This window comes from Streptomyces olivaceus, assembly GCF_000721235.1.
GTDB classification, from domain to species: Bacteria; Actinomycetota; Actinomycetes; order Streptomycetales; family Streptomycetaceae; genus Streptomyces; species Streptomyces olivaceus.
Window position 1 is genome coordinate 115,344 of the sequence record NZ_JOFH01000011.1, and the last position, 57,197, is coordinate 172,540.

50 protein-coding genes (2 of these 50 cut by a window edge) are annotated in these 57,197 nt (G+C 72.7%); 20 read left to right on the top strand and 30 right to left on the bottom strand.

Annotation, left to right across the window (positions count from 1 at the left end; translation table 11 throughout):
- A protein-coding gene (locus tag IG94_RS0114145) for a vitamin B12-dependent ribonucleotide reductase (RefSeq protein WP_031035394.1) crosses the window boundary here: on the bottom strand, nt 1-1,939 show its 5' portion. It extends 965 nt beyond the left edge of the window; 1,939 of the gene's 2,904 nt are visible here — the first part of the coding sequence; its start codon is at nt 1,937-1,939; its stop codon lies beyond the left edge, outside the window.
- 168 nt (nt 1,940-2,107) lie between these two features.
- Nucleotides 2,108-2,671, bottom strand: a complete 564-nt coding sequence (gene nrdR, locus IG94_RS0114150; RefSeq protein ID WP_031035396.1) for a transcriptional regulator NrdR — start codon at nt 2,669-2,671, stop codon at nt 2,108-2,110.
- 663 nt (nt 2,672-3,334) lie between these two features.
- Between nrdR and lexA the strand changes: the two genes are divergently transcribed.
- Nucleotides 3,335-4,114: a transcriptional repressor LexA gene (lexA, locus tag IG94_RS0114155; protein ID WP_031035398.1), complete on the top strand. Its 780-nt coding sequence runs from the start codon at nt 3,335-3,337 to the stop codon at nt 4,112-4,114.
- Nucleotides 4,115-4,304: 190 nt separating this feature from the next.
- Here the strand turns inward: lexA and IG94_RS0114160 are convergent, their stop codons facing one another.
- The 4 genes from IG94_RS0114160 to IG94_RS0114175 form a co-directional block, all read right to left on the bottom strand.
- Complete coding sequence (locus tag IG94_RS0114160) at nt 4,305-6,281, bottom strand: ATP-dependent DNA helicase (protein WP_031035400.1); 1,977 nt, start codon at nt 6,279-6,281, stop codon at nt 4,305-4,307.
- Between the two features lie 235 nt (nt 6,282-6,516).
- Complete coding sequence (locus IG94_RS0114165) at nt 6,517-7,149, bottom strand: GNAT family N-acetyltransferase (protein WP_031035403.1); 633 nt, start codon at nt 7,147-7,149, stop codon at nt 6,517-6,519.
- Between the two features lie 49 nt (nt 7,150-7,198).
- The gene (locus IG94_RS0114170; protein WP_078892294.1) at nt 7,199-9,325 is read right to left on the bottom strand and encodes an IucA/IucC family protein; all 2,127 of its coding nucleotides are present in this window, start codon (nt 9,323-9,325) and stop codon (nt 7,199-7,201) included.
- 44 nt (nt 9,326-9,369) lie between these two features.
- Nucleotides 9,370-10,509, bottom strand: a complete 1,140-nt coding sequence (locus IG94_RS0114175; protein ID WP_372459487.1) for an aminotransferase class III-fold pyridoxal phosphate-dependent enzyme — start codon at nt 10,507-10,509, stop codon at nt 9,370-9,372.
- A gap of 491 nt (nt 10,510-11,000) precedes the next feature.
- Between IG94_RS0114175 and IG94_RS0114180 the strand changes: the two genes are divergently transcribed.
- Together IG94_RS0114180 and IG94_RS0114185 are read left to right on the top strand one after the other, a co-directional pair.
- Nucleotides 11,001-12,233: a trypsin-like serine peptidase gene (locus IG94_RS0114180; RefSeq protein WP_031035410.1), complete on the top strand. Its 1,233-nt coding sequence runs from the start codon at nt 11,001-11,003 to the stop codon at nt 12,231-12,233.
- 114 nt (nt 12,234-12,347) lie between these two features.
- On the top strand, nt 12,348-13,565 hold the full coding sequence (locus IG94_RS0114185) for a trypsin-like serine peptidase (protein ID WP_031035412.1): 1,218 nt from the start codon (nt 12,348-12,350) through the stop codon (nt 13,563-13,565).
- Between the two features lie 103 nt (nt 13,566-13,668).
- Here the strand turns inward: IG94_RS0114185 and hflX are convergent, their stop codons facing one another.
- The 6 genes from hflX to miaA all read right to left on the bottom strand — a co-directional run bounded on the left by hflX (nt 13,669) and on the right by miaA (nt 22,114).
- Entirely contained in the window at nt 13,669-15,162 is a 1,494-nt protein-coding gene (gene hflX / locus IG94_RS0114190) for a GTPase HflX (RefSeq protein ID WP_031035413.1), read from the bottom strand.
- A gap of 145 nt (nt 15,163-15,307) precedes the next feature.
- Nucleotides 15,308-16,831, bottom strand: a complete 1,524-nt coding sequence (locus tag IG94_RS0114195) for a M1 family metallopeptidase (RefSeq protein ID WP_031035415.1) — start codon at nt 16,829-16,831, stop codon at nt 15,308-15,310.
- A gap of 311 nt (nt 16,832-17,142) precedes the next feature.
- Nucleotides 17,143-19,341: a RelA/SpoT family protein gene (locus tag IG94_RS0114200; protein WP_031035416.1), complete on the bottom strand. Its 2,199-nt coding sequence runs from the start codon at nt 19,339-19,341 to the stop codon at nt 17,143-17,145.
- A 261-nt stretch (nt 19,342-19,602) separates the two neighbouring features.
- Nucleotides 19,603-20,496 carry a diaminopimelate epimerase gene (gene dapF, locus IG94_RS0114205; RefSeq protein ID WP_031035418.1) on the bottom strand — a complete coding sequence of 298 codons (894 nt, stop codon included), beginning with the start codon at nt 20,494-20,496 and terminating at the stop codon, nt 19,603-19,605.
- Between the two features lie 71 nt (nt 20,497-20,567).
- Complete coding sequence (locus tag IG94_RS0114215) at nt 20,568-21,068, bottom strand: hypothetical protein (RefSeq protein WP_031035421.1); 501 nt, start codon at nt 21,066-21,068, stop codon at nt 20,568-20,570.
- 107 nt (nt 21,069-21,175) lie between these two features.
- On the bottom strand, nt 21,176-22,114 hold the full coding sequence (gene miaA / locus IG94_RS0114220; protein ID WP_031035423.1) for a tRNA (adenosine(37)-N6)-dimethylallyltransferase MiaA: 939 nt from the start codon (nt 22,112-22,114) through the stop codon (nt 21,176-21,178).
- A 182-nt stretch (nt 22,115-22,296) separates the two neighbouring features.
- Between miaA and IG94_RS0114225 the strand changes: the two genes are divergently transcribed.
- Together IG94_RS0114225 and IG94_RS0114230 are read left to right on the top strand one after the other, a co-directional pair.
- Entirely contained in the window at nt 22,297-22,572 is a 276-nt protein-coding gene (locus IG94_RS0114225; RefSeq protein WP_031035425.1) for a hypothetical protein, read from the top strand.
- A gap of 24 nt (nt 22,573-22,596) precedes the next feature.
- A complete protein-coding gene (locus IG94_RS0114230) occupies nt 22,597-22,878 on the top strand; it encodes an antitoxin (protein ID WP_031035427.1) in 282 nt (93 codons plus the stop codon).
- A gap of 155 nt (nt 22,879-23,033) precedes the next feature.
- On the opposite strand, the gene IG94_RS0114235 is transcribed toward IG94_RS0114230, so the two are convergent.
- The 4 genes from IG94_RS0114235 to IG94_RS0114250 all read right to left on the bottom strand — a co-directional run bounded on the left by IG94_RS0114235 (nt 23,034) and on the right by IG94_RS0114250 (nt 27,114).
- Complete coding sequence (locus tag IG94_RS0114235) at nt 23,034-23,768, bottom strand: class III extradiol dioxygenase subunit B-like domain-containing protein (protein ID WP_031035429.1); 735 nt, start codon at nt 23,766-23,768, stop codon at nt 23,034-23,036.
- A gap of 49 nt (nt 23,769-23,817) precedes the next feature.
- A complete protein-coding gene (miaB, locus tag IG94_RS0114240) occupies nt 23,818-25,335 on the bottom strand; it encodes a tRNA (N6-isopentenyl adenosine(37)-C2)-methylthiotransferase MiaB (protein WP_031035431.1) in 1,518 nt (505 codons plus the stop codon).
- A 145-nt stretch (nt 25,336-25,480) separates the two neighbouring features.
- Nucleotides 25,481-26,140, bottom strand: a complete 660-nt coding sequence (locus IG94_RS0114245; protein WP_031035433.1) for a response regulator — start codon at nt 26,138-26,140, stop codon at nt 25,481-25,483.
- The gene (locus tag IG94_RS0114250) at nt 26,140-27,114 is read right to left on the bottom strand and encodes a HAMP domain-containing sensor histidine kinase (protein WP_224219826.1); all 975 of its coding nucleotides are present in this window, start codon (nt 27,112-27,114) and stop codon (nt 26,140-26,142) included. Before IG94_RS0114250 ends, IG94_RS0114245 begins: the two co-directional genes overlap by 1 nt.
- On the opposite strand from IG94_RS0114250, the gene IG94_RS43480 reads away from it, so the two are divergent.
- The 4 genes from IG94_RS43480 (at nt 27,083) to IG94_RS0114265 (ending at nt 30,316) form a co-directional block, all read left to right on the top strand.
- On the top strand, nt 27,083-27,301 hold the full coding sequence (locus IG94_RS43480) for a hypothetical protein (protein ID WP_224219827.1): 219 nt from the start codon (nt 27,083-27,085) through the stop codon (nt 27,299-27,301). The genes IG94_RS0114250 and IG94_RS43480 overlap by 32 nt on opposite strands.
- A gap of 11 nt (nt 27,302-27,312) precedes the next feature.
- Nucleotides 27,313-27,798 (top strand): cation:proton antiporter regulatory subunit, encoded by a 486-nt coding sequence (locus tag IG94_RS0114255; protein ID WP_031035438.1) that lies wholly within the window; start codon nt 27,313-27,315, stop codon nt 27,796-27,798.
- 4 nt (nt 27,799-27,802) lie between these two features.
- A complete protein-coding gene (locus IG94_RS0114260) occupies nt 27,803-29,047 on the top strand; it encodes a cation:proton antiporter (protein ID WP_031035440.1) in 1,245 nt (414 codons plus the stop codon).
- Nucleotides 29,048-29,320: 273 nt separating this feature from the next.
- Nucleotides 29,321-30,316, top strand: a complete 996-nt coding sequence (locus IG94_RS0114265) for a TAXI family TRAP transporter solute-binding subunit (RefSeq protein ID WP_031035442.1) — start codon at nt 29,321-29,323, stop codon at nt 30,314-30,316.
- A gap of 120 nt (nt 30,317-30,436) precedes the next feature.
- Here IG94_RS0114265 and IG94_RS0114270 read toward each other — a convergent pair whose 3' ends face one another.
- Both IG94_RS0114270 and IG94_RS0114275 read right to left on the bottom strand, forming a co-directional pair.
- Complete coding sequence (locus IG94_RS0114270; RefSeq protein WP_031035443.1) at nt 30,437-31,864, bottom strand: HAMP domain-containing sensor histidine kinase; 1,428 nt, start codon at nt 31,862-31,864, stop codon at nt 30,437-30,439.
- The gene (locus IG94_RS0114275) at nt 31,861-32,559 is read right to left on the bottom strand and encodes a response regulator transcription factor (RefSeq protein ID WP_031035446.1); all 699 of its coding nucleotides are present in this window, start codon (nt 32,557-32,559) and stop codon (nt 31,861-31,863) included. Before IG94_RS0114275 ends, IG94_RS0114270 begins: the two co-directional genes overlap by 4 nt.
- A gap of 299 nt (nt 32,560-32,858) precedes the next feature.
- On the opposite strand from IG94_RS0114275, the gene IG94_RS0114280 reads away from it, so the two are divergent.
- From IG94_RS0114280 to IG94_RS0114310, 8 genes are all read left to right on the top strand, one after another.
- Nucleotides 32,859-33,635 (top strand): amino acid ABC transporter ATP-binding protein, encoded by a 777-nt coding sequence (locus tag IG94_RS0114280; protein ID WP_031035449.1) that lies wholly within the window; start codon nt 32,859-32,861, stop codon nt 33,633-33,635.
- Nucleotides 33,636-33,761: 126 nt separating this feature from the next.
- A complete protein-coding gene (locus tag IG94_RS0114285) occupies nt 33,762-34,595 on the top strand; it encodes a glutamate ABC transporter substrate-binding protein (protein WP_031035451.1) in 834 nt (277 codons plus the stop codon).
- A gap of 85 nt (nt 34,596-34,680) precedes the next feature.
- Nucleotides 34,681-35,346, top strand: a complete 666-nt coding sequence (locus IG94_RS0114290) for an amino acid ABC transporter permease (RefSeq protein WP_031035453.1) — start codon at nt 34,681-34,683, stop codon at nt 35,344-35,346.
- A complete protein-coding gene (locus IG94_RS0114295) occupies nt 35,343-36,230 on the top strand; it encodes an amino acid ABC transporter permease (RefSeq protein WP_031035455.1) in 888 nt (295 codons plus the stop codon). The genes IG94_RS0114290 and IG94_RS0114295 overlap by 4 nt, the downstream gene beginning before the upstream one ends.
- A gap of 184 nt (nt 36,231-36,414) precedes the next feature.
- The gene (locus tag IG94_RS0114300) at nt 36,415-38,037 is read left to right on the top strand and encodes an FAD-dependent monooxygenase (protein ID WP_031035457.1); all 1,623 of its coding nucleotides are present in this window, start codon (nt 36,415-36,417) and stop codon (nt 38,035-38,037) included.
- Between the two features lie 127 nt (nt 38,038-38,164).
- Entirely contained in the window at nt 38,165-38,212 is a 48-nt protein-coding gene (locus IG94_RS44190; RefSeq protein WP_309506048.1) for a hypothetical protein, read from the top strand.
- Between the two features lie 80 nt (nt 38,213-38,292).
- Nucleotides 38,293-38,853, top strand: a complete 561-nt coding sequence (locus IG94_RS0114305) for a cupin domain-containing protein (RefSeq protein ID WP_031035460.1) — start codon at nt 38,293-38,295, stop codon at nt 38,851-38,853.
- Nucleotides 38,850-39,266 carry a rhodanese-like domain-containing protein gene (locus IG94_RS0114310; RefSeq protein ID WP_031035461.1) on the top strand — a complete coding sequence of 139 codons (417 nt, stop codon included), beginning with the start codon at nt 38,850-38,852 and terminating at the stop codon, nt 39,264-39,266. The genes IG94_RS0114305 and IG94_RS0114310 overlap by 4 nt, the downstream gene beginning before the upstream one ends.
- A gap of 46 nt (nt 39,267-39,312) precedes the next feature.
- Here the strand turns inward: IG94_RS0114310 and recX are convergent, their stop codons facing one another.
- From recX to manD, 7 genes are all read right to left on the bottom strand, one after another.
- Complete coding sequence (gene recX / locus IG94_RS0114315; protein WP_031035463.1) at nt 39,313-40,155, bottom strand: recombination regulator RecX; 843 nt, start codon at nt 40,153-40,155, stop codon at nt 39,313-39,315.
- A 3-nt stretch (nt 40,156-40,158) separates the two neighbouring features.
- Complete coding sequence (gene recA, locus IG94_RS0114320; protein WP_031035466.1) at nt 40,159-41,286, bottom strand: recombinase RecA; 1,128 nt, start codon at nt 41,284-41,286, stop codon at nt 40,159-40,161.
- Nucleotides 41,287-41,606: 320 nt separating this feature from the next.
- Nucleotides 41,607-42,608, bottom strand: coding sequence for a sugar kinase (locus IG94_RS0114325; protein WP_031035468.1), 1,002 nt, complete (start codon nt 42,606-42,608; stop codon nt 41,607-41,609).
- Between the two features lie 92 nt (nt 42,609-42,700).
- The gene (locus IG94_RS0114330) at nt 42,701-43,810 is read right to left on the bottom strand and encodes an L-idonate 5-dehydrogenase (protein ID WP_224219833.1); all 1,110 of its coding nucleotides are present in this window, start codon (nt 43,808-43,810) and stop codon (nt 42,701-42,703) included.
- On the bottom strand, nt 43,807-45,201 hold the full coding sequence (locus tag IG94_RS0114335) for an MFS transporter (RefSeq protein WP_031035479.1): 1,395 nt from the start codon (nt 45,199-45,201) through the stop codon (nt 43,807-43,809). The genes IG94_RS0114330 and IG94_RS0114335 overlap by 4 nt, the downstream gene beginning before the upstream one ends.
- 143 nt (nt 45,202-45,344) lie before the next feature.
- Nucleotides 45,345-46,802: a mannitol dehydrogenase family protein gene (locus IG94_RS0114340; RefSeq protein ID WP_078892296.1), complete on the bottom strand. Its 1,458-nt coding sequence runs from the start codon at nt 46,800-46,802 to the stop codon at nt 45,345-45,347.
- Entirely contained in the window at nt 46,799-48,007 is a 1,209-nt protein-coding gene (gene manD, locus IG94_RS0114345; protein WP_031035483.1) for a D-mannonate dehydratase ManD, read from the bottom strand. Before manD ends, IG94_RS0114340 begins: the two co-directional genes overlap by 4 nt.
- 90 nt (nt 48,008-48,097) lie before the next feature.
- On the opposite strand from manD, the gene IG94_RS0114350 reads away from it, so the two are divergent.
- Nucleotides 48,098-48,811, top strand: coding sequence for a GntR family transcriptional regulator (locus IG94_RS0114350; RefSeq protein ID WP_031035486.1), 714 nt, complete (start codon nt 48,098-48,100; stop codon nt 48,809-48,811).
- Nucleotides 48,812-48,880: 69 nt separating this feature from the next.
- Here IG94_RS0114350 and IG94_RS0114355 read toward each other — a convergent pair whose 3' ends face one another.
- Both IG94_RS0114355 and IG94_RS0114360 read right to left on the bottom strand, forming a co-directional pair.
- A complete protein-coding gene (locus IG94_RS0114355) occupies nt 48,881-50,044 on the bottom strand; it encodes an AI-2E family transporter (RefSeq protein WP_031035488.1) in 1,164 nt (387 codons plus the stop codon).
- 171 nt (nt 50,045-50,215) lie between these two features.
- Nucleotides 50,216-50,410 carry a DUF3046 domain-containing protein gene (locus IG94_RS0114360; RefSeq protein WP_031035489.1) on the bottom strand — a complete coding sequence of 65 codons (195 nt, stop codon included), beginning with the start codon at nt 50,408-50,410 and terminating at the stop codon, nt 50,216-50,218.
- 81 nt (nt 50,411-50,491) lie between these two features.
- Here IG94_RS0114360 and IG94_RS0114365 point away from each other — a divergent pair, with 81 nt between their 5' ends.
- Nucleotides 50,492-51,544, top strand: a complete 1,053-nt coding sequence (locus IG94_RS0114365; protein ID WP_224326531.1) for a hypothetical protein — start codon at nt 50,492-50,494, stop codon at nt 51,542-51,544.
- Nucleotides 51,545-51,581: 37 nt separating this feature from the next.
- On the opposite strand, the gene IG94_RS0114370 is transcribed toward IG94_RS0114365, so the two are convergent.
- From IG94_RS0114370 to IG94_RS0114380, 3 genes are read right to left on the bottom strand one after another with little or no spacing between them, the layout of a single operon-like run.
- Nucleotides 51,582-51,890, bottom strand: a complete 309-nt coding sequence (locus IG94_RS0114370) for an AzlD domain-containing protein (RefSeq protein ID WP_031035494.1) — start codon at nt 51,888-51,890, stop codon at nt 51,582-51,584.
- Nucleotides 51,887-52,651, bottom strand: a complete 765-nt coding sequence (locus IG94_RS0114375) for an AzlC family ABC transporter permease (protein ID WP_031035496.1) — start codon at nt 52,649-52,651, stop codon at nt 51,887-51,889. Before IG94_RS0114375 ends, IG94_RS0114370 begins: the two co-directional genes overlap by 4 nt.
- Nucleotides 52,648-53,514 carry an AraC family transcriptional regulator gene (locus IG94_RS0114380; RefSeq protein WP_031035498.1) on the bottom strand — a complete coding sequence of 289 codons (867 nt, stop codon included), beginning with the start codon at nt 53,512-53,514 and terminating at the stop codon, nt 52,648-52,650. Before IG94_RS0114380 ends, IG94_RS0114375 begins: the two co-directional genes overlap by 4 nt.
- A 204-nt stretch (nt 53,515-53,718) precedes the next feature.
- Between IG94_RS0114380 and IG94_RS0114385 the strand changes: the two genes are divergently transcribed.
- Nucleotides 53,719-57,197, top strand: the 5' portion of a protein-coding gene (locus IG94_RS0114385; protein ID WP_031035501.1) for an ATP-dependent helicase. It continues 1,534 nt past the right edge of the window; the window shows 3,479 of its 5,013 coding nt (coding positions 1-3,479); it begins with the start codon at nt 53,719-53,721; its stop codon lies off the right edge, out of view.

Here is a 57,197-nt window from a genome sequence, read left to right on the forward strand (position 1 = left end):
TCGCGGAGATGGAGCGCTCGCCCATCGCGCAGTCGAACACCTCGTAGTGCTCGTGCGCGAGACCGGGCGCGTCGACCACGTTGCCGTTCTCGGCGATGTGGGCGACGATCGCCTCGATCTGCTCCTCGTGGTAGCCGAGGCGGCGCAGGGCCTGCGGGACGGTGCCGTTGACGATCTGCATCGAGCCGCCGCCGACCAGCTTCTTGAACTTGACCAGGGCGAGGTCGGGCTCCAGACCGGTGGTGTCGCAGGACATCGCGAGGCCGATGGTGCCGGTCGGGGCGATGACGGACGCCTGGGAGTTGCGGAAGCCGTTCTTCTCGCCGAGGCGCAGCACGTCCTGCCAGGCCTCGGTGGCGGCCGCCCAGACCGGCGTGTCGAGGTCGTCCACGCGGACGGCCCTGGCGTTCTCGTCGGAGTGCTGCTTCATGACCCTGAGGTGCGGCTGCGCGTTGCGGGCGTAGCCGTCGTACGGGCCGACGATCGCGGCGAGCTCGGCGGAGCGCTTGTACGACCTGCCGGTCATCAGGGAGGTGATGGCGCCGGCCAGGGCACGGCCGCCGTCGGAGTCGTAGGCGTGGCCGGTCGCCATCAGCAGGGCGCCGAGGTTGGCGTAGCCGATGCCGAGCTGGCGGAAGGCGCGGGTGTTCTCGCCGATCTTCTGGGTCGGGAAGTCCGCGAAGCAGATGGAGATGTCCATCGCGGTGATGACGAGCTCGACGACCTTCGCGAAGCGCTCGGCGTCGAAGGACTGGTTGCCCTTGCCGTCGTCCTTCAGGAACTTCATCAGGTTCAGCGAGGCGAGGTTGCAGGACGTGTTGTCCAGGTGCATGTACTCGCTGCACGGGTTCGAGCCGTTGATGCGGCCGGACTCCGGGCAGGTGTGCCACTGGTTGATGGTGTCGTCGTACTGGATGCCCGGGTCGGCACAGGCCCAGGCGGCCTCGGCCATCTTGCGGAAGAGCGCCTTGGCCTCGACCTCCTCGATGACCTCGCCGGTCATGCGGGACGTCAGGCCGAACTTGCCGCCGTCCTGCACGGCCTTCATGAACGTGTCGTTCACGCGGACCGAGTTGTTGGCGTTCTGGTACTGGACGGACGTGATGTCGTCGCCGCCCAGGTCCATGTCGAAGCCCGCGTCGCGCAGGGCGCGGATCTTCTCCTCCTCCGAGACCTTGGTCTGGATGAAGTCCTCGATGTCGGGGTGGTCGACGTCGAGGATGACCATCTTGGCGGCGCGGCGGGTGGCGCCGCCGGACTTGATGGTGCCGGCGGAGGCGTCGGCGCCGCGCATGAAGGAGACCGGGCCCGAGGCGTTGCCGCCGGAGGAGAGCAGTTCCTTGGAGGAGCGGATCCGGGAGAGGTTCAGGCCGGCGCCCGAGCCGCCCTTGAAGATCATGCCCTCTTCCTTGTACCAGTCGAGGATCGACTCCATGGAGTCGTCGACGGACAGGATGAAGCAGGCGGAGACCTGCTGCGGCTGGGGCGTGCCGACGTTGAACCAGACCGGGCTGTTGAAGCTGAAGATCTGGTGCAGGAGGGCGTAGGCCAGCTCGTGCTCGAAGATCTCGGCGTCGGCGGGCGAGGCGAAGTACTTGTTGTCCTCGCCGGCCTTCCGGTACGTCTTCACGATGCGGTCGATGAGCTGCTTCAGGCTCACCTCGCGCTGCGGGGTGCCCACGGCGCCCCGGAAGTACTTGCTGGTGACGATGTTGACCGCGTTCACCGACCAGAACTCGGGGAACTCGACGCCGCGCTGCTCGAAGTTGACCGAGCCGTCGCGCCAGTTGGTCATGACGACGTCACGGGGTTCCCAGGCCACCTCGTCGTAGGGGTGGACGCCGGGAGTGGTGTGGACGCGCTCGACGCGGAGTCCCTTGCCCGCCTTCGTGGCCTTGGCGCGGGAACTCCGTGCCGGACCGCTCGCCGTCTCTGTCATGCCGCCTCCCTGTACGGGCGAAAACGCCCTGAAGTGCCCCGATTGTTCCCGGGGGCACGGTGTTCTGTCTTGTATCGCGGGCATCTCTCGCACAGCCCGCGACAGGTCTTTCTCACTCGCCGCCGTACGGCCGGCCCCGGGCGCCGTAGTCCGGGTCCGGCCCGCCGGTCAGTCGGCGGCGCCGGCGGGTTCGGGGAGCTGCGCCGCCCCGGTGGACCCGCGGTCGTTCTGTTTCTCCCGGCCCCCCGCGCCGGCCGCGTCGCCGCCGCCGTCGCCTCCGGGGCCTGCCGTCGCCTCCCTGAGCTCCGCGATCGCGGCCTCGAAGTCCTCGAGCGAGTCGAACGCCCGGTAGACCGAGGCGAATCGCAGATAGGCGACGAGGTCGAGCTCCTGCAACGGGCCGAGTATGGCCAGACCCACGTCGTGGGTGGTCAGCTCGGCGCTTCCGGTGGCCCGCACCGCCTCCTCGACCCGCTGGCCGAGCTGGGCCAGCGCGTCCTCGGTGACGGGCCGGCCCTGGCAGGCCTTGCGCACACCGTTGATGACCTTGGTGCGGCTGAACGGTTCGGTGACCCCGGACCGCTTCACCACCATGAGCGAACACGTCTCCACGGTCGTGAACCGACGGGAGCAGTCGGGACACTGGCGGCGCCTGCGGATCGACGTCCCGTCGTCGGTCGTACGACTGTCGACGACGCGGCTGTCGGGGTGCCTGCAGAAGGGGCAGTGCATGGACTCCGAACCCTCCTCACAGCTGACTCAATAGCCTCGAAAGGCCCTTCAGGCCCCTCCAAGCAGCCCCCAGCATAAGCGATCTCGGCGAGCCTTGAGACCCGGGGGACCACAACTTGTGGGCTGCTGATGCAATCCAACCACTAGATGTGGGGATTGGCTCATACAAACACGCCCCGCGCGCGTGTCGCGCCGGGTCCACACGGTCACGGCGCCCGGCGAGCCGGCCCGGGCCGCACACGGACCGCCGCCGCGCGTTCACGGACGGCTTCGGAGCACCCGTACGCCGCCGCCGCGCGGACCGGCGCGAGACCGTGGCACGCGTCCGCGGAGCGCAAGGACGCGGCCGTGTCGCCCGCGGGCTTGCGGAGATACCGTGAGCACCGCGGGGAGGGGAGGTGGGGCTACCGCGAGGGAAGAGAGACCCACCCCGTCGAACGGATTGCCGGATGGCAGACTGGAGCGACGCCCCCCGAGGCTGCCACTACGGCGGTGAAGAGTACAGCAATAGGCGCTTTTGTCTGCCGGGCCCCGCGGCAGCCATACACCCGGACGCTCGACACGAGCGAGCGATTCCCGTTTTTTCACTCGAACGTGTGTTTGGCGCAACCTTTCGAAAGCTACTACCGTTGTGCAGCAGGGAGACCATCGAGAGGGGCCGACGTGACCACCACCGCCGACAGTGCCATCATCACTGCCCAGGACCGCCCCCAGGGCCGACCTGAGCCGGTGCACGCGATGAGCGACGCCGCGAACCCGGAGGGGCACAAGCGCTCCCTGCCGGGCCGACCTCCGGGCATCCGGGCGGACAGCTCCGGGCTGACCGACCGCCAGCGCCGGGTGATCGAGGTCATCCGCGACTCGGTGCAGCGGCGTGGATACCCGCCGTCGATGCGGGAGATCGGGCAGGCCGTCGGCCTCTCCAGCACCTCCTCCGTCGCGCACCAGCTGATGGCGCTGGAGCGCAAGGGCTTCCTGCGCCGCGACCCGCACCGTCCGCGCGCCTACGAGGTGCGCGGCTCCGACCAGGCCGCCTCGGTGCAGCCGACGGACACCGCCGGCAAGCCCGCCGCGTCGTACGTCCCGCTCGTCGGGCGCATCGCCGCCGGTGGCCCGATCCTCGCCGAGGAGTCCGTCGAAGACGTCTTCCCGCTCCCCCGGCAGCTGGTCGGCGACGGCGAGCTGTTCGTGCTGAAGGTCGTCGGCGACTCGATGATCGAGGCCGCGATCTGCGACGGCGACTGGGTCACGGTCCGCCGCCAGCCGGTCGCCGAGAACGGCGACATCGTGGCGGCCATGCTCGACGGCGAGGCCACCGTCAAGCGCTTCAAGCGCGAGGACGGCCACGTCTGGCTCCTCCCGCACAACGCGGCGTACGAGCCGATCCCCGGTGACGACGCGACCATCCTCGGCAAGGTGGTAGCCGTACTGCGCCGCGTCTGAGCGCCACCGCGGGCGGGCACACCGCGACGGCTCCCTGCCGACCCGACCGGGTCCCGGAACCTCTGCGCCGGTTCCGGGACCCTGCCATGTGCGAACCCACGTCGGCCTGCGCGGTACCCCGGCCGAAGGCCGCCACCGATGGGGGGGCGAGCCTCCGACCGGGGCTCCGACCAGGGCTGGAGCCCCCTGCTCAGGTGCCTTCCGTCTCCCGTGCCTTCGCGTCGATGGCGGCGAGCGACCTGCGGACCTGGTTGCGGTCCGTGGTGAACCAGAAGTCGGGCAGCGACGCCTTCAGGTAGCTGCCGTACCGGGCCGTCGCCAGCCGCTGGTCCAGTACGGCGACCACCCCGCGGTCCCCGGACGCCCGCACGAGCCGGCCCGCGCCCTGCGCCATCAGCAGCGCGGCGTGTGTCGCGGCCACCGCCATGAAGCCGTTGCCCCCGCCCTCTTCCACCGCCTTCTGGCGGGCGCTCATCAGCGGGTCGTCCGGGCGCGGGAACGGGATCTTGTCCATGACGACCAGCTGGCAGCTGGGCCCGGGGACGTCGACGCCCTGCCACAACGACAGCGTGCCGAAGAGGCAGGTCTTCGCGTCGGCGGCGAAGTTCTTGATCAGCTCGCCGAGGGTCTCCTCGCCCTGCAGGAGGATCGGGTACTCGGGAATACGGGAACGCAGTTCCTCGGCGGCCAGCTGGGCCGCGCGCATCGAGGAGAACAACCCCAGCGTGCGGCCGCCCGCCGCCTGGATCAGCTCGGTGAGCTCGTCGAGCATGTCGCCGCGGTCGCCGTCGCGCGCGGGGCGCGCCAGGTGCTTGGCGACGTAGAGGATGCCCTGCTTGCGATAGTCGAAGGGCGAGCCGACGTCGACGCCCTTCCACTGGGGTACGTCCTCGCCCTCGGTGCCCTCGGGAGCGAGGCCGAGTGAGGCGCCCACACCGTTGAAGTCACCGCCCAGCTTCAGGGTCGCGGAGGTCAGGACCACCGAGCGGTCGGTGAAGAGCTTCTCGCGCAGCAGGCCCGCCACGGACATGGGAGCGACGCGCAGGGAGGCCCCGAAACGGTCGTGTCGCTCGTACCAGACGACGTCCCACTCGGAGCCGTTGGTGACCCGCTCCGCCACGTCGTGCACGGACTCCACCGAGGCGAGCGCCTGCTTGCGCACCGCGTCCTCGTCCTGCACGGATCTGTCACGGGTGGCCCCCATGGCCGAGACGACCGTGCGGCAGGCGTCGCGCAGCGCCATCAGGGCATAGCCGAGGTCCTCCGGGATCTCCTCCAGCCGCCCCGGCAGCGCCAGCTCCATCAGCCGCTCGAACCCCTCGGCGGCGGTCTGCAGCTGATCGGCGGCCTTCTCGTTGACCAGCTTCGCGGCCCGCCGGACCGCCCGGTTGACCTGACCGGGGGTGAGCTCGCCGGTGGCGACGCCCGTCACGCGGGAGACCAGCTCGTGGGCCTCGTCGACGATCAGCACCTCGTGCTGCGGGAGGACGGGGGCGCCCTCGATGGAGTCGATCGCGAGCAGCGCGTGGTTGGTGACGACGACCTCGGATAGCTTGGCGCGCTCGCGGGCCGTCTCGGCGAAGCACTCGGCGCCGTACGCGCACTTCGAGGCGCCCAGGCACTCACGGGAGGACACGGAGACCTGGGACCAGGCGCGGTCGGAGACGCCCGGGGTGAGGTCGTCGCGGTCGCCGGTCTCGGTCTCGTCCGCCCAGTCCCGCATCCGCAGCAGGTCCTGGCCCAGCTTGCTGGTGGGGGCGGCGGCCTCGAACTGGTCGAAGAGGCCCTCCTCCTCGTCCTGCGGGGCTCCCTCGTGGAGCCGGTGCAGGCACAGGTAGTTGGACCGTCCCTTGAGCATCGCGAACTCGGGGCGGCGGCGCAGCTGCGGATGGAGCGCGTCGACCGTGCGGGGCAGGTCCCGCTCGACCAGCTGGCGCTGCAGGGCGAGGGTCGCCGTGGCCACGACGACGCGCTCTCCGTGCGCGAGCGCCGGTACCAGGTAGCCCAGGGACTTGCCGGTACCGGTGCCGGCCTGGACCAGCAGATGGGAGCCGCCGTCGATGGCTTCCTCGACGGCTTCGGCCATGGCCACCTGACCGGGGCGCTCCGTACCGCCGACGGCGGTGACGGCGGCCTGCAGGAGTTCGGGGAGTGAGGGCTTCGTCATAGCGCGACCACCCTACGGCCCGGGACTGACAACCGGGCGGGCAAGGCGGGCCCGAGGGGCGGGAGCGACGACGGGGAGTGCGACGGGAGGGGGTGGAGTGGCCTGTGGTGCCAAAGGACCGGGTGGGACGGCCGGAGGTGCCACAGGCTCTGCCGGGGCTGTGCGGACTGGAAGGGCATGAGGGCTCCTGGGCGGCGCGGGGCTGGTGGGAGGCGGCGCGGAGGCAGTGGACGCGTCACCGGGGCCCGCGCACCGCCCGCTCCCGGATCACGAGGGCGGCCCGTTTGTCCGGCAGGTCCACCTCGCCGGCCGACCGGAACCCGGCGCCGAGGAACGCCGCGACGGACGGCCTGTTGCGGACGTCGGGTTCGGCCAGCACGCGTGTGCAGGCCGGGCGCCCGGCGAGGACCAGGCCGGCGACGGTCCTGATCAACTCGGTTCCGAGGCCCCGCCCGCGGTCGGCCGCCTCGCCGATCAGCAGGTGGATGCCGGTGTCGTGCGGTCGGACCGGGCAGTACCGGGCCAGCGGGTCGAGGTCGGCCCGGTAGATCTCCCAGTAGCTCATGGGCACCCCGTCCAGCACCCCGAGGCACGGGACGCTGCGTCCGTCCCCGGCCAGCTGCGCCCGGACGTGTTCCCCGGTCACGCTCTGCGGTCCGGTCAGCTGCCAGTACGGGGCGACTGCGGGGTCGTTCATCCAGCGGGCGACGAGCGGTACGTCCCGTTCGACGGTGACGGGGACCAGCTGGAACACGCCCACGGAGGTGGCGGCCGGCCCCCAGTCGGCGACGCGGTCGAGGAGGTCCACGCGTCCCGCGGGCAGGTGCAGGTCCAGGGTGTCCTCGGCGCTCGCGTCGGGGGAGGTCACGGGCTCGCTCCTTTCGGGGAGGAGGGAGGGTCGGCGGGCTTGCAGCCGCTCAGGTGTGCAGCGGATTGCCGATGGTCACGTAGACGGACTGGGTGTCCACGGGCCCGACCAGTTCGTCGAGACCGTGCATCCGGGTCAGCAGGTTCGCCTTGCAGCGCAGTACCGGCGAGTCGAGGAGGTACCCGGGGAGCGAACCGCCCAGCGGGGCGGAGCCCGAGGCGAGTGCGCCGAGGAAGCGGCGGAAGGCGGCCAGCAGCAGCCTCTCGTCGGCGAGTCGCTGGGAGCCGAAGGCACCGATGAGGCCGAACACGTTGTTGACGGCGAGGTAGTACGCGAAACGCTCGTCGGTGACGTCGTCGGCCACGAAGGCGTCGCTGCGTCCGCCGACGCCGGGCAGCCGGGCGTCCAGCTCCACGCGCCGGGACTCGCGGAAGTAGTAGCCCTGGTTGTCGCGGTAGCGGCCGCCGGACGGCCAGCCGTCGGCGTCCAGCAGCACGAGCGTGTTCTGCTGATGCGCCTCCAGGGCGATTCCCGCGCGGGCGTCCAGCCACAGCACGGGACGGACGACGCGGTGGAGGTAGCGCAGGAACCACTCGGCGGATACGGCGCCGAGCGGGCGGCCGGTCCGGGCGGCGAGCCCCGCGACGACGGAGGCCAGCCGGGAGCGCGGGACGGAAGTGACGGGAGCGGACGTGCCGGAGGCGTCCGGGTCGGCCTGTGCGTGTGCGTGTGCGTGTGCGTGTGGCCACCATGCGACGAGACCCGCCAGGCAGGAGACGTCGTCCGAGGGCCGGAACGGGTTGTGCCGGAGAACGACGTCGAGACCCTGCACGGGTGTGCCCTCCGGTGTGTCGACGGCGAGCCAGGCCGGGTCGCGGACGATGTCGAAGTACGGGTGGGCGGCCCGCCACTGGGTGGAGAGACCGCCGCGCAGCAGACGGTGGACCTCGACGCCGCGGTGGAGTTCCTTGCGGAGGTTCTCCCGACGGGAGTTGGTGATCTGCAGTGCCAGCGAGAGCTTGAGCATGGCGGGGGCACCGGTGCGGTGGACGGTACGCACGGAGGAGGTGGGGTGCCACGCGGGGCCCCGCGCGCCGAGGTCCCTGATCAGCCCGGCGTCCAGCAGCGCGGTGGTCTCCGGCCGGTGCAGCAGCGCGCGGAACTGCCAGGGATGCAGCGGCAGGAGGGCGTACCCCTCCGGCGGCGTCGGCCCGCCCGGTGGCGTCGGACCGTCGGACGCGAGCCGCTCGGTGAGCACGGGCGCGGTGACCGGCCGCCCGCGCTCGGTCCACGCCGAGTCGGTGGCGAGCACGGACGGGGCGACGGCCACCCAGTGCAGGGGGAAGGCGCCACGCGTCTCGGGTGAGTACCGCCGGGCCTCGGACTCCGTCAGGCCCTCGCGGCTCTTCGGGGCGGGGTGCAGCGGGTGCCCGAGCACAAGCGCCTGCTCGGCGGTGAGGAACAGGTCGGACTCCGCTTCCGCCTCACCGGCACCGGTTCCCGCGCCCGGCCCCGTCTCCGCGGCCGAACGCGCGTCGCGGTCGCGCTCGCGGTCGCGGTCGCGGAGGAACAGGGCCGTCCGGCGTACGGAGTCGGCGACGCGCGCGACGAGGTCGGGGCCGTCGGGCCCCTGGTCGCCGCACCTCTCGCGCACGAGCAGCGCGGCCAGCGTGACCGCGTCCACCGGTGACGCGGAGGCGGGAGCGCCGGTCAGGCGCGGAGGGCCGAAGTCGTGCCGACCGGTGGGCGACCAGTAGCGGACCGGGACGGTCAGGGCCGTGCCCGACGCCGGGAGCGGGACACGCAGAACTCCGTCCTCGGGGGCGGGCACGGCTGTTTCACGGACCCAGCAGCGCAGAAGGTTCTCCGTTGCCGCCGACTGGGCGGCCACGTGCGGATCGGGATGGTCCAGAGGGTCGTCCCGGCGGTCGTCCGGACGTTCGTCCGGGAGAGCGTCCGGTTGATCGTCCGAGCGGCCGTCCGAGCGGCCGTCCGGGAGAGCGTCCGACGGGTCGTGCGGTGGCGTCCGCCCGGCTTCCGGAGCGGTGGCAGGAGGCGGGAGCGGCACCGCCCCCGCGGTGGCGCCGGACCGGGGTGCCGATACGACGGGGCCGACTGGGCTGCCGGTCTGCCGTTCGGAGACGGAGGCCGCTTCCTGGGTGGGGTCGGTGTGCAACGCGGGTCCTTCTGAGGTGCTGGGGCCGGGTCCGGGCGGGGTTCTCAGCGCGGGGCGCGCTGCCCGCGTATCGCTGCGAGGTCGCCGCAGCGCCGGTCCACCGCCTCCAGGGCGTCGGCGAGCCGGTCCAGGGCGGCCGTCATCTGCTCCTCGGTGACGGTCAGCGGCGGCAGCAGGCGCACGACGTTCGCCGCGGGGCCCGTGCCGTCCACGATCAGTCCGCGGCGCAGACACTCCCGTTGCACGACTCCGGCGAGGCCCCCGGTGGTGCCGCGGGCGGAGCCGGGGCCGGGCCCCGGGGCGTCGTCGTCCGGTGTCGTCAGCTCGACGCCGGTCATCAGACCCCGTCCCCGCACGTCGGCGACGCACGCGAACCGCTCGGCCAGGGGGCGCAGCCGGGCCAGCGCCCGGGCGCCGAGCGCGGCGGCGTGCTCGGCGAGGCGGTGTTCGCGGACGTGCGCGAGCGTGGCCGCGCCCGCGGCCAGGGCGAGCTGGTTGCCGCGGAAGCCACCGCCCTCGGGTCCTGGAGCGGATGAGTCGTCCGGCTCGTGGAGGTCGGCGCGGTGCACCACGGCGGCAAGCGGCAGACTGCCGCCGATCGCCTTGGCGAGGATCAGGACGTCGGGTACGGCACCGCTGTGGTCGACCGCCCAGAAGGCACCGGTCCGTCCGACGCCCGTCTCCCGCTCGTCGACGACGAACGGGACGGCCCGTTCGGCCGTGAGGGCGCGCAGACGCCGTACGACGGTGTCCGGGACGGGGCGCACCTCGGCCGCGCTCCCGGCCGGTTCCAGGAACACCCCGGCGGGCCGGGCCCGTCCGGGACCGCCGTCGTCGGGGACCCAGCGGTGGGCGGCGCCCGTCCGGTCCCGGCCGGTCGCGGCGCGGACCAGTGCGGCCGCCGTGTCGAGCGGGTCCGTCCCGCTCGGGCCGCAGAACCGCACGCGCGCGTGGTCGGCGAGTCCGGACGGCAGAGTGCGCAGCAACTCGGTGACGAAGGCGTCCTCCACCGGGGTGGTGAGGTTCATGACCTGCAGCGGGGCACCCGAATCGAGGACTCTGCGGATCGCCTCCAGCACGGCGGGGTGGTTGTGTCCCAGCGCCGAACCCGCCCCCGAGGCGCAGTCCAGGTAGCGGCGGCCGTCGGCGCCCTCGATGGTGAGCCCCCGTGCCCGGACCGGCACGACCGGAAGGGCACGCGCGTAGGTGCGCGCGGCGGGTTCACGCGCCGGGCGGCGCCTCGAAGCGCCCTCGCCCTCCCGAACGGCGCGCCCCCGCGCGAGCACCCCGCCTCCGGGCGTCCCCTGCGATCCCGCCACGGCCTGTCGACCTCCCGCTGCCCGGCCGGGATGCGCGGTGCCGGGTCGTTCCCCGGCCCGGGGGACCGCGTCCGGACAAGCGGCCCCCACCGCTACAACCGCGGACCGTTCACGGGGTTACGGCCTGCCCTAGGATCCTTGCCGGGAGGGGGACTTCGTCCGCCGGTGCGGCGCCGCGGAGCGGCCGCACGGACCGTCGGGAGCAGCGGGCCAGGTCAGAGGGCTGTGTCCGAACCGTTGCCGTTCCGTCGGAACTCCCTCACAGCCGGCTAATAGTGTGTGGTGCCGTTCCCGGTCCACCGCTCGGCGGTTCGGCTGCGGCACCACGCTCATTCACAACAGGGGGAATCAACACCATGCGTTCCATACGGCCGTCGTTCACCGCGCGCGGGCACCGGCGCGGGCGGCGCACCACCTCTTCCGCGGCCGCCGCGGTGGCGCTCGTCTCGGCGCTCGCGCTCACCGCCACGGCGTGCGAGGACGGCGACCCCGAGGCGAGCGGCGACGCCTCGGCCTCCGCGTCCGCCACGGACGACGGCAACGGCGGCATCCGCATCCCTGAGCACATCAAGGACAAGCTCAAGGAACAAGGGATCGACGTCGACGACTGGAAGAACGGCGACTGGAAGAACTGGAACAAGGACGACTGGCTGCGCGAGGCGCAGGACTTCGTCAATCCGATCATCGAGGGCCTGTGGGACCCGGAGCGGATGCGGGACGCCGGGGAGCCGCCCGACCAGGAGGTCGACGACAACGACATCTCCGGCGACCAGGGCGTCACCGACCCGGAGCCCGCTCCCGTCGAGGCGGCGGCCGTACCGGCCAAGTACCACGACAACGCCGCCACGGCGGGCAAGCTCCTCTTCGACTCCCCCAAGGGCTCGATGGTCTGCTCCGCCACGGTCGTGAAGGACCCGGCCCACCCCGGCAAGTCCAACATGGTGTGGACGGCCGGTCACTGCGTGCACGCCGGCAAGAGCGGCGGCTGGTACCGCAACATCGCCTTCGTCCCGTCGTACAACGACGGTGACCTCTCCGCCGCGGAACTGCAGAACGCCGCCAGGGAGGACGTCGCTCCCTACGGCGTCTGGTGGGGCGACTGGGCGCAGACCTCGGACCAGTGGATCGAGCAGGGCGGTGCGACCGGCGGCGCGGGCGCTTCGTACGACTTCGCCGTCATCCATGTGACGCCGGAGAAGGGCAGCGGCGGCAAGTCCCTGGAGGAGACCGTCGGCGACGCGCTGCCGGTGGACTTCGACGCGCCCGCCGTGCCGGAGATCGAGAGCATGAAGGTGATCGGCTACCCGGCCGCGCCGCCGTACGACGGCCAGAAGCTGTACCAGTGCCAGGACAAGCCCGGACGGCTTTCGCTCAACGCCTCCGAGCCGACGATGTACCGCATCGGCTGCACCATGACCGGCGGTTCGTCCGGTGGTGGCTGGGTCGCGGCCGGCTCCGACGGAAAGCCGGCCCTGGTGTCCAACACCTCGATCGGCCCGGTCACGGCCGGCTGGCTGGCGGGCCCGCGCCTCGGCAAGGAGGCCGAGGGCGTCTTCGACGCGGTGAGCGGCAAGTTCGCCGGCCAGTGAGCCCGTACCGGACACCGCGCTGATCCGGCAGAGGGGTGGGGTGCGCCGGGCTGGGACCGGCACCCCACCGCATCTTCTATGACATTCACACCATTTCACGGGGGTCGTCGCACCATGCGTTCCACACCTACGTCCGCCGCGCCACGGCGTGGACGGCGCACCGCACTCGCCGCCGCGGGTCTGGTCACCGCGCTCGCGCTCACCGCCACCGCCTGCGGCGGGTCGGAGCAGGACGAGGCCGACACCAAGCCCGGGGGCGGCGCTTCGCAGGCCGCCGGCTCCGAGGACACCGGCGGCGGTGAGGGCGGTCTGCCGGCCGGCGTCGCGGACCGGCTCAAGGAGCACGGCATCGACGTCGACCGGTGGAAGGACGGCGGCTGGAAGAACTGGGACAAGGACAAGTGGCTCAGTGAGGCCGAGGACTTCGCCAACCCGGTGATCGAGGGCCTGTGGAAGCCGGACCGGATGACGTCGGCGAAGGAGGCCGACAAGACGGTCACGACGAAGGACGCCTCCGCCGACCAGGGTTCCACCGACCCGGAGCCGGCTCCGGTGGAGGCGGCGGCCGAGAAGACGCCGTACCACGAGAACGCCGCCCCGGTCGGCAAGGTCTTCTTCGACTCCCCCGAGGGCTCGATGGTCTGCTCGGGCACGGTCGTCAAGGACGTCAACCACCCGGGCAAGTCCAACCTGGTGTGGACGGCGGGCCACTGCGTGCACGCCGGCGGCAGCGGCGGCTGGTACCGCAACATCGCCTTCGTCCCGTCGTACAACGACCTCGCCAAGTCCGAGGCCGAGCTGTCCGGCGCGACCACCACCGAGGTCGCCCCGTACGGCACCTGGTGGGCCGACTGGGCGTCGACCTCGGACCAGTGGATCAAGGGCGGCTCGGAGAGCGGCGGCGACGGGGCCGCGTACGACTACTCGGTCCTGCACGTGAAGCCGGAGCAGGGCGGCAAGTCCCTGGAGGAGACGGTCGGCGCCGCGCTGGAAGTGGACTTCTCCGCACCGTCGGCGACCGAGGTGGCCAGCATGGGGGCCTGGGGCTACCCGGCCGCACCGCCCTACAACGGCCTGCAGATGTTCAAGTGCGTGGACCGGCCCGGCCGGCTGTCGCTGAGCCCGTCGTTGCCGACGATGTACCGCATCGGCTGCACCATGACCGGCGGTTCCTCGGGCGGCGGCTGGTTCCGGGTGGTGGACGGTGAGACGAAACTCGTCTCCAACACCTCCATCGGCCCGCTGGAGAACACCTGGCTGGCCGGTCCGCAGCTGGGCCGGGGCGCCGAGGCGATGTACCAGGACATGAGCAAGACGTACGGCGGCCAGTGACCGCACACGCCGTGCGGCGGTCGGTGATCCGCCCCTGACGACGGCCGAGGGCCCGGCTCCCGCAGTTGCGGGGACCGGGCCCTCGGCCGTCGTGGTACGGCTCTCAGGCGAGCGGCGCCGGGACGTACGGCGAGAGTTCCGCCGCCAGTTCCTCGTGCACCCGCACCTTGAGCAGCGTGCCCTCCGGGGTGTGCTCCTCGGAGATCACCTCGCCCTCGTCGTGGGCGCGGGCCACCAGCTTGCCGTGGGTGTACGGCACGAGCGCCTCGATCTCGACCGACGGACGCGGCAGGTCGTTGTCGATCAGGGCGAGCAGCTCGGCGATGCCCTGGCCGCTGCGCGCGGAGACGGCGATGGACCGCTTCTCCGTCCGCAGCAGCCGCTGGAGCACCAGCGGGTCGGCCATGTCGGCCTTGTTGATCACGACGATCTCGGGCACGGCGGTGGCGCCGACGTCCCGGATCACCTCGCGCACGGCGGCCAGCTGCTCCTCCGGGACCGGGTGCGAACCGTCGACCACGTGCAGGATCAGGTCGGAGTCCCCGACCTCCTCCATCGTGGAGCGGAACGCCTCGACCAGGTGGTGCGGCAGGTGCCGGACGAAGCCCACGGTGTCGGCCAGCGTGTACAGCCGGCCGCTCGGCGTCTCCGCGCGGCGCACGGTCGGGTCCAGGGTGGCGAACAGTGCGTTCTCCACCAGGACGCCCGCGCCGGTGAGCCGGTTGAGCAGCGAGGACTTGCCGGCGTTGGTGTAACCCGCGATGGCGACGGAGGGCACCTTGTGGCGCCGGCGCTCCTGGCGCTTGATCTCGCGGCCGGTCTTCATCTCCGCGATCTCCCGGCGCATCTTCGCCATCTTCTCGCGGATCCGGCGCCGGTCGGTCTCGATCTTGGTCTCACCGGGACCACGGGTGGCGAGGCCGCCGCCCTTGCCGCCGCCCATCTGCCGGGACAGCGACTGACCCCAGCCGCGCAGTCGCGGCAGCATGTACTGCATCTGCGCGAGCGCGACCTGCGCCTTGCCCTCTCGGGACTTGGCGTGCTGGGCGAAGATGTCCAGGATCAGGGCGGTGCGGTCGATGACCTTGACCTTGACGACGTCCTCGAGGTGGATCAGCTGCCCGGGGCTCAGCTCACCGTCGCAGATGACAGTGTCCGCGCCCGTGTCGAGCACGACGTCCCGGAGCTCCTCGGCCTTGCCGGAGCCGATGTAGGTGGCGGCGTCGGGCTTGTCGCGGCGCTGGACGACGCCGTCGAGCACGAGCGCGCCCGCGGTCTCGGCGAGGGCCGCAAGCTCCGCCAGCGAGTTCTCCGCGTCCCGCACGGTGCCCGAGGTCCACACGCCGACGAGGACGACCCGCTCCAGGCGGAGCTGGCGGTACTCGACCTCGGTGACGTCCTCCAGCTCGGTGGAGAGGCCGACCACCCGGCGCAGGGCCGCGCGGTCGGAGCGGTCGAACTGCTCACCGTCCCACTCCGACCCGGTTTCGGGGCTCCAGGCGACGTCCTCTTCCATCAGGGCATCGGCCCGAAGGCCCTCGGGGTAGGTCTGCGCGAGACGCTTGGTGTCCTGGGAGGGGGAAGAAGAGGAGGTCATTGGATCCTTACGTGGCTGGGAGGGAATGCGGGCGGCGTGCCTGCCGCCGCATTGTGCACAACGCGCGAGGGGGCGGGGAGATTCCCGGGGCCCGTCCGCGCCGGCCCGAAGATGGTCGCACGGTACGGGCCGTCTCGTCACCGGCTTATTCCCCCTGTGGTTTCCGCGACGCCTTGACGGGCTCTTTCTCGGCTACCGGCTTCCAGTCCGGGTGGCCGGGCATCGGCGGGGTCTTCTCGCCGTACAGCCAGGCCTGGAAGAAGCCGCCCAGGTCGCGGCCGGCCGTCTCCGAGGCGAGCCGGACGAAGTCGGCGGTCGTCGCCGTGCCGTCCCGGTGGGTCGCGGTCCACGCGCGTTCGAGGCCCTCGAAGGCGGTGCGGCCGATCTCCTGGCGCAGGGCGTAGAGGACCAGCGCCGAACCGTCGTAGACGTTGGCGCGGAAGATGCCGGTCTTGCTGCCGCTCTTCGGCGGCTTCGGCGCGGCCGGCGGCCCGCCCGCCTCGCGCCAGCGGTCGGAGGCGCCGTAGGCGGCCTTCATGCGCTCCGCCATGGGCCGGTCGGCGGTCTCCTCGGCGTAGAGCGCCTCGTACCAGGTGGCGTGTCCCTCGTTGAGCCACAGGTCCGACCAGGTGGCGGGGGTGACGCTGTTGCCGAACCACTGGTGGGCCAGCTCGTGCACCATGATCGATTCCACGTACCACTTGGGGTAGGCGGGCTCGGTGAACAGCTCGCGCTCGAAGAGGGTGAGCGTCTGCGTCTCGAGTTCGAAGCCGGTGGTGGCGTCGGCCATGAGGAGGCCGTACGTCTCGAACGGGTAGCGTCCGGCCTTCTTCTCCATCCAGGCGATCTGCTCGGGCGTCTTCTCCAGCCACGGTTCGAGCGCCGCGCGGTGCTCGGTCGGCACGACGTCGCGCACGGGCAGCCCGTGCGGGCCGGTGCGGTGCAGCACCGTGGAGCGGCCGATGGACACCTGGGCCAGTTCGGTGGCCATCGGGTGCTGGGTCCGATAGGTCCAGGTGGTGGATCCCCCGGCCCGCTCCACGCCCGTCGGCAGTCCGTTCGCCACGGCCGTGAGTCCGTCGGGCGCGGTGACGTGGAACGTGAACCGGGCCTTGTCGGAGGGGTGGTCGTTGCAGGGGAAGACGAGGTGGGCGACGTCGGCCTGGTTGGCCATGGCGAGGCCGTCGGTGGTGCGCACCCAGCCGCCCGGACGGTCCTCGGCGTAGACGGGATCACTGCTGTGCCGCACGGTGATCCGCATCCGCTCGCCCTCGTCGAGCGCGTCCTGCGGGGTGACGACGAGGTCCTCCCCGGCCGGGGCGAAGTCGGCGGGCTCACCGTCGACCTCGACGGAGTCGACCTTCCCGTGGGCGAAGTCGAGGTTGATCCGGTCCAGGTCGGCCGTGGCGCGGGCGTCGATGGTGGTGACGGCCTCCAGCGGCTCGCTGTTGCTGCCGGAGTAGGTGAAGGCGAGGTCGTAGGCCGCCACGTCGTAGCCGGGGTTGCCCAGGTGCGGGTAGAGGCGGTCGCCGACGCCCAGCGGGGTCGGCGGGGCGCTCGCGGCGACCAGGCAGACGGAGACGGCCGAGGCGAGCAGCGCCGCCGCCCTGAGCCGGCGACGGGAGTGCGCGCGGGACCGCGGGGCCGGGAGGTGGGGGGTGTGCAGCATGCCCAACGGCTATCAACGCGCGCGTGCCGTGCGGCGGCGGCGCGCGACCGGGGCACCCGAACGGGTACCTCCCGGCAGCTCACGGTGGGCCCAGCTCACGGTGGGCCGCGCGTCGCGGGCGCGGGAGCGCAGACCGGACGAACGGGTCCCGGTGCCCGGACCGAGGGCTCCCGGCGCCCCCACACCCTCACGCCCGCGCCCCTCACGCACCCGCACACCCACGCGCCCGCACGCCCACGATCCGCCCGGTCACCGCCCCGTGCGCCGCGCCTTCGGGACGGCGGCCCCGTCTCCGCCCGGGGCGGCCCGACTCAGACGCCCGTCGGCTGCGGCTGTGCGCGGCTCACGTCGTACACGCCGGGCACGTCGCGCATCGCGCGCATCAGCGCGGGGAGCCGGGCCGCGTCCGGGAGGACGACGGTGTAGCTGTGGCGCACCCGCTGCCGGTCCGGGGGGTCGACCGTGGCGGAGACGATCTCGGCGCCTTCGAGGGCCATGGCCTCGGTGAGGTCGGCCAGCAGGTGCGGGCGGCCGAACGATTCGGCGAGCAGGGTGACCCGGCACTCGGTGCTCTCCCCCCAGCTCACGCCGACCTCGGGGCGTCCCGCGCTCTTCATGCGGGCCACCGCCGCGCACCCCGCGCGGTGGACGGTCACCACTCCCCCGCGCACGGGGAAGCCGGTGATCTCGTCCGGCGGCACCGGCGTGCAGCACCCGGCCAGCCGCACGGTCGCCTCCGGCGCGTCGACGCGTACGTCGGCGGAGGCGGAGCGGGGCGCCGCCGGTCCGCCCGGCGCGGGGCGCTGGGCGGGCGGGTCGCCGGCGGCGGGACCGCGTACCGGCCCCTCCGCGTCCGCGGCCTCGTCGGCCTCCCCGGCGTCGGCGGACGACGCCGCCGGACGGGCGGCGAGCCTGCGCTGGATGGCGATCCGCGCGGCGGGCGTGCGGGCGTGCTCCAGCCAGTCCCTGGAGGGCTCGGAGGCGGGGTCCTGGCCCATCAGGAGCTGCACGGTGTCGCCGTCGCGCAGCACGGTGCTCATGGTCGCCAGGCGGCCGTTGACCCGGGCGCCGATGGTCGCGTGGGCGTCCTCGCCGTACTGCGCGTAGGCGGCGTCGACGCAGGTCGCGCCCTCGGGGAGGCCGAGGGTGCCGCCGTCGGGGCGGAAGACGGTGATCTCGCGGTCCTGGGCGAGGTCCTCGCGCAGCGTGGACCAGAAGGTGTCGGGGTCGGGGGCGCCGCGCTGCCAGTCGAGCAGCCGGGAGAGCCAGCCGGGCCGGGTCGGGTCGGCGCGCTCGCCGTCCCCCGCGCCCTGCTCCTCCGACGGAGGTGCGTAGGGGTTGCCGAGAGCGACGACGCCCGCCTCGGCGACCTTGTGCATCTGGTGGGTGCGGATGAGGACTTCGACGACCTGACCGTCCTCCGCGCGGGCGACCGCCGTGTGCAGCGACTGGTACAGGTTGAACTTGGGGACGGCGATGAAGTCCTTGAACTCCGAGACGACGGGCGTCAGACAGGTGTGCAGTTCACCGAGGACGGCGTAGCAGTCGGCGTCCTCCTGCACGAGCACCAGGAGCCGCCCGAAGTCCGCGCCGCGCAGCGTGCCGCGCTTGCGGGAGACGCGGTGCACGGAGACGAAGTGGCGGGGCCGGATGAGGACTTCGGCCGGGATGTCGGCCTCGCGCAGTACGCCGCGCACCTCGTCGGCGACCGCGGCGAGCGGGTCGTCCGCGCGGGCGGCGTTCTCGGCGACCAGCTCCCGCGTGTGCGCGTACTCCTCGGGGTGCATGACCGCGAAGACCAGGTCCTCCAGCTCGGACTTCAGGGCCTGGACGCCGAGCCGTTCGGCGAGCGGGATGAGGACGTCGCGGGTGACCTTGGCGATGCGCTCCTGTTTCTCGCGGCGCATGACGCCGAGGGTGCGCATGTTGTGCAGCCGGTCGGCGAGTTTGATCGACATCACGCGGACGTCGTTGCCGGTGGCGAGGAGCATCTTGCGGAAGGTCTCGGGCTCGGCGGCGGCGCCGTAGTCGACCTTCTCCAGTTTGGTGACGCCGTCGACGAGGTAGCGGACCTCGGCGCCGAACTCCTCGCCGACCTGGTCCAGCGTGACGTCCGTGTCCTCGACCGTGTCGTGGAGGAGGGAGGCGGTCAGCGTCGTGGTCTCGGCGCCGAGTTCGGCGAGGATCAGGGTGACGGCGAGGGGGTGGGTGATGTAGGGCTCGCCGCTCTTGCGCATCTGGCCGCGGTGCGAGGACTCGGCGAGGACGTAGGCGCGGTGCAGCGGGTCGAGGTCCGCGTCGGGGTGGTGGGCGCGGTGGGCCTCCACGACGTGGCCGATGGCGTCGGGCAGCCGGCCGCGGGCGGCGGAGCCGGTGCCCAGGAGCGCGGCGCGGCCCAGCCGGCGCAGGTCGAGTCGCGGGCGGGACTTTCGGCGGGGGGCCGGGGTGACGGCGCCGCCGGTCGCGGGCGGCACGGGTCCCGGGCTCGGATTCACGGCCTCCGCGTTCATGGGCACCTCCGGCTGCACGGACCGGCGGACGGGGTGTCCCAGGGCGGACACGGCTCAGGGGATGGCGTCGGTCCCCCGCCCGGGCCGGTGCTTGATGCTATCGAGCCCATCACGTGCGGCCGACCGCCTCTCGCCGAGCGTGAAACGGATCACCCATTCGAGCGATGGACCGAGGGTTTACGTTTTCGCACTGAGTGTCATGGAACGGGCGGTGGTTCAACGGTTCGCGGCCCGGTGCTTCCCAGTGCTGCGGTTCCTGCTTCAGGCGAGTACCCCTTCCAGCCAGGCGGAGTCGAACTCCCCCTCCGCGACGATCACCGCGGGGCCCGTCATCTCGATCTCGCCGTCGGGGCGCTCGGTGATCACCAGGGTGCCACCGGGCACGTCGACGGTGTACGTGGCCGGCACACCGGTGACCGCCGGGTCGACGCCGTCCCGGCGTGCGGTGGCGACGGCGACGGCGCAGGCGCCGGTGCCGCAGGAACGGGTCTCCCCCGAGCCGCGCTCGTGCACGCGCATCGCGACATGCCGAGGGCCCCGGTCGGCCACGAACTCGACGTTGACCCCGTCCGGGTAGGCACTGGCGGGCTCGTGCGGCGGCGGGGCGTACAGGTCGCCGGCGTGGGACAGGTCGGCGACGAAGGCGACCGCGTGCGGGTTGCCCATGTTCACGTTCCGGGCGGGCCAGCTGCGCTCGCCGACGCTCACCTCGACGTCTCCCTCGGGCAGCAGCGCGCGGCCCATGCCGACGGTGACGTCCCCCGCGGCGGAGCCGCCGTCGGACACGGCCTTGGCGAGGTGGACGCGCTTGACTCCGCCGCGCGTCGCGACGGCGAGGTCGCCCTCGCCGACGTGTCCGGCGCGCTGGAGGTAGCGGGCGAAGACCCGTACGCCGTTGCCGCACATCTCGGCGACCGAGCCGTCGCCGTTGCGGTAGTCCATGAACCACTCCGCCTCGGCCGCCATGTGCACGGCCTCGGGATGCGCCGCGGACCGCACCACGTGCAGCAGTCCGTCGCCCCCGATGCCCGCGCGGCGGTCGCACAGTGCGGCGACCGCGGCGGGCGGCAGGTCGAGGGCGTTTCCCGGGTCGGGGACGATCACGAAGTCGTTCTCGGTGCCGTGACCCTTGAGGAAGGCGATCCGCGTGCTCATTCCTCGATCGTACGGGGTGGGCACGGGGGAACGACGAGGGCGGGACGCGGCCGGGCCCGGTGACGGGCGCGTCAGCCCCGCAGGCGGGCGACCCGCCACACGGCCAGGACGACGACGGCGGCGACCGCCAGGGCGTACACGAGGATCATCCGCCAGTCGCCCCGGCGCCCCGAACCGCGCTGCGGCAGGCCCGGCCACGTGTAACCGACCCGGCGGGCGGCCATCATGCCCCAGCCGGCCGCGCACGAGCAGATCAGCAGCCCCAGCATCGCGATCACGGCGCCGCTGTCGCCGAAGTCGAAGGCGAGCGGGAAGGCGAACATCAGGGAGCCGACGGCGGCGAGGCACACGATGGGCGCCAACTGCCACAGGCGCAGGCGCCGTTGCGGGCGCAGTTCGACCTCGACCTCGTCGCCGTACATCTCGTCGGGCTCGGGGCCGTCGGCGGCGACGCCCTCGGGCGTCTCGTCCGGGCCGTCGGGGCTCAGTGCGTCCCCGTCCGGCTTCGGCCCACCGCCCCCGGCGATGCCGTGCTCGGTGCTCGGTGCGGTGTCACGAGGGCCGGCCTCCATCGCCACGCGCCCTCCCAACTCAGACTCATTCGGTCGATCGAAGCTCGATGATGGCACGCCGCCGAAGGCCCGGATGACGGCCGGAGCGTCCCGATGCCATCACGTGATCAGGCTGTAACCGGTCGTTCGACCAACGACAGCGCGAGCTGTGGAAGTTCCGTGCGATCCGCCACACCCCCACTCAACCAGTGCACCCGCGGGTCGCGCCTGAACCATGAATCCTGACGGCGCGCGAAGCGCTTGGTCGCACGGACGGTCTCGGCGCGCGCCTCCTCGAGCGTGCACTCGCCGGCCAGTGCCGCGAGGACCTGCTGGTAGCCGAGCGCGCGCGACGCCGTACGCCCCTCGCGCAACCCGCGCGCCTCCAGTGCGCGCACCTCCTCGACCAGACCGGCGTCCCACATCCGGTCGACGCGGTGGGCGATGCGCTCGGCCAGCTCGGGGCGCGCCACGTCGACGCCGATCTGGACGGTGTCGTACACCGAGTCGTGTCCCGGAAGATTGGCGGTGAAGGGGCGCCCGGTGATCTCGATCACCTCAAGGGCGCGCACGATCCGGCGCCCGTTGCTGGGCAGGATGGCCCGCCCCGCCCCGGGGTCGGCGGCGGCCAGGCGGGCGTGCAGCGCGCCCGAGCCCCGCAGCGCGAGTTCCTCCTCCAGCCGGGCCCTGATGCCGGGGTCGGTGCCGGGGAACTCCAGGTTGTCCACGGCGCCGCGGACGTAGAGGCCGGAGCCGCCGACGAGGACCGGCCAGCGTCCGGCGGCGAGCAGCGCGTCGATCCGCTCCCGCGCCAGCCGCTGGTACTCCGCGACGGACGCGGTGACCGTCACGTCCCAGATGTCCAGGAGATGGTGCGGCACCCCGCCGCGTTCCCCGGGAGTCAATTTGGCGGTGCCGATGTCCATCCCGCGGTAGAGCTGCATGGAGTCGGCGTTGACGACCTCGCCGCCGAGCCGCTCGGCGAGGAAGACGCCCAGGTCGGACTTTCCGGCCGCGGTGGGTCCGACCACGGCGATGACACGGGGGGTGGGAGGTGTGCTGGTCACCGGACCAGTCTCGCAAACCTCTCACCTCCCCCTCGAACGAGTTACGTGACGGTCCGCGCCGCGGGGTCGTTGCCCGTTGCGAGGTTCCCGCTCCCGGCAACCGGGGCCATCGACCCGGCCACGCGGACGGACGTACCGGAGGCCGCGGGATGTCGCCCGCACGAGTAACGTATGGAGTTGAAATGGGCGTTTTTGCACGGCTTCTTCGGAGGTCGAAGACGACCGAGGACGCGTCGGCCGCAGGGACACGGGCCGAGGCCACGGAGACCGAGCGGACGGCGGACGGCCCGGCCGAAGCGGCGGAACCGGCGGACGCCGCCGGCCCTCGCACCACCGGGGAGGCCGACGAGCCCGCACCGGCCTCCGAAGCCGCCGAACCGGACGGCGTCGGCATCCCCAAGCAGCAGTCCGCCGGGGAGGCCGTCGACAACGAGGCCGACAAGGGCGCCCGCACCTGACTGCCCCGTGAGGGAAGGCGAAGCATGGGTCTCCTGGACAATCTGAAGGCCAGAATCGGACCGGCGAAGGGCAAGGTCTCCGACCTCGCGCAACAGCACGGCGACAAGATCGACCGCGGTCTCGACAAGGTGGCGCGGACCGTCGACGAGCGGACCAAGGGCAAGTACAGCGACCGGATCCAGACGGGCACGGGCAAGGCCAAGGACGCCATGGAGCGCCTCGCCCGCAAGGACGACGGGGGCACGGGCACGGGCGGCGGCACACCCGGCGGTCCGCCTCCCGCCGGGCCGCCCCCGGCTTCCTGACCCGGGCGACGCGGCCCGGTGGGCCGTGGCGCAGGCACCGCGAGGGGCAACCACGGAGCGCGTCCACGGACGCGTTCCGTGCCCGCCTCCGGACCCCCCGCGCGTCCGGCACGATCCGGCCCCCGGCCCGTCCGGCGCTTCTCCTACGGCCAGTCCTACGACCAGGCGGCCGCCACGTACCCCACGCCGTACGGCGCGTCCTCGTACAGCAGCGCGCCGGTGAGCCGCGCGTCCTCGGCCGCGCCCGCCAGGACCTGCCAGGGCGCCCGCCCGGAGACCTTCAGCTCCCGGGCCAGTACGGCGTCCAGCGCGGCGAGGGCGGCGAGGTCCGCCGCACCGAGCGCGCGCCCGATCCCGGCGTCGAAGGGCGCCGCCCGCTCGTCGAGGTACCCGGGTGCCTTGAGCGTGCGGCACGCGCTGGCGTCGCCCAGCACCAGCATCGCCACCCGGCCGGCACGGGCCGCGAGGTCCCGCCCGAGTGCGGCACAGCGCTCGGCGGGCAGGTCCTCGCCCACGCCGATGCCCTCGACGGGAGCGTCGGACCACCCGTTCCGGCTCAGCAGCCAGGAGCCCACGGCGAGCCCGTACGGCAGCTCCCCGCCGGTCTCCGCCGGCGCCGGTCCCGGCTCAGTACCGCCGTCCTGGCCCAGCCGTACGTCCACCTCGACGCCGAAGCCGCGGAACGAGCCCCGCGCACCCACCGGGTAGACCTCGGGCCCGGCGCGGTCCGCGGGCCCGACGACCAGCAGCCGGTCGGGGCGGGCGGCGGCGAGGACGCCCAGCGCGTCCGCGCAGGCGGCACGCGCGGCGTCCAGCTCGGGCGCGGCACCGGCGGCGACCTCGGGCACCAGGAGCGGCGGGCAGGGGCAGACGGCGGCGGCGACAAGCATGATCGGCAGCGTAGCCCCGTGCCGCCGCCCGCCGGGGCACCCCCCGGGGTCAGTCGCAGCCGCAGCCGCCGGCCACGGCCGGCTGCGGCTCGGGCACGCCGATCGTCGGCAGCCCCAGCATCACGCCCGCCGGCCTGGCCTGCTCGGCGGCGTTGCGCTTCTCCCAGGCGTCGCCCGCGCGGGTGCGGCGCACGTCGAGCACCGCGCCCTCGGCCAGCAGGTGGTGCGGAGCGGCATAGGTGATCGCGACGGTCACCACGTCGCCGGGGCGCACCTCCTGGTCGGGCTTGGTGAAGTGCACCAGGCGGTTGTCGGGGGCGCGGCCGGACAGGCGGTGGGTGGTGCCGTCCTTGCGGCCTTCGCCCTCGGCGACCATCAGCTCCAGGGTGCGGCCGACCTGCTTCTTGTTCTCCTCCCAGGAGATCTCCTCCTGGAGGGCGACCAGGCGCTCGTAGCGCTCCTGGACGACGGCCTTGGGGATCTGGTTCTCCATGTCGGCGGCGGGGGTGCCGGGGCGCTTGGAGTACTGGAAGGTGAAGGCCTGGGCGAACCGCGCCTCGCGCACCACGTGCAGGGTCTGCTCGAAGTCCTCCTCGGTCTCGCCGGGGAAGCCCACGATGATGTCGGTACTGATCGCGGCGTGCGGGATGGCCGCGCGGACCTTCTCGATGATCCCCAGGTACCGCTCCTGCCGGTACGAGCGGCGCATCGCCTTGAGCACCGGGTCCGAGCCGGACTGGAGCGGCATGTGCAGCTGGGGCATCGCGTTCGGCGTCTCGGCCATGGCGGCGATGACGTCGTCGGTGAAGTCGCGCGGGTGCGGGGAGGTGAAGCGGACGCGCTCCAGGCCCTCGATCCTCCCGCAGGCGCGCAGCAGCTTGCTGAACGCCTCGCGGTCACCGATGTCGGAGCCGTACGCGTTGACGTTCTGCCCGAGGAGGGTGATCTCGGAGACGCCCTCGGCGACCAGGGCCTCGACCTCCGCGAGGATGTCGCCGGGGCGGCGGTCCTTCTCCTTGCCGCGCAGGGCCGGGACGATGCAGAAGGTGCAGGTGTTGTTGCACCCGACGGAGATGGAGACCCAGGCCGCGTAGGCGCTCTCGCGGCGGGTGGGCAGGGTGGACGGGAACGCCTCCAGGGACTCGGCGATCTCGACCTGCGCCTCCTCCTGCACACGGGCGCGCTCCAGCAGGACGGGGAGCTTGCCGATGTTGTGCGTGCCGAAGACGACGTCCACCCAGGGCGCCCGCTTCACGATGGTGTCGCGGTCCTTCTGCGCCAGACAGCCGCCGACCGCGATCTGCATGCCCGGACGGCTCGCCTTCTTCGGGGCGAGGTGGCCGAGGTTGCCGTACAGCTTGTTGTCCGCGTTCTCCCGGACGGCGCAGGTGTTGAAGACGACGACGTCCGCGTCGCCGTCGGCGTGCTCGGGGGCACGGACGTACCCCGCGTCCTCCAGCAGGCCGGACAATCGCTCGGAGTCGTGGACGTTCATCTGGCACCCGTAGGTGCGGACTTCATAGGTGCGCGTGCCGCCCACTGACTGGCTCCGGTCGATGCTGCTCATGGCCACAAGGGTAGGCGGTCGGCGGGATTGCCCGGTTCGCCTGTGGACAACCGCGGCCTCACGGCGTCCAGGTCGGTGCACACGGCTCCGCGGCCCGGCCCCGTCCCGCACTCAGGGCTCGATGAGGCCCGGCCCCGTCCCGCACTCAGGGCTCGATGAGGCCGGCGCGGATCGCGTACCGCGTGAGTTCCAGGCGGTCGCGCACGCCGAGCTTCTGCAGGAGGTTCGCGCGGTGGCGTTCGACGGTCTTGGCGCTGATGAACAGCATTTCGCCGATCTCCTTGGAGGTGTGGCCCTCGGCGACGAGCTTGAGGATCTCCTCCTCGCGTTCGGTGATGGGCCGCTCGGGCACTCCGCCGCCGCCCTCCATCCGGTCCAGGTAGGAACGGACGAGGGCCCGCTCGGCACCCGGGTATATGAACGGCTCGTCGCGCACGGCGGCCCGGCACGCCTCGACCAGGTCCCGGTCGGCGACCGACTTCAGGACGTATCCGCAGGCACCGGCCTTGAGGGCCTCGAAGAAGTACTGCTCGTTGTCGTACATGGTCAGGATGAGGATGCGCAGCTCGGGCATCCGGCGGGAGAGTTCGCGGGCCGCCTGGAGGCCGGTCATGCGGGGCATGGCGACGTCCAGGACCGCGAGGTCGATCCCGGTGGCCCGCGCCGCCGCGACCGCTTCGGCACCGTCACCGGCCTCCGCGACCACCGTCAGATCGGGTTCGCCGTCGAGGATGAGGCGTACCCCGCGACGTACGAGGGTGTGGTCGTCGGCGAGCAGGACGCGGATCGGGGGCCGTGCGGACATCAGGGGCTGTCTCCGGTTCGGTCTGCGGCACGGTCCCCCGGTGGTGCGGGGACGCGCAGGCGTACGTCGGTGCCCCCTCCGGGGGCGGTTTCGAAGTGGAGCTCGGCTCCGATCAGCAGGGCCCGCTCGCGCATCCCGTGGATGCCGGCCCCCTCCGCCGCTCCGCCGAGCCCGGTGCCGTTGTCGCGGACGAGCAGTTCCACGGCGGTGGGCAGCGGACGGAGCCTCAGCCCGGCGCGGTCGGCGCCGGAGTGGCGAGCGGTGTTGGTCAGGCCCTCCTGGGCGACCCGGTAGATCACGAGTTCCGCCTCCGGGCTGAGCGGGGGCAGGTCTCCCGGCACCTGGTGGTGCACGGCCAGCCCGTGGTGCGTGAACTCGGTGGAGAGCGAGCGCAGGGCGCTGGCGAGACCGAGTTCCTCCAGCACGCCCGGACGCAGCCGGCGGGCGATCCGGCGGATCTCGTCGAGGCCGGCCCGGGTGGCCTCCTGCGCCAGGGACACCTCTTCGCGCAGTTCGCCGGGGACCCGGTCGGCCACGCGCTTGAGCTGCAGGAGGACGGCGGTCAGCGTCTGGCCGACCTCGTCGTGCAGTTCGCGGGCGATGCGGTGGCGCTCGCCCTCCTGGGCCTGCAGGGCCTGCCCGGCACCCGCGGCGCGTTCGGCCTGGAGGCGGTCCAGCATCGTGTTGTACGTGGCGATCAGCTGCGCCGCCTCGGCGGGTCCGGCGACCTCCGGCCGGGCGCCGGGCACCAGGAGGTCGGCGGTGGTCATCGCGCGGCCGAGCCGGTGCAGGGGCGTGAGCCCGATCCGCAGCACGACCGCGTTGCCGACGAGCAGCAGACCCAGGCCCACGAGCAGGACCAGCGCCTCCCGGCCCAGGGTGGGCGTCGACACGGTGACCGGTCCCAGCAGCAGCGCGGTGGCGACGAACAGGCCGGCGGCGTTGAGCAAGAAGATCCGCCAGAACAGCGACACGTTCCTCTTTCCGCTCCTCCCGGACCTCGCCGACGACACCCCCGCCGACAGCCTCGCCGACCGCGACCGCCTGCGTATATCCGTCACGACACCCATATCGCCACCGTACGTGCGGATGGCAGCATGGCGAGGTCGCGCGCATGTCACGGACGTGCGGAAAGCGCCGCAAGAGATGCAGGACGAATGAGGGGAAAGCTCGTGTCAGCTCCACGCCTGAGGGCGACGCCGCTCCCGGGTATCGGGGTCCAGTACGACCTGGTGACCCGCGAACACCGCCACCTGTCGGTGGTGGCGCACCGCGACGGCACCCGTACGGTGAACGTCTACCGGACGGACGACCCCGACTCCTGCGCCCACTCGCTGCGGCTGGCCGGCCCCGAGGCCGGCGCGCTGATCGACGCGCTGAAACCCTCCCACCACAGTGCGAACCTGCTCTACACCACCGACCTGGGGCTGGTCGCCGAGCGGATCGAGGTGGCCGCCGGCTCCCGCTGGAACGGGCGACTGCTGGGCGACACCCGCATGCGGACCGACACCGGCGCGTCGATCGTGGCGGTGCTGCGACGGGCCGAGGCGATACCGTCACCGGCTCCGGACTTCCGGATCGTGGGTGGTGACACCTTGATCGTGATCGGCACCCGCGAGGGCGTCGACGCCGCCGCGGCGATCCTCGGGCAGGAGTGAGCCGGTGCACGGTGCGGTTCTGCTGATCGAGTTCGGTTCCATCATCCTGGGCCTCGGGCTTCTCGGCCGGTTCGCCGGTCGTTACCGTCTGTCGCCCATTCCGCTGTACCTGCTCGCCGGTCTGGCCTTCGGCGAGGGCGGGCTGCTTCCGCTCGGCGCGAGCGAGGAGTTCGTCGCGACCGGCGCCGAGATCGGTGTCATCCTCCTGCTGCTGATGCTGGGCCTGGAGTACACGGCCAGTGACCTGGTCACCAATCTCAAGTCGCACTATCCGGCCGGCCTCGTCGACTGCGCGCTCAACGCCGTGCCGGGCGCGGTGGCGGCGCTGCTCCTGGGCTGGGGCCCGGTGGCCGCCGTGGTTCTGGCCGGCGTGACGTGGATCTCGTCGTCCGGTGTCATCGCCAAGGTCCTGGGCGATCTGGGCCGGGTCGGCAACCGGGAGACCCCGGTGATCCTCAGCGTGCTGGTCCTTGAGGACCTGGCGATGGCGGTGTACCTGCCGATCGTCACGGCGCTGGTGGCCGGTGCCGGGCTGATGACGGGGAGCATCACGCTGGCGGTCGCGCTGGGCGCGGCGGGCCTGGTGCTGTTCGTGGCGGTGCGCTACGGCCGGCTCATCTCCCGCTTCGTCACCAGCGACGACCCCGAGAAGCTGCTCCTGGTGGTGCTGGGTCTGACGATCCTGGTCGCCGGTGTAGCGCAGCAGCTCCAGGTGTCGGCCGCGGTGGGCGCGTTCCTGGTGGGCATCGCGCTGTCCGGGGAGGTCGCGGAGGGCGCGCACACGCTGCTGAGCCCGCTGCGGGACCTGTTCGCGGCGGTCTTCTTCGTCTTCTTCGGGCTGCACACCGACCCGGCCAGCATTCCGCCGGTCCTGCTGCCCGCCCTCGCGCTGGCGCTGCTCACCGCCGTGACGAAGATCGCCACCGGTTACTGGGCGTCGAAACGGGCGGGGATCTCCGTCAAGGGCCGCTGGCGGGCGGGCGGCGCACTGGTGGCGCGCGGTGAGTTCTCGATCGTCATCGCGGGTCTCGCGGTCTCGGCCGGCATCGAGCCGTCCCTGGGCCCGCTGGCCACGGCGTACGTCCTCATCCTGGTCGTCCTCGGCCCGCTCACCGCCCGCTTCACCGAGCCGCTGGCGATGCGCCTGTTCCGGCGCCGCGACAACCCCGACCGGCCCGGCGGCTCCCCGGATGGGACGCCCAAGGCGGCGGCGGAGACGGCGGAGGCGGAGGCGTCGGTGGGCGACTGATCCACCGACTGACCCACCGCGACTGACCCACCGCGACCGCCCCACCGGGGCCGACACCCGGCCGGCCCGCCCCGGCCGCCGGCACTCAGGCCCCGCACGACCCCGGCACTCAGGTGCCGGGGTCGTCGCACTCGGGCGTCCGCGGGCCCGAAGGTCTACGGCGTCTGCCGGACGCGCGACGCGTGCGGGGGGCAAGCTGCTCGCGGCGGAGGTCGCCGGGGCGTGTCGGCCCGGCCCTGGTCAGCGCGGGTGCGGGCTGGCAGGATCTCGCCCATGTCCACGCTGTTCTCCCGACTCGGCAGGCGCAGGGTCGTCCAGGGCGCGGTCGCCGGGGCCGTGGTGCTCGGGCTGCTGCTGTGGTGGCTGCTGCCGCTGGGCGACAAGCCGCCGAGCGGGACGGTCACGTTCAGCACCGGCACCCGCGCGGGCGTCTACCAGAAGTACGGCGAGCTGCTGCGCGCCGAGCTGCGCAAGGACATGCCGGACCTGGACGTGCGGCTGATGACCAGTGCGGGCTCGCAGGAGAACGTCGAGCGCGTGGCGTCCGGGGAGGCCGACTTCACGATCGCCGCGGCCGACGCGGTCGAGACGTACAAACTCGCCGGCGGTCCCGAGGCCGAGCAGCTGCGCGGTGTCACCCGGCTCTACGACGACTACGTGCAGCTCGTGGTGCCGAGCGACTCGGACATCCAGTCGGTCGCCGACCTGCGCGGCAAGCGGGTGGCCATAGGTCTGCCCCACTCGGGTGTACGGCTGATCGCCACGCGCCTGCTGAAGGCCGTAGGCATCGATCCGGAGACGGACATCGTGGCCCGCGCGGACGGGATCGACACCGGCCCCGGGCGGCTGGGCGGGGAGCTGGACGCCTTCTTCTGGTCGGGCGGAGTGCCGACGGACGGGCTCAGGCAGATCGCGCAGACCTCGGCCTTCCGCTTCGTGCCGATCGACGAGGACCTCGTCACCAAGCTGCACCGGTCCGGCGGTGCGACCCGCTACTACCGCACCACCAACATGCCGGAGTCGGCCTACCCCACCGTCCAGAACGGCGCCGTGGTGCCCACCATGGCCGTGTCCAACCTGCTGGTGACCCGCGCGGACGTCGATCCGCGGCTCACCGAGTGGCTGACCCGGACCGTGCTGGACAGCCGCGACGGCATCGGGGCGCACGTCCACTCCGCGCAGCTCGTGGACCTGCGTACCGCGATCTACACCGACCCGCTGCAACTGCACGAGGGCGCCCGGCGCTACTACCGGTCCGTCAAGCCGTAGGACCGCCCGGTCGGTCGAGCCCGGGGCCCTCGGCGAGGTCGGCCGGCAGTACTGCCCCGCCGATGCTCCCCTCTCCCCCGGGGCCCGCACCGGTGTCGCCCCGCCGCCCAGGTGCCGCCCTCAGGGACGCTCCGGCTCCCCCTGCGCCGCGGGCGTCCTCGGCACCGTGACCGTCACCTCCAGGCCGTGCGGCGCGTGGTGGCCGAAGGAGATCGAGCCGTCGCCCGCGGCGAGCAGCGCCCGGCAGATGGACAGCCCCAGACCGGAGCCCTTGATGTTCTGGTGCCGTCCGCTGCGCCAGAAACGGTCGCCCACGCGCACGAGTTCCTCGTCGGTGAGCCCGGGGCCGTTGTCGGTGACCACGACGGTGGCGGCGCCCCCGGTGGAGGCCACCTCGACCCGGACGGTCTGCTCGCGCGGCGTGAACTTCACCGCGTTGTCGATGACCGCGTCCAGGGCGCTGGACAGCGTCACGGGGTCGGCCCAGCCCGTGGTCGGCGGGCAGTCGCCGACCAGCCGTACGCCCTTGGCCCCGGCCGTCGGTGACCAGGCCGCCACCCGCTCGGCGGCCAGCGCGCCGACATCGGTGACCTGCAGGTCGGCCTGGCTGTGCTCGGCCAGCGCCAGGTCCAGCAGGTCGTCCAGGACCCGGGCCAGCCTCTTTCCCTCTGCCTGGACGGAGGCGATCTCCTCGTTGCCCTCCGGCAGTTCCAGGGCGAGCAGCTCGATGCGCAGCAGGAGCGCGGAGAGCGGGTTGCGCAGCTGGTGCGAGGCGTCGGCGACGAAGGCGCGCTGCTGCTCCAGCACGTCCTCCACGTGGTCCGCCATCTCGTTGAAGGACCCGGCCAGCCGCCTCAGCTCCGGCGGCCCCCCGGCCGGTGCCACGCGGGACTTGAGCCGCCCGGTCGCGATGTCGTGGGTGGTGGCGTCGAGCACCCGCACCGGCCTGAGCACCCAGCCGGTCAGCCGCAGCGCGGCTCCGACGGCGAGCAGCATCGCGGCGACCTCTCCGGCGACGATGACCAGCCAGCCGCGCAGGGTGCGGGAGGCCATCGAGTCGGTCGGGGACTCGGTGACCACGACCGCGACCACGTCGCCGTCCCGGATGACCGGCGAGGCCACCACGAGCCGGCCGTCCTGCCAGGGCCACACCTGCTGCGGGTCGTGGCTGCGGCGGCTGAGCAGCGCCTCGTCGAAGGAGTCGCGGACCTCTCCGGTCTGGGGCAGGAACCACGTGGTCGGGGCGTTGGCCATCGGGATGTGGTTGCGGTAGAAGACGCCCGCCTTGATGCCGTAGACCTCGTAGTAGCTGGTCAGTTCGGTCTGCAGGGTCTCCAGGCGCTCGTCGGTGTCGGTACGGCGCGAGCCGCCCGGCGCGTCCTCGGTGACGAACTGGGCGAGGGCGGCGAAGCGCGCCGTGTCGTCTATCCGGTCGATGACGACCTTCTGCTGCTCCGCGCGGGCGACGCTCACGCCGAGCGGCACGCCCAGCGCGAGCAGCACGGCCGCCATCAGGACGATGAGCAGCGGGAGCAGGCGTGTGCTCACCCGGACCCGCTGGGCGCCGGGGCGACGAGGCGGTAGCCGACGCCGCGGACGGTCTCGATCAGTGCGGGCATGCGCAGCTTGGAGCGCAGGGAGGCGACGTGCACCTCCAGCGTGCGCCCGGTCCCCTCCCAACTGGTCCGCCAGACCTCGCTGATGATCTGCTCGCGGCGGAAGACCACGCCGGGCCGCTGGGCGAGCAGGGCCAGCAGGTCGAACTCCTTGCGGGTGAGCTGGACGACCGCACCGTCCACGCTCACCTGGCGGGTCGGCAGTTCGATGCGTACCGCGCCCAGGCGCACCACCGTCTCCGTGCTCGCGGTGGCGTCCTCGTGGACGCTGCGCCGGCTGACGGCGTGGATACGGGCGAGCAGTTCCCCGGTGTCGTACGGCTTGACCACGTAGTCGTCGGCGCCGAGGTTGAGCCCGTGGATGCGGGAGCGGACGTCGGAACGGGCGGTGACCATGATGACCGGGGTGCTGGTGCGCTTGCGGATCTTTCCGCAGACCTCGTATCCGTCCTGGTCGGGAAGGCCGAGGTCGAGCAGGACGACGCCGAAGGCCTCACTCTCGGGAACGAGTGCCTGAAGCGCCTCCTCGCCGCTGCGCGCGTGGGTGACGTCGAAGCCGTGCCGTGCCAGGATCGCGGACAGGGCGGCGGCCACATGGTTGTCGTCCTCGACGAGCAGCAGCCTCATCCGGGCTCCCTTCGGTTCATCGGCCGTATAACCGCGGCGGGTACAAAGCGGGTGGGGATCCGGGCGCACGCGCGCGTGCGCCCAGTGCAGTGACGCCGATGGAGTGGGACGGCGTCAAGGGTCTGCCGGTCGCGGCCGCCCGAAGTTATCCGGCCGATATGCGCCCAGGTCACCCGGGCTACGACTCGTGGCCACCCGCTACCGGATCGTGATGCTCAGATCTCCCTCAGATGTAGAGACGCATAGTGTCATGGGTCACTACTGTCCTCCGAAACCGAGGAGGACGGAGCCCGAGAGCGATGACCGAAGTATCGGTGGCCAAGGAAGACAAGGCCTCGACCGGCGAACTGGTCGTCCTGAAGAGTGTCAACAAGCACTTCGGCGCGTTGCACGTGCTCCAGGACATCGACCTGACGATCACCCGCGGCGAAGTCGTGGTGGTCATCGGACCCTCCGGGTCCGGAAAGTCCACCCTGTGCCGCACCATCAACCGACTGGAGACCACCGACGCGGGCTCGATCACGATCGACGGCAAGCCGCTTCCCGCCGAGGGCAAGGAGCTGGCCAGGCTGCGGGCCGACGTCGGCATGGTCTTCCAGTCGTTCAACCTCTTCGCGCACAAGACGGTGCTCGAGAACGTGACGCTGGGCCAGGTCAAGGTGCGCAAGGTTGACGCCAAGAAGGCCGAGGAGAAGGCCCGCGCCCTGCTCGACCGGGTCGGTGTGGGCGCCCAGGCCGACAAGTACCCCGCGCAGCTCTCCGGCGGCCAGCAGCAGCGCGTCGCCATCGCGCGGGCGCTGGCCATGGACCCGAAGGTCATGCTCTTCGACGAGCCGACGTCGGCTCTCGACCCCGAGATGATCAACGAGGTGCTCGAGGTCATGAAGCAGCTCGCGCAGGACGGCATGACCATGGTCGTGGTCACGCACGAGATGGGCTTCGCCCGCTCCGCGGCCAACCGCGTGGTGTTCATGGCGGACGGCCGCATCGTCGAGGAAGCCGCGCCGGACCAGTTCTTCAGCAACCCGCGCAGCGACCGGGCCAAGGACTTCCTGTCGAAGATCCTGCACCACTGATTTCCCGCGGCGGCCCGGACGCCTCCACGTCGCCCGCCCCGGCGACCCGCCGTCGACGGCCGCATCTGATCGCCTGATCCTCTGATCGTCCGATCGCAGTTCGATCACAGCCAAAGGATGTTCACCATGAAGCTTCGCAAGGTCTCCGCCGCCTCGGCCGCCGTGCTCGCCCTCGCCCTGACCGCCACCGCGTGTGGCAGCGACGACAAGGACGGCGGCTCGTCCGGCGACGGCAAGAAGATCACCATCGGCATCAAGTTCGACCAGCCCGGCCTCGGCCAGAAGACCCCGAACGGCTACGAGGGCTTCGACGTGGACGTCGCCACGTACGTCGCCAAGAAGCTCGGCTACACCGAGGACCAGATCGAGTGGAAGGAGTCGAAGAGCGCCGACCGCGAGACCATGCTGCAGCGCGGCGACGTCGACTTCATCGCCGCCACCTACTCGATCACCCCCGAGCGCTCGGAGAAGGTCGACTTCGCCGGCCCCTACCTGCTGGCCCACCAGGACGTGCTGATCCGCGCCGACGAGGACAAGATCAAGTCGCCGGAGGACCTGAACAACGCGAAGCTCTGCTCGGTGACCGGCTCGACCTCGGCGCAGAACATCAAGGACAAGCTGGCCCCGAAGGCCCAGCTGCAGCCGTACCCGACGTACTCCGCCTGCCTGCCCGGTCTGCAGAACGGTGCCATCGACGCGCTGACCACCGACGACTCGATCCTCGCCGGTTACGCGGCCCAGTCCCAGTTCAAGGGCAAGTTCAAGCTCGGCGGCTTCAAGCTGACGAACGAGAACTACGGCATCGGCGTCAAGAAGGGCAGCGACCTCAAGGACAAGATCAACACCGCCCTCGAGGCAATGGTCGCCGACAAGTCCTGGGACAAGGCCGTCGAGGACAACTTCGGCCCGGCCAACTACAAGAACGAGCCGGCGCCCAAGATCGGTGACGTCAAGAGCTGAGGCCAGAGCCTGACGGGGTGCGCCGCCCAGGGAAGAGGCGGCGCACCGGGGACGGGCATCCCTACACGCGGAAGCGCGGGAGATCGTGTTCGACTTTGTTAACGATTACGACCTACTGGGAGCCTTCTGGACGACGGTGCAGCTCGCTGTGCTCTCGGCCGTCGGCTCCCTGATCTGGGGCACAGCGCTGGCGGCCATGCGGGTCGGTCCGGTGCCGCTGATGCGCGGCTTCGGGACCGCGTACGTGAACACGGTGCGGAACATTCCGCTGACCGTCATCATCCTGTTCACGTCGCTGGGCCTCAACCAGACCCTGGGAGTGTCCCTCGGCGCCAACGACGTCGAGTCGATCAACTTCCGGCTCGCCGTCCTCGGTTTGATTCTCTACACCTCGTCCTTCGTGTGCGAGGCCCTCCGGTCCGGCATCAACACCGTGCCGGTCGGACAGGCGGAGGCCGCCCGGGCCCTCGGGCTCAGCTTCACCCAGGTGCTCAGCAACGTGGTGCTGCCCCAGGCGTTCCGCTCCTCCGTCGTCCCCATGGCGAACGTCCTGATCGCGCTCATCAAGAACACCACGGTGGCCGCCGCCATCGGTGTCGCCGAAGCAGCGCTGTTGATGAAGGAAATGATCGAGAACGAGGCGCAGTTGCTGCTGATCTCCACGGTCATCGCCCTCGGTTTCGTGATCCTTACGCTGCCGACCGGCCTGATTCTCGGCTGGGTCGGCAAGAAGGTGGCGGTGAAGCGATGAGTTCCGTTCTGTACGACGCCCAGGGCCCGCGTGCCAAGCGGCGCAACATCATCTTCACCGTGGTCTTCGTGGTGGCCATGGCGGCCCTCCTGTGGTGGGTGTTCGGCACCCTCAACGACAAGGGCCAGCTGGAATGGGTCCTGTGGAAGCCGTTCTTCTCCGGTACCGAGGCATGGTCCACCTACATCTGGCCGGGTCTGGAGAACACCCTGAAGGCCGCGGCCCTCGCGGTGGTCATCGCGCTGCCGCTCGGCGCCGTCCTCGGTATCGCCCGGCTGTCGGACCATGTGTGGGTGCGGGTTCCGGCCACGATCGTGGTCGAGTTCTTCCGGTCCATCCCCGTGCTGGTCCTGATGATCTTCGGCCTGGCGCTGTTCGCCGAGTACACCAACGTCAGCTCCGACGACCGCCCGCTGTACGCGGTCGTCACGGGTCTGGTGCTGTACAACGCCTCGGTGCTCGCGGAGATCGTCCGGTCCGGCATCCTGTCGCTGCCCAAGGGCCAAGGCGAGGGCGCGATGGCCATCGGTCTGCGCAAGGGCCAGGTCATGCGGCTCATCCTGCTGCCGCAGGCGGTCACCGCGATGCTGCCGGCCATCGTCAGCCAGCTCGTCGTCATCCTGAAGGACACCGCGCTCGGCGGCGCCGTCCTCACCTTCCCCGAACTGCTCGCGTCGGCCAACACGATGAGCGGCTACTACGGCGCCAACGTGATAGCGAGCTTCACCGTGGTCGCGGTGATCTACATCGCGCTGAACTTCCTCCTCACCAGCTTCGCGAGCTGGCTGGAGCGCCGGCTCCGGCGGGCGAAGAAGTCGACCGGCGCGGTGCTCAGGGCCGACGACGTGGAGACCGCGGACGCCGGCACCGGCGGCAAGGTCTGACACATCTGACTCTCAGTCACCTCGTATGACACCAGCGGAGGCCGTGGCATGATCGCCACGGCCTCCGTCGCTTGACGTGGGCAGCGGCAGTAGGTTGCATACGTTCTGTGACCGTGCACCCTGCCCCAATGTCCTGTTCACCCACGTCCCCCGGGACACCGCCACAGGCAGGGGGCGCCGCGCCGTGGACCCGGTGATCGTCACCGGAGCGGGGCCCGTCGGGCTCACGCTCGCCCTGGCTCTGGCGCGGCAGGAGGTGCCCTGCGTCGTCCTCGACGAGGGGCCCGGCAAGGACGAGGCCCGTCCCGCCCGCACCGTCGTCCTGCGCGAGGACGCCGTCGCGCTGGTCGAGCGGCTGACCGGCACGTCTCTGACCGGGCCGGGCTGCCGTTGGGCCGGATGGCGGTCGATGCGGCGCAAGCAGGTGACGCGCGCGGTCGAATTCGGCGACGACGCCGACCCGGCCCCGCTGCACATCGCCCAGCACGAACTGACCGGCGTACTGCGGGCCGCTGCCGCCCGCGCGCCGCTCGTCAGGATCGCGGCGGACAGCCGTCTCGACGGCGTCGAGCAGGAGACGTCCGGCGTCACGGCCCACACCCGGGGGCCCTCCGGCACCTGGTGGCGCGGCAGCTACCTGGTCGGCTGCGACGGCCCCCGCTCCACGGTCCGCAAGCTCCAGGACATCCGCTTCCCCGGCCGTACGGCGGTGGAACGATACGCCGTCGCCGCCCTGCGCACCGAACTGCCGTGGCCCGACGAGGCCCTGCTCCACCGGATGCCGCCGTGGCGGACGTCCGGTCCCTCGGCCGGGGAGGTCGTCGCCCGTCCCCTGCCGCGCGGCGTCTGGCGCCTGGACTGGCTGCTGCCCGCCGGCAAGGACCTGGTCACGCCGGAGCTGCTGGTCGACCGGGTCCGCGAGACCCTCACCGGCTGGGCCGAAGGGGAGACGCCGGCCTACGAGCTGCTGGACACCGGCGTCCACACCGTCCACCACCGGCTCGCGCGCCGCTGGCGGGTGGGCCGCGTGCTCCTCGCCGGGGACGCCGCGCACCTCCTGGGCGCGCTGGGCACGCAGGGCCTCGAAGAAGGGCTGCTGGACGCGGACAACCTCGCGTGGAAACTGGCTCTGGCCTGGCACCACGGGCCGCACGAGGCGCTCCTCGACAGCTACCAGCAGGAGCGGCGTGCCGCGATCGCCGCCCGGCTGCGCGCCGCGGACCAGCTGCTCCCGCTGCTGCGCGGTGGCGGCGGGCTGCGTTCCTACGTGCCCGGCTCGGCACGCGGCAACGACGCGCTGCTCGCGGACGGTCATCTGGGGCACGGAGCGCTCGGCCTGCCGGGCTCGTACGCCGGTTCACCCCTCGCGCCCGAGGGCCTCTCCGGTGAGGTGTCCGTGCGTACGGCGCCCGGGGCCCCCGTCGACGACGTACGGGTCACGGCCGAGGACGGCACTTTCGTACGGCTGCGTGACCGGCTCGGCCGCGGGGCGCTGCTGGTGGTGCTGATCGCACCGGGTACGGGGGTGTGGGACCGCAAGCACTGGGTCACCGCCGGGATCATGCCCCGGCTGGCCGCCGCGGTGACCGCGCTCCCCCACCGCGCCGAGCTGCTGGTCGCCGAGAGCTACCCGGGCGCCGCGGCCCACACGGTGCTGCTGGTGCGGCCGGACGGTCACCTGGTCACGGCCTTCAACGGCGTCCGCCCGGCCGACCTGTACGCGGCGGCCGAGGCGACGCTGGGCGGGACCGCGCCGGAAGCGGAGGGGGCCACCCGTTCGACGGGCGCCGCCGCCGGGTCCCGCTGAGACGTTGGGACATGGCGTGGGGGGCGCCGGTCGTCCGCATGTTGACGGCGAGTTGACCGGCTTTCCCTGCCATGGTCTACTCCGGATCGTGACCGACACCTGTGTGCGCCTGTGGCGGAGGGTCCATATGGACCTCGTCCGCTATGCGGGCTGCGTGTGTCGTCCGTCCTGCTGAATTCGCACCCCCCTTCCTCCGCGCGCGCCGCCGTCGACGTGCCGCCGCGCGCCCCTTCGCGACATTCCAGGACGGTACCCGTGTCTGTCTCCTCCCCTGTGCCTGCCTCCCCCGCGCCCGCTTCCGCCGCCTCCGCCGCGGACACCGCGGCTCCCACCCAGGCCGAACTCCTCGACTTCGTCCGGCGCGCCGCCGCCGACGCCGAACTGATCGCCTCGCTCCCCCTCGACCCGGAGGGCCGTACCTGGGTGCGGCTCGAAGGGCCGGGCGGCAGCGAGGCGTGGCTGATCGGCTGGCCGCCCGGCACGGGCACCGGCTGGCACGACCACGCCGACTCGGTGGGCGCCTTCGTGACCGCCGCGGGCGAACTCAAGGAGAACGCGCTCGCCGCCCGGCTGCCCACCGACGGCTGGAAGACCCTGGAACTCAGCGAGGGCGTTGACCGGGAGCGCCGGCTGCCCACCGGGAAGGGGCGGGCTTTCGGGCAGCACCATGTGCACGAGGTGCTCAACGAGTCCGACGACCGGCACGCGGTCTCCGTGCACGCCTACTACCCGCCCCTGCCGCAGATCCGCCGCTACAGCCGCACCGGTCCGACTCTGCGCCTGGAGCAGGTCGAGCGTCCGCAGGACTGGCAGTGAGCGAACCGACCGGGATCGACGCACTGCTGGAACGGGTCCGCGCCGGCTACCGGCGGCTCCCACCGCGCGAGGCGTACGACGCCGCCGAGGCGGGCACCGCGCTGCTGGTGGACATCCGGTACGCCGCCCTGCGCGAGCGGGACGGGGTGCTCCCCGGTGCCCTCGTGGTCGAGCGGAACGAACTGGAGTGGCGGCTGGACCCGCAGGGCAGTCACCGTCTCCCCGAGGCCACGGACCACGACGTGCGGGTGGTCGTGGTGTGCAACGAGGGTTACGCATCCAGCCTGGCGGCGGAGTCCCTGCACCGGCTGGGCCTGCACCGGGCCACCGATCTGATCGGCGGCTTCCAGGCCTGGCGGGCGGCGGGACTGCCGGTCACGGCCCCTGCACCGGACGGTGCACCCGGGGGATGACGGGGGGGATGACGGAGGGGGGAACGACGGCGGCTCGGGCTCCCGGTCAGAAGCCCTCCTCTCCGAGGAACTCGGTGTCCTCTCCCTCCTCCTCCAGTGCCTGGCGGACCACCCGCAGGGCCATGCCCTCGGGATAGCCCTTGCGTGCCAGCATGCCCGCGAGGCGGCGCAGCCTCTTGTCGCGGTCGAGTCCCCGGGTGGCACGCAGTTTGCGGGCGACCAACTCGCGTGCGGTCTCCTCCTCCTGCTCGGAGTCCAGTCGGGAGACCGCCGCGTCGATGAGGGTCGCGTCGACGCCCTTGGTCCGCAGCTCTCTGGCGAGGGCACGCCTGGCCAGGCCCCGGCCGTGGTGCCGTGAGTCCACCCAGGCGTCCGCGAAGGCGCTGTCGTTGATCAGGCCGACCTCCTCGAACCTGGACAGCACCTCCTCCGCGGCCTCGTCCGGGATCTCCCGCTTGCGCAGGGCGTCGGCGAGCTGGCTGCGGGTGCGCGGGGTCCCGGTGAGCAGGCGCAGGCAGATCGCCCGTGCCTGCTCGACCGGGTCCCGCGGAGGCTCCCCCTTCTCGGCCCTCGACGAGGAAGGGACGCCTCCGTCCTCGGTGGACGGCTCCGCGCGCTCGCGCCGTCGGCGCCCGCGCCCGCCGCCCGGTCCGCGACTCCGCCCACCCGCACGGCGCGCCCCGCCGTCACCGTGACGCGCCCCGCCGCCGTCCCGGACACCGACGGCGGACGGATCCTCCTCGTACTGATCCGCCCCGTACGTGTCCGTCTCGTACGTGTCCGTTTCATGCGTGTCCGTCTCGTACGGGGCCGCGGCTGCCCCGTACGTGCCGCCGTCCGTCCCGGCGGAGCCGTCCGTGTACTCGGCCCAGTCGGTTCGTCGTGTCACGGGTCAGCTCTTGGCTGCCGCGGCCTTGGACTTGGTGGCCTTGGCCGTCGCGGGGGCGGGCACCGCGGGGGCGGCGTCGGCCGGGGCGGCGGAGGCGGCCGCGTCCGCACCCGGCTCGGCGGCCGGCTCCTCGGGACGCACGCCGACGCCCAGCTTCTCCTTGATCTTCTTCTCGATCTCGTTGGCCAGGTCGGGGTTGTCCTTCAGGAAGTTGCGCGCGTTCTCCTTGCCCTGGCCGAGCTGGTCGCCCTCGTACGTGTACCAGGCGCCGGCCTTGCGGACGAAGCCGTGTTCCACACCCATGTCGATCAGACCGCCCTCGCGGCTGATGCCCTGGCCGTAGAGGATGTCGAACTCGGCCTGCTTGAAGGGCGGTGCGACCTTGTTCTTGACGACCTTGCAGCGGGTGCGGTTGCCGACCGCCTCCGTGCCGTCCTTCAGGGTCTCGATGCGGCGGATGTCGATGCGCACGGAGGCGTAGAACTTCAGCGCGCGGCCACCGGTCGTGGTCTCCGGGGAGCCGAACATCACGCCGATCTTCTCGCGGAGCTGGTTGATGAAGATCGCGGTGGTCTTGGACTGGTTGAGCGCGCTCGTGATCTTCCGCAGGGCCTGGCTCATCAGCCGGGCCTGCAGGCCGACGTGGCTGTCGCCCATCTCGCCCTCGATCTCCGCGCGCGGGACGAGCGCGGCGACGGAGTCGATGACGATGAGGTCGAGGGCGCCGGAGCGGACCAGCATGTCCACGATCTCCAGGGCCTGCTCGCCGTTGTCCGGCTGGGAGAGGATCAGGTTGTCGATGTCGACGCCGAGCTTCTTGGCGTACTCGGGGTCGAGGGCGTGCTCGGCGTCCACGAACGCGACCTGGCCGCCGGCCTTCTGCGCGTTCGCCACGGCGTGCAGGGTCAGGGTCGTCTTGCCCGAGGACTCGGGGCCGTAGACCTCCACGACCCGGCCGCGCGGGATGCCGCCGACGCCGAGGGCCACGTCGAGCGCGGTCGAACCGGTCGAGATGACCTCGATGGGCTCGTTCGGCCGCTCGCCCATGCGCATGACCGCGCCCTTGCCGAATTGCCGTTCAATCTGTGCGAGCGCGGCGTCCAGGGCCTTCTCGCGGTCGGTTCCTGCCATGGGTTCCACCCGGTTTGCTTGATTCGATCGCTTCACATCGAAGACGCTAATGCCTGCCACTGACAATGCGCCGTGACGCGTGCTCGGCCTGTGGACAACTACGCCACTTATCCACCCATACCCCGTCGAAACGACCCGTCACGAGCCTTGCCGGAGCCTCCATGAGAATGGATGTTCGATTTTCGTGTCAAGCGCACCACGCGGCACTTCCGAGCGTACGTCCACCGGATGCTCCGGCCGGCGACGGCGTTGCGGCCCCGGCCCCCGGATCGGTTCGGCACGGTGCCGGGGCCGTGTTCGGCGCGGTGCCAGAACCGAGTTCAGCGCGGCGGCAGGGCCGCCCACGCCGCGTCGTCCAGGGTGAGGAAGCGGCCGTTCTCCTCACGCGTGGGCATCACCGGTACGTCGTCCACCGTGCGCAGGGCCGCTCCGGCGGCGAGGTGGCCGAGGCGCAGCCTGGCACGCTCGTCGCGGCCGTCCAGGAATCCGGAGAGGTAGCCGGCCGCGAACGCGTCGCCCGCGCCTACCGGTTCGACCACCTTGGTCGGCAACGACGCCACGAAGGTCCGGGTGCCGCGCACGTACGCCGTCGCCCCGTACTCGGCGTCCTTGACCACCACGACCGGCGCCGGTGCGAGGAGCGCCGCAGCGTCGTCCGCGTGCTCCGTACCCCACAGCGCCTCCGCCTCGTCCCGTCCGACGAACACCAGGTCGGCGGCGCGGGCCAGGGCCAGCAGCCGGTCGGCGGCCCGTGCGGGCCCGTCGCGCCACAGCGCCGGACGGTGGTTGACGTCGAAGGAGACGGCCGGTCCGGCGGCCCCGTCCTCCGCCCCCGGGTGCCGGTCGAGGAGGAGCGCGTCGAGCAGCAGCCCGCAGCTCTCGGAGAGCGCCGCGGTGATGCCGGAGAGGTGCACCAGCCGGGCCCGGCGCAGCAGGGGCAGGCGAGCCAGCTCCGGGCCCATGCCGGCGGCGGCCGACCCCCGGCGGTAGTAGTGGGTCCGGGTGCCCGCGCGGCCCGGGTCCTTGAAGTAGACCCCGGTCGGCCGGTCCGGATCGGTCCGCACGGCGTCCACGTCGACGCCGCGCGCGGCCAGTTCGGCTCGTATGCGACGGCCGAACGGGTCGTCGCCGAGACGGCTGAGCCAGGCGGCACGGTGGCCGAGTCCGGCCAGCGCGCAGGCGACGTTGGACTCGGCGCCGCCGGTCCCCAGCCGTACCGACTCCTGCTCGGCGAGCGGCCGGTCGTCCGACGGCCCGAGAACGGCCATCGTCTCGCCGACGCACACGACGTCGGCGGCGGGGGACGGAGGGGCGGAGGGCATGGGGGGGGCTCCTGTCAGGAAGGGCGCGGACGCAACTCGGGCGCCTTACACGCCGACTGCGCGTCGGGCTGTTGGTCGGGCTGCTCGCCGGATCACGCGCCTGCCGACTCGCCGGACGACTCACTGGACAGCCTCAGCAGCACCTTGCTGCTCCGGGCGGCCGGGTCCGCGGCGGTCGACAGCGCCTCCGCCGCCCGCTCCAGCGGGAAGCGGTGGGTGATCAGGGGCGTCACGTCGACGCCGTCGCGCAGCGCGAGCAGCGCGTCGTCGATCTCCTCCACGAAGCGGTACGACCCCGCCCAGGTGATCTCCCGGGTGACCAGGTCGCCGAGGACGGCGGAGACGGCGCTGCCGGGCAGGTTGCCGACCTGCACGAGGGTGCCGCCGCGTGCCGTGGCCCGCAGTACCGCACCGAGGGCCGCCGGGGCGCCGGAGGCCTCGAAGACCACCTCGACGTCCTCCGGCAGCGTCTCACCGCGCGCGAGGTCGCGGGTCTCGTCGGCGCCCATCGCGCGGGCGACGCCGAGCGCGTCCGCCGACAGGTCGGCTGCGACCACGGTGTCCGCGCCGCGGTGCTTGGCTGCGGCCACCACCAGGGAGCCGATCGGCCCGGCGCCGTTGACCAGGACGGTCCGGCCGCGCAGCGACGGGGCCCGGCCGACGGCGTGCAGGGCCACTGCCAGCGGTTCGGCCAGTGCGCCCTGCTGCGTGTCCACCCCGGCCGGCAGCGGCCGTACCTGGTCGGCGTCGACCGTGCGGTACTCGCTGAACCCGCCGTCGGTGTGCGGGGTGAAGGCCGCCGAACCGAAGTAGCGGACGTGCGGGTAGAGGTTGGTGCGGCCCGCGATCCGCCCGGGCAGTACGCCGTCGCCGACCGGCCGTGCGGGGTGGACGGTCACCGGCAGGCCCTCGTCGAGCCCGGTGACGCCGGGGCCGGTCGCGGCGATCCGGCCCGCCACCTCGTGCCCGAGGACCAGGGGGTGGGCGAGCGCGGCCGTCCCGGACGCGCCGTTCTTCCAGTAGGCGATGTCGGACCCGCAGATCCCGCCCCACTCCAGGGCCAGCAGCACCTCGCCGGGGCCCGGCACCGGAAGCGGCCGTTCGTCCACGCGGACGTCGCCCGGACCGTGCACGACCACGGCGCGCATGGTGCGCTTCCGGGCGGCCCCGGACACTCCGCGTCCCTCGGTGGCGGTGGTCATACGGCGTCCTCCAGGCGGACCAGGTCGCGTCCGCGGGTCTCGGGCGCGAGGTACGCGCCGACGAAAGTGATCAGTGAGTAGACGACGAGCATGGCCGCGATGGGCCACCAGCTCCCGGTGACGGCCGTGAGGGTGGCGGCGAGGACGGGTCCGATCGCGGTGGCGAGGATGCCGCCGATCTCCTTGGCGAGGGCGAGCTGGGTGAACCGGGTGCGGGCGCCGAAGAGCTCGGCCATCGTCACGCTCTCCAGCGAGAACAGTCCGAGCACACCGACGTTGAGACCGAGCACCATGCCGATCATCACGCCGGGTGTCGTGCCGGAGGTGATCAGCAGCATCACCGGGAAGGCGAGGACCATGGTCAGCGCCGAGACGACCAGGTAGAGCACGCGGCGGCCGACGCGGTCGCCGAGCAGCCCGACGAACGGCACGGTGGCGAAGCCCACCAGCGAGCCGTACACGATGGCGTCCGTGGGCACGGACCGGTCGACGGCGAGGTTGGTGGCGATGTAGCCGACCAGGAAGGTCTGGATCAGCCCGGAGTTGCCGGCCTGGCCGAAGCGGAGCGCCAGCGCGAGGAAGAACGCCCTGCCCTTGCGCTGCCGTACCCCGGCCGCCAGTACGCCGCCCTGCTGCTCACCGGCTTCGGCGATGGCCGACTCGACCTCGTCGCGGTCCAGCGCGACACCGTCCACGACATCGGCGCGCTCCTCGAAGACCGGGCTCTCCTTCAGCCCGCGGCGCAGCCAGACGGCGAACAGCATCATGGCGAAGCTGAGCAGGAACGGCAGCCGCCAGCCCCAGGACAGGAGCTGGTCCTCGGTGAGCACGGCGAGCAGTACGGCCCACAGGCCGGAGGCGGCCAGGGTCCCGGAGTTGGTGCCGAGCGAGACCAGTGAGGAGACCAGGCCCCGGCGCTTGGCGGGGGCGTACTCGGCGAGCAGCACGGTCGCGCCGGCGATCTCGGCGCCCGCGCCGAATCCCTGGGCCAGCCTCAGTACGACCAGCAGGACCGGCGCCATGATGCCGATGGTGCCGTAGGTGGGCAGGACGCCGATCAGGGTGGTCGAGGCGCCCATCAGCAGCACGGTGATGTAGAGGACCTTCTTGCGGCCGAGCCGGTCGCCCATGCGTCCGAAGTAGACCGCGCCGGCGAGCCGGGCGACGTAGCCGACACCGTAGGTGGCCATCGCGGCGATCAGCCCGATCGCGGGGCTGACGTCGGGGAAGAAGAGCTTGTTGAAGACGATCGCGGCGGCCAGCGAGTAGAGCTGGAAGTCCATGAACTCCATGGCCGTGCCCAGCCAGCCCGAGACGGCGGCTCTGGCCAGGTCGCCCGTGGTGCGCTCCGCGGGGCGCGTCTGCTCCGCGGAGACGGCGCTGTCCTTCATCGTGAACTCCGTTGTTCGGGGACGGGAACCGGGGGGAGGGAGGGATGTCTGTCGTACTGCGTGAACCGGCGGGCGGGACGTCGGTCGTAGCGCGCGAAACGGGTGGGCGGGACGCGTCTGCCGCACCGCGGGAGCGGACCGGGTCAGAGTTCGACGCGGCCCGCGCGCAGTGCCGGCAACCGCTCCGCGACGGCTCCGGTGAGGGCCGTGTCGTCGGCGAGGTCCGCCGCACCGACGGTGCGCAGCAGCGCGCCCACCGCCCCGGCGGGACCGCCCCCCGCGTCCCAGCAGGCGGCGAGGGCCTCGGTCGCGGGGTCCGGCCGGTCGGGGGCGCCGGGCCGGGTGCCGTGCGCCCAGGCGGCGAGGGCGAGGGTGAGGGCCGGGGAGTGAGCGCCGTTCGCGCGCAGCTCGCGCAGGGCGGGCAGCCAGCGTTCGGTGATCTTCAGGGAGGCGTCGGAGCCGATCTGCCGCAGCGTGTGCCGCATCGCGGGGTTGCGGAACCGGGCGACGAGGTCACCGGCGTACGCCTCGGGGTCGGGCCCTCCGGCCGGCAGGGTGGGCGCGACCTCCGCGCACAGCGCCCGGACGAGCCGTTCGCCCCAACCCGTCGCCATGGCGTCGGCGACGGTGGCACGGCCCGTGGCGAGACCCAGGTGGGCCAGGGCCGAGTGGGAGCCGTTGAGCAGCCGCAGCTTGGTGAGCTGGTGAGGGCCGACGTCCGGCACGAAGAGGGCGCCGTCCCGTTCCCAGGGCGGCCGGGCCGCGGCGAAGGTGTCCTCCAGGACCCAGCTCCGGTATGGCTCGCCCGCCACGGTCAGGGCGTCGTCGAGACCCAGCGCGGCGCGGACGGCCGCCCGGTCGTCGTCGCTCGTCGCGGGCACGATCCGGTCGACGACGGTCGACGGGAACGTCACCGCGCCGTCCAGCCGAGCGAGCACCGTCCCGCGGTCCGGCCAGGCCGAGGCGTGGACGAAGTCGCGTACGACGCGGGCCAGTACGGCGCCGTTGCCCGCCATGTTGTCGCAGGAGACGACGCTGAGGGGGGCCGCGCCGGACCGCATCCGGGCGGCCAGGCCTGTGGCGAGCCGGCCCACCACGGTGGTGAGCGGCGCGCCGGGCGGAGCGGCCAGGTCGGCGGCGACGGGCGCCGAAGCCGTGTCCAGACCGCCCGTCGTGGCCGACCGGTGGTAGCCCTTCTCGGTCACCGTGAGGGTCACCACGCTCACCTCGGGATCGGTGAGCAGCGCGTCGACGGCTCCGGCGTCGGGGCCCATCGCCAGGGCGCCGACCACCGACCCGACGACCCGGCAGACGGGTCCGTCGGGACGGCGCTCGACGACCGAGTACAGGAAGTCCTGGTCCCGCAGGGCACGCGCGGTGGCGGCCGAGCGGGGCGCGACGGCGGTGATGCCCCAGGGTTCCCCGGAGACGGCGGCGGCGTTCTCCGTGTAGAGGGCCTGGTGCGCCCGGTGGAAGGCGCCGAGCCCGAAGTGCACCACGCGGGGGCGCAGTCCGGCCGGGTCGACGGCGGGGCCCGGACCGGGCGCCAGCCGCGACAGCGCCGTACGGCCCAGACGGGGAAGGGCGGATCCGGCGCTCACCAGTCGTGCACCGAACCGTCGAGACGGCGCGCCACGGGCAGGTAGCGCCGCTGGTACGGGAAGCGCTCGGCGGCCTTGTCGTCGTACTCAACGCCGAGTCCCGGCTCGTCGGAGGGGTTGAGGTACCCGTCGGCGAAGGTGACGCCGGAGCGGAACACCTCGGAGGTCTCCTCGGCGTGCCCCATGTACTCCTGGATGCCGAAGTTCGGCACGGTGAGGTCGAGGTGCACGGCGGCGGCCATGCTGACGGGAGAGAGGTCGGTGGCGCCGTGCGAACCGGTGCGGACGTGGTACAGCGCCGCCAGGTCGAAGATCCGCCGCAGGTGGGTGATGCCGCCCGCGTGCGCGACGGTGGTGCGTACGTAGTCGATGAGCTGCCCGGTGATGAGGTGCTGCACGTCCCAGATCGAGTTCATCACCTCGCCGACCGCGATCGGTGTGGTGGTGTGTTCGCGGATGAGCCGGTACGCCTCCTGGTTCTCCGCCGGGGTCGGGTCCTCCATCCAGAACAGCCGGGAGTCCTCGACGCTGCGGCCGAAGCGGGCGGCCTCCATCGGCGTCAGCCGGTGGTGCACGTCGTGCAGCAGGTGGAAGCCGAATCCGAACCGCTCCCGGACCGCCTCCAGGTAGCGCGGCGCGAAGTCCAGGTAGGCCCCGGTGTCCCAGGGCTGCTCCTCGGGCAGGTCGGTCGCGGCCGGCTCGTAGATCCTTCCCTTGCGCACCCCGTACGTGCCGCCGACGTCCGGGACCGCCGCCTGCGCGCGCACCGCGCGGTAGCCCAGTTCGAGGTGGCGTTCGACGTCGTCGAGGAGGGAGGGCACGTCGGTGCCGCTGGCGTGCGAGTAGACCAGTACGCCGTCGCGCGAGCGCCCGCCGAGGAGCTGGTACACGGGCAGGCCCGCGACCTTGCCCTTGATGTCCCACAGCGCCGTGTCGACGGCCGAGACCGCCGTCATCGTCACCGGACCGCGGCGCCAGTACGCACCCTTGTAGAGGTACTGCCACATGTCCTCGACACGGGCGGGGTCCCGGCCGACGAGCAGGGGCGCCACGTGGTCCCGCAGGTAACTGGCGACGGCCAGCTCCCGCCCGTTGAGCGTGGCGTCGCCGAGCCCGGTGACCCCGTCGGTGGTGGTGATGCGCAGCGTGACGAACGTGCGACCGGGGGAGGAGACGAGCACCTCGGCCCGCTCGATCTTGCTCACTTGCGGCTCCATCCTGTCGTGCAGAGCTTGTATACAAGCATCTGTCGCGCAGAGGGGCAAGACCTTTCGTCCGGTACGTAGGATGTGCGCATGGCTCAATCGAACGGGCGGCGGACCAGTCGGCGCGACATCTACCTCAGGCTGCGCCAGCTGGTCCTGACCCTGGAACTCGCCCCGGGCGCCGCCCTGTCGGAGAACGAGTTGGCCGCCTCACTGGGCGTCAGCCGCACCCCCGTGCGGGAGAGCCTGATCCTCCTCGCGCAGGAGGGACTCGTGCAGGTCTTCCCGAAGATCGGATCGTTCGTCTCACGGGTGGACGCCGCCCAGGTCGCCGACGCCCAGTTCCTGCGCGAGGCGGTGGAACTCGCCTCCCTGGAGGACCTTCCCGAGCGGCTCGATCCCGAGATCGTCGAGGAGCTGCGGGACAACCTGGAGCGCCAGCGCCGCGCCGGCCCGGACCGCGAGGAGTTCTTCACCCTGGACGAGCTCTTCCACCGCGACCTGATGCGGCTGAGCGGTCACGGCAACTCCTGGGCCGCCGTCGCCGCCGCCAAGGGCCACCTCGACCGGGCCCGCCGCCTCGGCCTGCACGGACACGAGTCCCCGGCCGTCTTCGCCGACCAGCACCACGAGATCCTCGCCGCGATCACCGACGGCGACACCCCGGGGGCCCGCGCCCGCATGCGGGACCACCTGCGCGCCGTCTTCAACGACATCGAGCGCATCCGCGCCCGGTCCCCCGAGCTCTTCGCCTCCGACCCGGCCACGGTGCCGGTACGGCGCAGCGTGGTGGTGTGGGAGTAGCGCGGCGCGCCGTTCCCGCCGGGCGCGGCGGCGCGGGGTGCGGACCGTGTCCCGTACTGGGACGGTCCCTCAGGCGGGGCCGCCGTCTCCGGCCCCTTCCGCGCCGTGGCCCGGCCGCTCCGGCCTGCGGGCCCACAGCCCGCGTATCCGCGTGACGGCCGAGGGGCCCGGGGGGCGGTTCCGGCGCCCGTGGACACGCGGGTCGTCCGTGACGTCGTACCGCCTGACGTAGGCCCCCAGGAACGCCTGCAGCGTGGCGACCGCCGGGATGGCGATCAGGGCGCCGACGGCACCGAGCAGTGCGGTGCCCGCGATGACCGAGCCGAAGGCGACCGCCGGGTGGATGTCCACGGTCTTGGACGTCAGCTTGGGCTGCAGCATGTAGTTCTCGAACTGCTGGTAGATCACCACGAAGACCAGCACCCACAGCGCGTACCAGGGGTTGACCGTGAAGGCGATCAGCATGGGCAGGGCGCCCGCGAGGTAGGTGCCGATGGTGGGGATGAACTGCGACACCAGGCCGACCCAGACGGCGAGCGCGGGGGCGTAGGGCACCTCAAGGATCTCCAGCAGGATGTAGTGCGCTATGCCGGAGATCAGCGCCATCAGACCGCGCGAGTACAGGTAGCCGCCGGTCTTGTCGACGGCGATCTCCCAGGCGCGCAGCACCTCGGCCTGCCGGGCGGGCGGCAGGACGGAGCAGAGTCCGCGCCGCAGCCTGGGGCCGTCGGCGGCGAAGTAGAAGGAGAACAGGAAGATCGTCAGCATCTGGAAGAGCCCGCCGAGGACCTGGGCCGACACGTCCAGGACACCCGTGGCGCTGTTCTGCACGTAGTTGCGCAGCCAGTCCGAGCGGAGCACGCCCTCCTGTACGTCGACCCGTCTCAGCTCGGTGTGGAAGTGACCGTTGACCCAGTTGATGACGGAGTCGAGGTACTCGGGGAACTCCTCGACCATCTTGACGATCTGGCCCGCGAGCATGGAGCCGAGCAGCGTGACGAACCCCGCCGCGGCGACCAGCACGGCGAGGAAGACGAGGAAGGTGGCAAAGCCGCGGCGCATACCGCGCGCGGCCATCCAGCTCACCGCGGGTTCGATGGCGAGAGCCAGGAAGAACGCGATGAGGACGTTGATCAGCAGGCCGGTCAGCTGGTGGAAGGCCCAGCTGCCGAGCTGGAAGACGGCGATGAGCGCGAGGGCCAGCACCATGGCGCGCGGCAGCCAGCGCGGCATGCGGGCGCCCGGCCCGGCGGCGGGGTCGGCCGGGGGGCCCGAAGGCGGCGTCGTGCCGCCGGACGGGGATGCGTGCCGGGCCGGCTGCCCGGTCTCGTCAGTGGATGCCACGGGCCAAGTCTCGCCCACGCCACCGACACACGGGTCCGGTCCGGTGATCTTCGTCGAACGTCACCGCAGCTCCCCCGGTACGTCCATGACCGTGCAGACCGCCCGCCACACTTCCTTGGCGTCCCAGCCGGCGTCCAGCGCCTCGTGCACCGTACGCCCGCCCAGCTCCGCCATCACGTGGTCGCGCGCGAAGGTGTCGGCGTACCCCGGACCGAAGTGATCCGTCATCCGCTCCCAGAAGACCGTCAACCGCATGACACCAGTATCCCGCCCCTGGGAGTGGGCCCCGACCCGGGACCGGGCGCCGGGGCCGCCCGGCGCCCTACGGTCTGTGCCATGGCCGAAACCGGAGCTTCCGCACTCCCACACACGGGTCCCCCGCCTCTCGCGGGTCCCACGCCCGCGCCGGACACACCGCACCCGCGCCCGGAGCACCGCCCACCGCTCCCGGGCGCGGAGCGCCGCCCACCCTCTCCCCGCGCGGAGCACGACGCGCCGCTCGCGCGCGCGGAGCGGTTCGTCTGGCTCACGGCGCGCGTACTGGAGCAGCGCCTCTTCGCCCACCACTTCCGCGGCGGGGACCCGGACCCGGTGGAGACCGCGCTGGACGCCTACCGCAACGAGGACGGCGGCTACGGCCACGCCCTGGAGCCCGATCTGCGCGGTCCGGCCAGCCAGCCGCTGCACACCGCGCGCGCCCTGCGGATTCTGGACGCCGTGGCGCGCTGCGGCGGACAGCGGACCGAGCGGATCTGCCGCTATCTGACCTCCGCGTCGGCCCCGGACGGTGCCCTGCCGGCGGTCCTTCCCAGCCAGCGCGGGTATCCGACCGCGCCCTTCGTACCGGTCGTGGACGACCCCGGTGGCGAACTCCTCGCCACCGGCCCGGTGGCCGGTCTGCTGCACCGCAACGAGGTGTGGCACGCCTGGTTGTTCCGCGCCACGGACTTCTGCTGGCAGGCGATCGAATCGCTGGAGGACTCGCACCCGTACGAGGTCGAGGCCGCCGTGACCTTCCTGGACGCCGTCCCCGACCGTCCCCGCGCGCAGGCGGCGGCCGACCGGCTGGGCCGCCTGGTGCGCGAGCGACGCCTCGCGGTGCTGGACCCGGACGACCTCGGCGCCCACCCGGTCTCCCCCGGTTACGCGCCCGGCGAGCACCACTTCCCGCACGACTACGCGGTGGACCCGCGTTCCCTCGCGCGCGCGTGGTTCACGGACGAGGAGATGGCGCGCTCCCTCGACTTCCTCGCCGCCGAGCAGGACGCCGACGGCGGCTGGCCCGTGCGGTGGCGGCACTGGGCGCCCGCTCCCGCTCTGGAGGCCCGCCCGGCGGTGACCGTCGAGGCACTGCGCACGCTCCGCGCGTACGGCCGTCACATCGGCTGACCGGCCGCCCCGCCCAGGTGCCGGCGCGGGGCCTCCTTCAGCCGCCCATGGCCCGTACGCCCGCCGTGACCACCACAGCCGCCGCCACGACGAGGAGGAACGGCGCGCGCAGCAGCAGCGCCACGGCGGCCGCGGCGACCCCTGCGGCCCGCGCGTCCAGTACCAGTGCCCGCCCGTCGGCGAAGGTCTGCTGGGCGGTGAGCGCCGCGAGGAGGGCGACGGGCAGCAGGGCGGCGAGGCGCCGGACCAGCGGTCGTTCCAGGGCACCCGCGGGCACGAGCAGTCCGGCGAGCTTCACGGCGTAGCAGCCGACCGCGGTCGCGGCGATGGCGATCCAGACGTTCATCGTCGCTCCTCGCCCGTGGGAGCCTCGTGTCCCTCGCCGCCCTGGTGGGCAGCCTCCGCGCGGCGTCCGCGTGCCCACAGGACGAGCGGTGCCGCCAGCGCGGCCACCAGGACGGGTACCCCGGCGGGCAGGACGGGCAGCAGGCCGAGCCCCAGGAGGACGGCCAGGGCGGCGACCGCGCGCTCGGTGGCGGTCGTCAGCATCGGTGCCAGCAGGGCCAGGAAGACGGCGGGGCCGGCCGCGTCGAGCCCCCAGGCGTCGGTGTCGCCGATGGCCTCGGCGCCCAGCGCGCCGAGCAGTGTGGTGGCGTTCCACAGCAGGTACAGGGTGAGTCCGGTGACGGTGAACCCGATGCGGACGGCGCGCCGGGTGGGCTGTGCCAGGGCCACGGCCGTCGTCTCGTCGATGACCCACTGCGCGGCGAACGGCCGCACCGCGCGCGGGAGGGCGAGCAGCTGCGACAGGCGCAGCCCGTAGAACGCGTTGCGCACGCCCAGGAAGAAGGCTCCCGCCGCCGCGGTGAGCGGGTTGCCGCCGGCCGCGAGCGCCCCGACGAGCGCGAACTGGGACGCTCCGGTGAACACCAGGAGGCTGAGCGCGCACGTCTGCGCCAGGGTCAGTCCGCTGCCGGCCGAGGTCACCCCGAAGGCGAACCCGGACAGTCCGACGGCGACTCCGACCCCCAGGGCGTCCCGCACGACGGCGGAGTCGGGCTTGTCCTCGGCGGTGTCCGCCTCGGGGAGGGCTGTTCGTTCAGTCACGCCCGGGACGGTAGGCGCGACCGGCGCCGCGCGTCTTGTACGTTCTTGCGCTCCCGCTGGTAGGCGCCGGGCGGCACGCCCACGATCCGCGCGAAGTGCCGGTTCAGGTGCGGCTGGTCGGTGAACCCCACGGCGACGGCGGCATCGGCCGGTGCCGTGCCGGCGTCGAGCAGTCGCCGCGCGCGGCGCACCCGGGCGTCCGTCAGCCAGCTGTGGGGCGGCATGCCGTAGGCGTCCCGGAAGGCCCGCAGCAGCGCGAACGGGCTGCTCCCGAGCTCCGCAGCGAGCCGCTCGAGGCTCGGCGGGTCGGCCATCCGCTCCTCCAGCGCGGCACGCGCGCGTGCCGCTGCCCCGGCACCGGCCGTCCGCACCCTGCGCCGGGGCAGCGGACCGCCGTTGAGCCGCAGCAGCCGGGTCACGGCCACTCTCAGCAGCGTGTCGGCGGCGAGCGCGTTCCCCTCGTCGGCGGCCCGCAGCACGCGGTGCACCAGTTCGACGGTGTACGGATCGTCGAGCACCGGCCGGACGAAGCCGGGGGTCCCGCGCAGCGTCGTCGTCTCCGCCGCGATCCCGGCCACCAGCTCGGGCGCGGGATAGACGGCCCCGTAACGCCAACCCTCCGGCACTCCGGCCCGGCCCGTGTGCGGGGTGTCCGGGTTGACGAGGGCGAGGGAGCCCGCGCCGGCGTACTGGTCGCTGCCGCCGTGGTGAAAAATCTCCGCGCCGTCGGCGATGGCGGCGATGACGAAGTGCTCGTGGGTGTGGCGGACGAAGGTCTTGCGTATGTACTTGGCCCGGAGCAGGTCGACATCGGGCAGCTCCGCGTACCGCCAGTGCCGCGCCCGCTCGTCCGTTCCCGCCATACCCCCATTGTCCGTCACCCGCCACGGGCTCCTCTCGGACACCCGCACGCCGGCTCTCCTCCGCGCCCGCCCGCCGGCGCGGGCTCCCTCCGCCACGTCCGCCACCTTCACACCGGCTTCTCCGACGACCCGGCGGGCCCTCGCCCCGCCCGGCCGTCGTGCCTGTCCAGGCCGATTGTCAGTGGCGGGGTGCACGATGGATTCATGGTCAGCTCCGCACACCGAGCCCTGGACGGCTTCTCCCCCGCGACCCGCGGCTGGTTCACGGGGGCGTTCTCCGCGCCCACCTCCGCCCAGGCCGGCGCGTGGCAGGCCATCTCGGCGGGCTCGGACGTCCTGGTGGTCGCCCCCACCGGCTCCGGCAAGACGCTGGCCGCCTTCCTCGCCGCCCTGGACCAGCTGACCTCGACGCCCCCGCCCGCCGACCCCAAGAAGCGCTGCCGCGTCCTGTACGTCTCTCCGCTCAAGGCCCTGGCCGTCGACGTCGAGCGCAATCTCCGCAGCCCGCTGACCGGCATCCGCCAGGAGTCCGTACGGCTCGGCCTGCCCGAGCCCGAGGTCAAGGTCGGCATCCGCTCCGGCGACACCCCGGCCGCCGAGCGCCGCGCCCTGTCCACCCGGCCGCCGGACATCCTGATCACCACGCCGGAGTCGCTGTTCCTGATGCTGACCTCGGCCACGCGCGAGGCGCTGACCGGCATCGAGACGGTGATCCTCGACGAGGTGCACGCGGTCGCGGGGACCAAGCGCGGCGCCCACCTCGCGCTCACCCTGGAGCGGCTGGACGAGCTGCTGCCGAAGCCGGCCCGCCGCATCGGGCTGTCGGCGACGGTCCGCCCGGTGGACGAGGTCGCCCGGTTCCTCGCCCCGCGCGGCAGGGTCGAGATCGTCCAGCCGGAGTCGGGCAAGGAGTTCGACCTGTCGGTCGTCGTCCCGGTGGAGGACCTGGGCGAGCTGGGCGGCTCCCCGGTCGCGGACGGCAACGAGGGCGCGGAGCGACCGTCGATCTGGCCGCACGTCGAGGAGCGGATCACCGACCTCGTCCAGTCGCACCGCTCCACCATCGTCTTCGCCAACTCCCGTCGGCTGGCGGAGCGCCTGTGCAACCGGCTCAACGAGATCGCGTACGAACGCGCGACCGGCGAGCCCCTGGACGAGCACCACTCCCCCGCCGAGCTGATGGGCGGCTCGGGCGCCGCCCAGGGCGCGCCGCCCGTGATCGCCCGCGCCCACCACGGCTCGGTCTCCAAGGAGCAGCGCGCCGTCGTGGAGGAGGACCTCAAGGCGGGCCGCCTGCCAGCGGTGGTCGCCACCTCGAGTCTGGAGCTGGGCATCGACATGGGCGCCGTCGACCTGGTCGTCCAGGTGGAGTCGCCGCCCTCCGTGGCCTCCGGCCTCCAGCGCGTCGGCCGCGCGGGTCACCAGGTCGGTGCGGTCTCCACGGGCGTGGTCTTCCCCAAGTACCGCGGCGACCTCGTGCAGTCGGCCGTGGTCACCGAGCGGATGCGCAGCGGCGCCATCGAGGCCCTCAGGATCCCGGCCAACCCGCTGGACGTACTGGCCCAGCAGGTGGTGGCGATGACCGCGCTGGACACCTGGCAGGTCGACGACCTCCTGGCCACCGTCCGCCGTGCCGCCCCGTTCGCCTCCCTCCCGGAGTCGGCCTTCACTGCCGTCCTGGACATGCTCGCGGGCCGCTATCCCTCCGACGCCTTCGCCGAGCTGCGCCCGCGCGTGGTGTGGGACCGGGTCGCCGGCACGGTCACCGGCCGTCCGGGGGCGCAGCGGCTCGCCGTCACGTCCGGGGGCACGATCCCCGACCGCGGGCTGTTCGGCGTGTTCCTCGCCGGTGCCGATCCGAAGAAGGGCGGTGGCCGGGTCGGCGAGCTGGACGAGGAGATGGTGTACGAGTCCCGTGTGGGCGACGTCTTCACGCTCGGCACCAGTTCCTGGCGGATCGAGGACATCACGCGCGACCGGGTCCTGGTCTCGCCGGCGCCCGGTGTGCCGGGCAGGCTGCCGTTCTGGAAGGGCGACCAGCTGGGCCGCCCGCTGGAGCTGGGGCGGGCGCTGGGAGCGTTCCTGCGCGAGGTCGGCTCCCTGTCCGCGGAGGACGCGCGGCTGCGTCTGGTGACCGCGGGTCTGGACGCCTGGGCCGCGGACAACGTACTGGCCTACCTCGACGAGCAGCGCGAGGCCTGCGGTCATGTCCCCGACGACCGCACGATCGTCGTCGAGCGCTTCCGGGACGAGCTGGGCGACTGGCGGGTCGTGGTCCACTCCCCCTTCGGCGCCCAGGTCCACGCTCCCTGGGCCCTCGCCCTCGGCGCCCGCCTGACCGAGCGGTACGGCATGGACGCCCAGGTGATGCACGCCGACGACGGCATCGTGCTGCGCCTGCCGGACGCCGACCTCATGGGCCTGGACTTCCTCGACCAGGACCCCGCGAAGCCCGGCCTGGAGTACGACGCGGAGAAGGCGCCCGTGGGCGCGGCCGACGTCGTCTTCGACAAGGGCGAGGTCGACCGGGTGGTCACCGACCAGGTGGGCGGTTCGGCGCTATTCGCGTCCCGCTTCCGCGAGTGCGCCGCCCGCGCGCTGCTGCTGCCGCGCCGCAGTCCCGGCAGGCGCACTCCGCTGTGGCAGCAGCGGCAGCGCGCCGCGCAGCTCCTGGAGGTGGCGAGCGAGTACGGCTCGTTCCCGATCGTGCTGGAGGCGATCCGCGAGTGCCTGCAGGACGTCTTCGACGTGCCCGGCCTGGTCGAGCTGATGGGCGACGTGGAGTCCCGCAGGGTGCGCCTGGTCGAGGTCACCACCCCGGAGCCGTCCCCGTTCGCCCGCTCGCTGCTCTTCGGCTACGTCGCGCAGTTCCTGTACGAGGGGGACTCGCCGCTCGCCGAGCGCCGCGCCGCCGCCCTCTCCCTGGACTCGCGGCTGCTGGCCGAGTTGCTCGGCCAGGCGGAGCTGCGGGAGCTGCTCGACGCGGAGGTGCTGACCGAGCTGGAGCGCGAGCTGCAGTGGCTCACCGAGGACCGTCGCGTCAAGGACCCGGAAGGCGTCGCCGATCTGCTGCGGCTGCTCGGCCCGCTCACGGACGCGGAGCTGGCCGAGCGGGGCGCCGAGCCGCAGTGGGCGCCGGAGCTGGCGGCGGCCCGCCGCGCGATCGGCGTGCGGATCGCCGGCGCGGAGCACTGGGCGGCGATCGAGGACGCGGGCCGGCTGCGCGACGCGCTGGGCACGGCGCTGCCGGTCGGTGTGCCCGAGGCCTTCACCGAGCCGGTCAAGGACCCGCTCGGCGACCTCCTCGCCCGCCATGCCCGCACCCACGGCCCCTTCACGTCGGTCACCGCGGCGGCCCGCTTCGGGCTGGGCGTGGCGGTCACCGAGGGCGCCCTGCAGCGGCTCGCCGCGGCGGGCCGGGTCGTCCAGGGCGAGTTCCATCCGGCCGGCATCGGCCAGGAGTGGTGCGACGCGACCGTGCTGCGCAGGCTGCGCCGACGTTCCCTGGCCGCCCTCCGGCACGAGCTGGAGCCGGTGCCACCGGCCGCGCTGGGCCAGTTCCTGCCCCAGTGGCAGCACCTCGGCAAGGGGCACACCCTGCGCGGTGTCGACGGGCTGGTGCGCGCGGTGGAGCAGTTGCAGGGCGCGTCGGTGCCCGCCTCCGCCCTGGAGAAGCTGGTCCT

Excerpts from the sequence above, each read along its gene's own strand:
- nrdR (WP_031035396.1), bottom strand. The coding sequence starts at position 2,671 with ATGCACTGCCCCTTCTGCAGGCACCCCGACAGCCGCGTCGTCGACAGT.
- IG94_RS0114160 (WP_031035400.1), bottom strand. The coding sequence starts at position 6,281 with ATGACGAAGCCCTCACTCCCCGAACTCCTGCAGGCCGCCGTCACCGCC.
- IG94_RS0114180 (WP_031035410.1), top strand. The coding sequence starts at position 11,001 with ATGCGTTCCATACGGCCGTCGTTCACCGCGCGCGGGCACCGGCGCGGG.
- IG94_RS0114185 (WP_031035412.1), top strand. The coding sequence starts at position 12,348 with ATGCGTTCCACACCTACGTCCGCCGCGCCACGGCGTGGACGGCGCACC.
- hflX (WP_031035413.1), bottom strand. The coding sequence starts at position 15,162 with ATGACCTCCTCTTCTTCCCCCTCCCAGGACACCAAGCGTCTCGCGCAG.
- IG94_RS0114195 (WP_031035415.1), bottom strand. The coding sequence starts at position 16,831 with ATGCTGCACACCCCCCACCTCCCGGCCCCGCGGTCCCGCGCGCACTCC.
- IG94_RS0114200 (WP_031035416.1), bottom strand. The coding sequence starts at position 19,341 with ATGAACGCGGAGGCCGTGAATCCGAGCCCGGGACCCGTGCCGCCCGCG.
- dapF (WP_031035418.1), bottom strand. The coding sequence starts at position 20,496 with ATGAGCACGCGGATCGCCTTCCTCAAGGGTCACGGCACCGAGAACGAC.
- IG94_RS0114215 (WP_031035421.1), bottom strand. The coding sequence starts at position 21,068 with ATGGAGGCCGGCCCTCGTGACACCGCACCGAGCACCGAGCACGGCATC.
- IG94_RS0114225 (WP_031035425.1), top strand. The coding sequence starts at position 22,297 with ATGGGCGTTTTTGCACGGCTTCTTCGGAGGTCGAAGACGACCGAGGAC.
- IG94_RS0114230 (WP_031035427.1), top strand. The coding sequence starts at position 22,597 with ATGGGTCTCCTGGACAATCTGAAGGCCAGAATCGGACCGGCGAAGGGC.
- IG94_RS0114235 (WP_031035429.1), bottom strand. The coding sequence starts at position 23,768 with ATGCTTGTCGCCGCCGCCGTCTGCCCCTGCCCGCCGCTCCTGGTGCCC.
- miaB (WP_031035431.1), bottom strand. The coding sequence starts at position 25,335 with ATGAGCAGCATCGACCGGAGCCAGTCAGTGGGCGGCACGCGCACCTAT.
- IG94_RS0114245 (WP_031035433.1), bottom strand. The coding sequence starts at position 26,140 with ATGTCCGCACGGCCCCCGATCCGCGTCCTGCTCGCCGACGACCACACC.
- IG94_RS0114265 (WP_031035442.1), top strand. The coding sequence starts at position 29,321 with ATGTCCACGCTGTTCTCCCGACTCGGCAGGCGCAGGGTCGTCCAGGGC.
- IG94_RS0114275 (WP_031035446.1), bottom strand. The coding sequence starts at position 32,559 with ATGAGGCTGCTGCTCGTCGAGGACGACAACCATGTGGCCGCCGCCCTG.
- IG94_RS0114280 (WP_031035449.1), top strand. The coding sequence starts at position 32,859 with ATGACCGAAGTATCGGTGGCCAAGGAAGACAAGGCCTCGACCGGCGAA.
- IG94_RS0114285 (WP_031035451.1), top strand. The coding sequence starts at position 33,762 with ATGAAGCTTCGCAAGGTCTCCGCCGCCTCGGCCGCCGTGCTCGCCCTC.
- IG94_RS0114295 (WP_031035455.1), top strand. The coding sequence starts at position 35,343 with ATGAGTTCCGTTCTGTACGACGCCCAGGGCCCGCGTGCCAAGCGGCGC.
- recA (WP_031035466.1), bottom strand. The coding sequence starts at position 41,286 with ATGGCAGGAACCGACCGCGAGAAGGCCCTGGACGCCGCGCTCGCACAG.
- IG94_RS0114325 (WP_031035468.1), bottom strand. The coding sequence starts at position 42,608 with ATGCCCTCCGCCCCTCCGTCCCCCGCCGCCGACGTCGTGTGCGTCGGC.
- IG94_RS0114330 (WP_224219833.1), bottom strand. The coding sequence starts at position 43,810 with ATGACCACCGCCACCGAGGGACGCGGAGTGTCCGGGGCCGCCCGGAAG.
- IG94_RS0114335 (WP_031035479.1), bottom strand. The coding sequence starts at position 45,201 with ATGAAGGACAGCGCCGTCTCCGCGGAGCAGACGCGCCCCGCGGAGCGC.
- IG94_RS0114350 (WP_031035486.1), top strand. The coding sequence starts at position 48,098 with ATGGCTCAATCGAACGGGCGGCGGACCAGTCGGCGCGACATCTACCTC.
- IG94_RS0114355 (WP_031035488.1), bottom strand. The coding sequence starts at position 50,044 with ATGCCGCGCTGGCTGCCGCGCGCCATGGTGCTGGCCCTCGCGCTCATC.
- IG94_RS0114360 (WP_031035489.1), bottom strand. The coding sequence starts at position 50,410 with ATGCGGTTGACGGTCTTCTGGGAGCGGATGACGGATCACTTCGGTCCG.
- IG94_RS0114365 (WP_224326531.1), top strand. The coding sequence starts at position 50,492 with ATGGCCGAAACCGGAGCTTCCGCACTCCCACACACGGGTCCCCCGCCT.
- IG94_RS0114370 (WP_031035494.1), bottom strand. The coding sequence starts at position 51,890 with ATGAACGTCTGGATCGCCATCGCCGCGACCGCGGTCGGCTGCTACGCC.
- IG94_RS0114380 (WP_031035498.1), bottom strand. The coding sequence starts at position 53,514 with ATGGCGGGAACGGACGAGCGGGCGCGGCACTGGCGGTACGCGGAGCTG.